We start from the raw sequence: 57,671 nt of genomic DNA on the forward strand, positions 1-57,671 counted from the left end.
CGCCCGCCCGCGCCCCCGCTGCCGGCCGGCGCCCCGCTGCCGGCCGGCGCCCCGCTGCCGGCCGGCGCCCCGCTGCCGGCTGGCGCGGCGTTGCTGGCCGGCGCGGCGGCGTCGTACCCGTCATTCAGCGGGCGTCCCGCAGGCGAGTCCAGCACGGCGTTGGCTGCTGCCAACGCTTCGCGCCCGTCGTCGCTGGCGTGGTGGGCCGTGCCCAGCTCGCGCAGGGGAAGATAGCAATCGGGGGCGAGGATGAGGGCCAGCAGGCCTGCTTCCAGGCCCATGTCGCCCGCCACAAGTCGCACACCGATGAAGACGGCCACGACGGCTACGGAGATGGTGGCTATCAGCTCAAGGGCGAGGGCGGACAAGAAGGCAGTCCGCAGGGTTCCCATGGTGCGCGAGCGGTATTCCTCGGAGAGGTCCTCGAGGGCTGCGCGCTGTTCTCCCGCGCGGCCCAGCCCCACCAGCACGGGAAGTCCCTTGGCCAACTCCAGGATGTGCCCCGAGAGCTTCCGCAGCGAGGATTGGGCTTCGTGGACCCGGTCCTCGGTATGGCGGCCGATCAGGACCATGAACAGCGGGACCAGTGGCAAGGTCAGCACCACGACCACGGCACTGACCCAGTCCGCAATGAGGATCCGCGCGCCGAGGAGCAAAGGCAGAGCGGCGCAATTGACCAAGGCGGGCAGGAACTGGGTGTAATAGTTGTCCAATGCGTCAAGTCCGCGGGTGGCAAGCACAGCGAGCCCGCCGTCGTTCACTTCGCCGACTCGTCCCGCAGCACCAGGGCCGAGGGCGCGTCCCAGCAGCCTGGACCTCAGCTCTTCCTTGACCCCGAGGGCCGCGCGGCGCGCCGCGACTCCCTGGCCCCAGACCGTCAGGGAGCGCAGGACCGCTCCGGCGGCACCCCACAGGAGTCCTTCGCGCCACCCCATGCCGCCCGCCGCAAGTCCGGACAGCATCCCCGCGATGGCCTGCGCAATCAGGACCAGGGACAAAGCCTTGAGTGCGGACAGCAGGCCAAGGAAGTACAAGGCGGATCGGGTGGCGGGTCCTGCGGGCAGCTGGGGCTTCATCCGTTACTCGCCGGCGTCGTGGGGTGCGTGTTTGGCAGCTGGTCCGCCCGACGCCGCATGGCCCACCAGGACCTTGGCCGCGATGGCCGGGAGGAAACCATGTGCTGCGGGAATATGTGCGGCACTTACGCGGCGGCGGAACACCCAGTAGGTCCAGGCCTGGTAGGCGATGACGAGGGGCAAGCCGACGGCGGCCACGATGCTCATCAGCCCCAGGGTGTAGGCGGAGGACGAGGCGTTGGAAATGGTGAGGTTGAAGGCAGGGTTCAAAGTGGACGGGATGACCACGGGGAACGCCGCGCCGAAGATGGAAGCAGTGGCGCACACCAGGAACGCACCCAGGGCTCCGAACGCCTTGCCCTCAGCACCCTTGCGGGCGAGGACCCATGCCCCTGCCGCCGCCACGACTCCGAGGACCACCAGGATCCACGTCAACGGCTTGCCGCTGAGCAGCTGCACGGCCACCATCCATGCCAGCAGCGGCAGGAGGGCCAACGGGGCGAGTCGCACAAACCAGCGGCGCGCACGGTGGCGCACTTCGCCGTCGGTCTTCAGGGCCAGGAACGCCAGTGCGTGCACCAGGGCGAACGCGACGACGGCGATACCGCCCAGCACGGCATATCCGCTGAACCAGGCAAAGGGGCCGCCCTGGCGGTCGCCGTTCGAGTCGATCGGCAGCCCGGTAGTGGTCAACGCCAGCGCGGCGCCGATGCCGAACGCGGCCGTGAACGAGCCCAAGGCGATGGCCCAGTCCCAGACGGTCCGCCAGCGCGCGGTGTCCACTTTGCCCCTGTACTCGAAAGCCACCGCCCGGAGGATCAGGGCCACCAGGACAATCAGCAGCGGCAGGTAGAGCGCCGAAAACAGCGAGGCGTACCACAGCGGGAAGGCCGCGAAGGTGGCACCGGCCGCGGTCAGCAGCCACACTTCGTTCCCGTCCCACACCGGGCCGATCGTGTTCAGCAGCACCCGGCGGTCAGTGTTGTTCCGGGCGAAGAGCTTCATGAGCATTCCGACTCCGAGGTCGAAGCCCTCCAGGAAGAGGTAACCCGTCCACAGCACGGCGATGGCCACGAACCAGACGGTAGGCAACAGTTCCATTCGAAAGATCCCTCTGCTTCCTAGTAGGCGAATGCCAGGACGTCGTCGCTGTCGCCGGGCTGGCCCGGTGCACCCGGGGTCCCGCCGTCGTCGTCCTTCTTTTTCTTGTCATGCGCTTCGGCGAGCTCCGGCATCGCGGACACCACGCCTCCGCGGGCGTATTTGACCAGTAGCCGGACTTCCACCACCAGCAGGACCGCGTAGATGGAGGCCAACACCACCAGCGAGGTGATGAGCTCGGCGGCGGAGACGCCTGGTGAGACGGCGGCGGCCGTGAACATGAACACTTGGTCGATTCCGCTGGCGTCCGGATTGGGCGCGACGACGAACGGCTGCCGGCCCATTTCGGTGAAGATCCAGCCGGCGGCGTTGGCGCCGAAGGGAGCCAGGATGCCGAACACCGCCAGGCGCATGATCCAGCGGGATTGCGGGACCATGCCCTTGCGCGTGACCCATAGGGCGAGCAAAGCGGCAAGGGCAGCGATCCCGCCGAAGCCGATCATCATCCGGAAGCCCCAGTAGGTGACTTCCATGACCGGTACGTACTGGATGTCCTGGCCTGCCCGATCGCCGTAGAGGGGATTGTCCGGCAGGTGGGTGCCGTACTTGGCCTTGTATTCGTCCAGGAGGCTGTTGACGCCCTTCACTTCCGTGGTGAAATCGCCCTTGGCCAGGAAGGAAAGGATGCCGGGGACCTCGATCACGGCCACGATGTCGTTGCAGTTCTTGGACCCGAGGTTGCCGATGCTCAGCACGGAGAAGCCGGTTCCGTCGTGGCAGGCGGCCTCGGCCGCGGCCATCTTCATGGGCTGTTGTTCAAACATCAGTTTGCCTTGCAGATCGCCGGTGATGGCGGTTCCGGCGAAGGAGATCATGGCGACGACGGCGCCGATCCGCAGGGAGGTGATCCACACCTTGTAGTCGGCCTTGTCGCGTCCGGGAATGTCGGCCTCGCCCGCGACGGCCCGGCCATCCGCTCCGACGGTGTCGATACCGTCGTGCCGGCGGCGCCAGAGGTGGTACCAGGCGATGCCCAGAAGGAACGCGCCGGCAACCGCCAGCGCGCCGAAGAGCGTGTGGGGTACGGCCACCATGGCGGTGTTGTTGGTGAAGACTGCCCAGGCGTCGGTCATGACGGGACGCCCGTTGACCATCGTGACGCCGACGGGGTGCTGCATCCAGGAGTTGGCCACGATGATGAAGTACGCCGAGAAGACCGAACCGATCACGGCGATCCAGAGGCACGCGAGGTGGACGCCACGCTTGAGTTGCTTCCAGCCGAAGATCCAGAGTCCCAGGAAGGTCGATTCCACGAAGAAGGCCAGCAGCGCCTCCAGGGCCAGGGGCGCACCGAACACGTCACCGACGAATCGGCTGTATTCGCTCCAGGCCATGCCGAATTGGAATTCCTGCACGATGCCCGTGGCCACGCCCATGATGAAGTTGATGAGGAAGAGCTTGCCCCAGAACTTGGTCATCCGCAGGTATTCAACCTTGCCCGTGCGATACCAAAGAGTCTGGATGACTGCCACGACAAGCCCCAGCCCGATGGTCAACGGCACCATCATGAAGTGGTAGACCGTGGTGATTCCGAATTGCCAGCGTGCGATTTCCAAGGCGTCCATGGCTGTCCTTATTGTCCCGCCGCCCGCTTGCGGCGTCCATTTTCTACGTTGCGTAGAAACAACTACTTCTACACAGTGTAGAACACTCCCTTGCGATGTGCTCACCACTCTTCCAGTGGCGTCACAGTGCCGCAAGGACACGACGCGCCGCATGTTCTACCTCACGTAGAATCGTCGCCTAAAAAGCGGTAGATTGAGGGTGGAATGTTGGATCATCGCACTTCCCCCGGCCCATACGACGGGCGGCAAGTGCGGAAAGTAGGGATGCATTGATGGCAAGTCTTGGCGAACTGGAACGGGCGGTCATGGATCTCCTTTGGGCGGGCCAGGAGGCTGCGACAGCCAACAAACTTCGTGATCTGCTGGCGCAGGATTCTGCCGCCACGGATGGCATTGCAGGACACCAAGGCAAGGACCTCGCAGTCACCACAGTGCTGACGGTCTTGTCCCGCCTTGAGAAGAAGGGCCTCGTGGAGCGCGAACGCGGCACCCGCCCGCACCGCTACCAGGCTGTTTCGAGCCGCGCGGACCACACAGCGGACCTCATGCACGAAGCCCTCGGCTCCGCCCCGGACCGCGAAGCCGTGCTGGCCCGGTTCATCGGTTCCGTGAGCGAGAGTGAAGCTGCCACGCTGCGCAAGCTGCTCGGCAAAAACTAACCACCCATGTTCTGGACCTCATATTTTCTGGCGGTCCTTGCTTTGGTGCTGGCTTGGCCGGTTCCTGTCCTCTTGTCGCGCGCCGAATGGCCGTCGCGCGCGCCTTTCATGGCCATGGTCCTCTGGCAAGCCATCGCACTCGCCGGTGGCCTGTCCATGATCGGGGCCATGCTCGTCTACGGGCTTGAGCCTATAGGCGACAACCTCATTGCGGGCCTGCGTTCCCTGGCCGGCATGGTGCTTCACAACGAGCCCACCACGGCACTGGGCTTCTGGCACTTGTTCGCTTTGTCCGCCGCGGCACTGCTGAGCGCCCATCTCGTCTTCACCCTGCTGCTCACCTACGTCAAGATCGAACGGCAGCGGCGGAGGCACCGCGAACTCCTCGCGCTTCTGGCCTCACCGTCCGACGACGGCACCGGCACCGTAGTCATCAACCACGACTCCCCCGTTGCCTACTGCCTGCCCGGCGGCGCAAGGTCCGTGACCGTCTTGTCCGACGGCCTGATGGCTGCCCTGGAGCCTGCCGAACTCCGGGCCGTCCTCATCCACGAGAATGCCCACCTCTCGCAACGCCACGACCTTCTCTTGTGGGCCTTCGCGGCGTGGCGCCAGGCACTGCCTTGGTTCCCCACCACGCGCCTCGCCCAGGTCGCGGTCAACTCCTTGATCGAAATGCTCGCCGATGACGTGGCCCTGCGCACCGAGAGCAAGGGGACACTCATCAAAGCGATCGCGATCGTGGCCAGCGGTTCCGCCCGTCCCGTGGAGCAATTCGCGCCTCCCCGAACAAGCGGTCAGGACGCTTCCCCCGAAGACAGCACCTTGAGCGGCACGGGCGGTGCCGATTCACCCCGCACGACGGCGTCGCGCGTCAGCCGGCTGCTCTCACCCAAGCCGCCGCTTCCGGCAGCCCAGCGCGCCCTGGTTCTTGCGGCGTCGGCCATGTTGCTCGCCGTGCCGACAGGCCTGCTGATTGTGCCGGGCTTGCTCGGCTGAACGCCCTGCAGGCCTGAAGGGCTCGGTGAGCCTGCTGAACGCAGGCCAGCTGGATCAGGCGTCGATGCGTTCCCGGTCCAGGTCCGCAGCGCCGGCGATAATGAAGTCCTTGCGCGGGGCGACGTCCGATCCCATCAGCAGGTCGAAGGTGTCCTCGGCCATCTTGGCGTTCTCGATGCCCACCTTGCGGAGGGTGCGGTGGCGCGGGTCCATGGTGGTCTCGGCGAGCTGCTCGGCATCCATTTCACCGAGGCCCTTGTAGCGCTGGATCGGCTCCTTGTAGCGCTTGCCTTCCTTGGCGAGCCTGGCCAGCAGAACGTGCAGTTCGGCTTCCGAGTACGTGTAGATCATCTCGTTGGCCTTCTGGCCCGCGTTGATGACTTCCACCCGGTGCAGCGGCGGCACTGCCGCGTATACCCGGCCCTCGTCGATCATGGGACGCATGTACCGGAAGAACAAGGTGAGCAGCAGCGTACGGATGTGGGCGCCGTCGACGTCTGCATCGGTCATCAGGATCACCTTGCCGTACCGGGCGGCATCGATGTCGAAGCTCCGGCCCGAACCGGCACCCACCACCTGGATGAGCGCTGCGCACTCCGCGTTGGAGAGCATGTCACCCACCGAGGCTTTCTGCACGTTCAGGATCTTGCCACGGATCGGCAACAGAGCTTGGAAGTCTGAGGACCGCGCCAGCTTGGCGGTGCCGAGGGCAGAGTCACCTTCCACGATGAACAACTCGGAGCGCCCGACGTCGTCCGTGCGGCAGTCTGCCAGCTTGGTGGGCATCGACGAGGTTTCCAGCGCATTCTTCCGGCGCTGCGTCTCCTTGTGGACGCGTGCCGAGATGCGGGACTTCATCTCGCTGACGATTTTCTCGAGCAGCAGGGCGGACTGGGCTTTGTCGTTGCGGTTCGCCGAGTTCAGGCGCGCGGTGATCTCATCCTCGACCACCTTGGCAACGATCGCCCTGACGGCCGAAGTGCCCAGGATTTCCTTGGTCTGGCCCTCGAATTGGGGCTCCGCCAAGCGGACCGTCAGGACTGCCGTGAGGCCGGCGAGGACGTCGTCCTTCTCAATCTTGTCGTTGCCCGCTTTGAGCTTGCGTGCGTTCGTTTCGACTGCCTTGCGGAAGGTCTTCAGGAGGGCCTGTTCGAAGCCTGCCTGGTGCGTGCCGCCCTTGGGCGTGGCGATGATGTTGACGAAGCTCCGCATGGTGGTTTCGTAGCCGATCCCCCAGCGGAGCGCGATGTCCACTTCACAGTCGCGTTCCACTTCGGCGATCTTGCTGTGCCCGTTTTCGTCAAGGACCGGAACTGTTTCCTTGAACTTGCCCGCGCCATGGAGCCGCCAAATATCCGTGACGCCCGAATCCGCGGCGAGGAAGTCGACGAATTCGGAAATGCCGCCGTCGTGGTGGAAGACCTCTTGGTGCGGGCCGCTCTCGCCGGGCGTGCCGGGGAGCCGGCGCTCGTCACGGACCGTGAGCTTGAGTCCCGGAACAAGGAAAGACGTTTGGCGGGCGCGCGCCGCCAGATCCTCGTAGGCGAACTTCGCATCCGGGGTGAAGATCTGCCGGTCCGCCCAGTAGCGGATGCGGGTACCGGTGACGCCGCGCTTGGCCTTGCCGACGACGTCGAGCACCGAGTTCTCGACGAACGGTTCGAACACGGACGTTGGGCTGAGCTTCGAGCCGGTGTCCTTGAATCGTCCGGGCTCGCCCCGGCGGAAAGACATCTGGTATGTCTTGCCGCCGCGGTCCACCTGCACGTCCAGACGGGCCGAGAGCGCGTTCACCACGGACGCGCCAACGCCGTGCAGACCGCCGGACGCCGTGTAGGAACCGCCACCGAACTTTCCGCCCGCGTGAAGTTTCGTGAAGACAACTTCGACGCCGGTGAGCCCGGTCTTGGGTTCCAGGTCCACGGGGATGCCGCGGCCGTCGTCGTGGATTTCCACCGAATTGTCCGCGTGGAGGATGATCTGGATGTCGTGCCCGAAGCCCGCCAGCGCTTCGTCCACGGAGTTGTCGATGATCTCCCACAAGCAGTGCATGAGGCCGCGTGAGTCGGTGGAACCGATGTACATGCCCGGACGCTTGCGGACGGCCTCCAGGCCTTCCAAAACTGAAAGGTGCCGGGCGTTGTATTCAGAACTCGGTGCCACGGGCGGGGCGCTCCTTCGGGGGTGTAACAGAGGCAAAAAACACTCCTCCTAGGCTAGCTGCCCCGGAGCCCGGACGAGAGCTGCCACTCCCAATCGTGCTGGACGCCACTTCCCGGTGTTACGCACATGTGATACGCGGACAGCGAACGTGACCCATCCTTGCCATGGTTTTGCTTCGAATGCTGGTTATATGGATACACAGAACTACTAAGGAGGCCGAACATGACAACAGCAGTTGCAGACCGCACACTCAATGCACTCGACCGGTGCGACCGTTGCGGGGCCCAGGCATATGTCCGCGTTGTACTCGAGTCCTCCGGCGGTGAGCTGCTGTTCTGCGGCCACCACGCACGCGCAGTAGAGGCCACGCTGCGGCCGATGACCTCGGACTGGCACGACGAGACGAGTCGCCTTCAGGAGAAGGAACCCGTCCTGGCTGACTAGCCTAAATGGCTGGCCCCAACGGCCACCCGGCTGACAAAACTTCATAGAGACAACGGCCCCCTCCGGACGGAGGGGGCCGTTGCGTTAAGGGGGAGCTCCGTTAACGGGGAGCTCCCCCGCCTAGGCGAGGGAATTGCCTAGGCGGAGGGCGTTGCCTAGACGCGGCCGGCGTCCCGGCGCGGTCTTACCTGCCGGGCGCGGGCAACGTCGGCTGCGATCTCCTTGTGGCCTTGGGCGTCGAGCCCTGCCACGACCCCGTCGATGTCCGCGTCCGGCCGGTTCTGGCTCAGTTTGGCTTTCGCTTCGATGCGGGTGATCACCAGTTCTATGCCGACGATGGCACGCAACTGGCCGGAGATGTAGCGCTCCGGCGCGTCGTCCACGGACCACGGCCGCTCGGAACGGGCTTCGTTGAGCTCGGTCAGGCGCCTGACATGGTTCCCGAGCCACGCCGCATCATCGTGGACGGCAAGCTTGCCGTAGACGTGCGCCGTGGAGTAATTCCAGGTCGGGACGACGCGTCCATGTTCTTCCTTCGATGCGTACCAAGAGGGCGAGATGTAGGCGTCCGCACCCTGGATGATCACGAGCGATTCCCCGATCGCCGGCTCGGACCATTGCGGGTTGGTCCGGGCGAGATGTCCGTGGAGTGCACCGTGTTCACCGATCGCGGGATCGTAGATGAGCGGCAGGAACGTGGCAAGCAGGCCCTGCGGCGACATGGTGACCAGATTCGCCGCACTTGGCCGCGTCAGGAGGTCGTGGATCACGTCAGGACCGGCCGCGAAATGCGCTGGGATGTACATGGGTTCTATTCTTCCTATTTTGTGACGTGCGGTTATGTGACGTGCGGTTTTGGGGTTCTGTTGGGCTTCAGCGGCTTTGTTCCGCGGGCTGCGGATTGAGCCGGACCCGGACAGCGACGCCGGCGCAGACGATGACAGCCAGCCCACCGATAATCGTGGCCCAGCCCAGGGATTCGCCGAGCAGCAGCCCTGCCCAAAGAATGCTCAGCACGGGCTGGATGAGTTGTACCTGGCTGACCTTGGCCATGGGTCCAATGGCGAGGCCCCGGTACCAGGCGAAGAAGCCGAAGAACATGCTGACGACTCCGAGGTATGCAAAAGCAGCCCACTGGACCGGCGAGGCTGACGGCGGCTGCTGGGCCATGGAGAGCGCTGTCAGGCCGGCCATCAACGGCAACGCCAGGACAAGCGCCCAAGATACGGTCTGCCATGCACCTAGTTCGCGGGCGAGCAGGCCACCCTCCGCGTAACCGATCGCCGCGGCAATGACAGCACCGAGGAGCAGCACATCCGCCCAGTTGAGTTGCCCGAACCCACCGGACTGGGCAAATGCGAATGCAATGGCTGCAACGGCCCCCACGGCTGTGACCAGCCAGAAAGCGACAGGCGGATGCTCACGCCCGCGAAGCACTGCGGCGGTTGCCGTTGCTGCCGGCAGCAGGGCGATGACGACGGCACCATGACTGGCCGGCGCCGTCGTCAGCGCGAACGAGGTGAGCAACGGAAAGCCGATAACAATACCGGCGGCGACCACCGCGAGCCGCGCCCATTGCTTGCCTCGCGGAAGGCGCTGCCTGGTGAGCGAGAGGGCGAATGCAGCGAGTATCGCCGCGACGACGGCACGGCCGGAGCCGATGAACAGGGGCGACAAGCCACCAACCGCCACACGGGTGAAGGGAACGGTGAACGAGAACGCCGCTACTCCCAGGAGGCCCCACCAAAGGCCCGTGGCGGAGCTGGACGGTATCACTGGGCGAATAAGCGTAGTAGCGCTACTATTGTCTCTCATGAACAACGATAGCAGTTCCAGGATTGCGGCGCGACTGCGTGAATGGATCGCCCGGGCCGCGCCGGGATCCCGCTTGCCGTCCACACGGTCTCTCGTTACCGAGTACCAGGCCAGTCCCGTGACGGTGCAGAAAGCCTTGCAAGCGCTCACTTCGCAGGGCTTGATCGAGAGCCGGCCCGGCGTCGGGACCTTCGTACGAGCCGTCCGGACGGCCCGCCCCTCGGACTACGGCTGGCAGACTGCGGCGCTCCGAGCACCGCAGGCGCCTCCCCGCTCGGCCTCTAGCACGATGCGCAACACCTCAAATGACACCATCGCCTTCCACTCCGGATACCCTGACCGCGAACTCCTGCCGGAGCGGCTTGTGCGGGCCGCTCTCGCCCGGGCGGCCCGGGGCGATGCTGCTTTGTCCCGGCCACCCGCTGCAGGGCTTCCCGAGTTGCAGTCCTGGTTCGCGCACGAACTCGGCACCGCGACGCCGGCAGGGCTCACCCCGCCGACACCGAGCGACGTCATCGTGCTGCCGGGTAGCCAAGGCGGCCTCAGCTCCATCTTCACCGCGTTGGTCGGCCATGGGCAGCCCCTCCTGATGGAATCCCCGAGCTACTGGGGAGCCATCCTGGCCGCGACGCAAGCCGGAGTCCGCATCGTCCCGGTGCCCAGCGGAGCCGATGGGCCGGACCCGGAAGAATTGGCCAGGGCCTTTGAGGAGACGGGCGCACGGTTGTTCTACGCCCAGCCGAACTATGCCAATCCCACCGGAGCGCAATGGTCCACCCGTCGGGGTGAGGAAGTCCTGGACGTCGTCCGGGAGTACGGCGCGTTCCTCGTCGAGGACGACTGGGCCCACGACTTCGGCATCACGTCGACGCCCGTTCCCATCGCCGCACGTGACGACTCCGGCCACGTGGTCTATCTACGTTCCCTCACGAAAAGTGTTTCACCCGCCATCCGCGTTGCCGCCGTCATCGCGCGCGGCCCCGCCCGCGAACGCATCCTTGCGGACCGCGCGGCCGAGTCGATGTATGTCAGCGGATTGCTGCAGGCCGCGGCACTCGATGTCGTCACACAGCCGGCCTGGCAGACGCATCTGCGCAGCCTCCGCCATCAGCTCCAGTCACGCCGCGACCTCCTTGTCACGAGCCTGCGCGAGCACGTGCCGCAGGCGCACCTCAGCCTCATCCCCAAGGGAGGGCTGAACCTCTGGGCACGCCTGCCCGACGGCACGGACCTCGAAAAGCTGACCCGTGATTGCGAGAGCGCCGGGGTGATGATCGCGGTCGGTACCGAATGGTTCCCGGCCGAATCGGCGGGCCCGTTCATCCGTCTCAACTACGCAGGACCCAACCCCTCCGCCTTCCCGGAAGGTGCCCGCATCCTCGGCCAAGCGCTCGAACGGAACAGCCCTTAGATGCAAAAAGTGGACCCCCGGGAATTCCGGAGGTCCACTTTTTTGACGGGCTGTGCCGGTTAAGGCACGTCCCTTGCTTTAGTCAAGGTAGTCGCGCAGGACCTGCGACCGCGAGGGGTGGCGCAGCTTGGACATCGTCTTCGATTCGATCTGACGGATGCGTTCGCGGGTGACTCCATAGACCTTGCCGATTTCGTCTAAAGTCTTCGGCTGGCCGTCGGTAAGGCCGAATCGCATCGCGACGACGCCTGCTTCGCGCTCGGACAGGGTATCGAGCACCGAGTGCAACTGCTCCTGGAGGAGCGTGAAGCTCACGGCGTCTGCCGGTACAACGGCTTCGGAGTCCTCGATGAGGTCGCCGAATTCGGAATCGCCGTCTTCGCCAAGCGGGGTGTGCAGCGAGATGGGCTCGCGGCCGTACTTCTGGACTTCAACGACCTTCTCGGGAGTCATGTCCAGTTCGAGGGCCAGTTCCTCAGGCGTAGGTTCACGTCCAAGGTCCTGCAGCATCTGGCGCTGAACGCGTGCCAGCTTGTTGATGACTTCAACCATGTGCACGGGGATGCGGATGGTACGGGCCTGGTCAGCCATGGCGCGGGTGATGGCCTGGCGGATCCACCATGTGGCGTAGGTGGAGAACTTGAAGCCCTTGGTGTAGTCGAACTTCTCCACTGCACGGATCAGGCCCAGGTTGCCTTCCTGGATGAGGTCCAGGAACAGCATGCCGCGGCCGGTGTAGCGCTTGGCCAGGGAGACCACGAGGCGCAGGTTGGCTTCGAGGAGGTGGTTCTTGGCCCTCTTGCCGTCGTGGATGATGAACTCGAGCTCACGCTTGAGCTTCGGGTCCATGGAGCCGTCATCGGCGTTGATCTTCTCTTCGGCGAAGAGGCCGGCTTCAATGCGGAGCGCAAGGTCGACTTCCTGCTCCGCATTCAGCAGGGCAACCTTGCCGATCTGCTTCAGATAGTCCTTGACGGGGTCGGCCGTGGCGCCTGCAGACATGACCTGCTGGACAGGCGCGTCGTCGTCGTCGGCATCCGAGTAGACAAAGCCGGAACCGGTCGCGGCCGGCTTCTTGCCCTCTTCGCCTTCTTCGACTTCCTCAGTGAGCTCTGCTTCGTCGGGAACGACGGCGTCAAAATCCTCGACTTCTTCTTCGGAGTCCTCGTCGGCGCCGGCGGACTTGTTGGCTGCTTCGGCAGCGGCCTTGGCGCCGGGCTTGGGCCCGCGCTTCTTGGGTGCCGGCTTCTCTGCACCTGCAGTCGAAGTGTTGGCAGCACGCGTTGCCGCACGCTTCGCAGCTGGAGCCGCCTTCTTTTCTTCGGCGGACAGTTCGGCCAGGGCGGCGGGTTCCTTCTCGGCGGAAGACGGGGTCACAGAAAACCTTTCTAGCGGCGGTCTGTGGAATCACCATGGGGGCAACACCACTATGACCCTGTCAAGTCCGCTGTAACATCAAGTGCCATCGCCGACCGCAGAGTCTTTAGGTAAAACTCCCGACGGCGCCTTAATGTTCCCTGAATTCAGGGGACGTTTACGGCACTTGAAACACGGACCCAACCGGGTCTCGGCAACCATTGTCTCACGGTTTTGAGTTCCGGGGGTCGATATCCCGCTACCGCGCGGACAATTACGTACCGCACGGATTTCCCTCATTGGCACGCTCCGGAGTCACCTCCAGGCTTCGGGTCACGCCACCTCCCCGCCGAACTTCCGCCACGCGGACGACTTGCTTTTGGCCCAGCCGCACACCGTTCCGCGCCTCACCACCTCGGCAAGCAGCTCCGCGAGCCGATAGCCCTGGTGTTCACCTTCAGCATGCGAAAGGAGCTCGTCGGCGAACGAACCGCTCCCCCGGCACCACTGAATCCATCCCCGGATCGTGAGCGCAGCGGCGCGTGCCTCCCCACCGCCGTGACGGGAGAGGCTCGCCAGAACCTGGTCCAGGCTCGTCAACCGGTTCCAGTCAGGGTTCTCCGGGTAGAGCCCCAGCAGCACGTCTCCATAACGCAAGACACTGAGATCCTCCGCCTCAGTCGGCTTGCCGGCCACCGCCGGCGACGGGGAACGGAGCCCCGGCGGAATGACCAAGGCATCCTCTTCATCGCCCTCTCCATCGTCCACATGGTCAAAGAAGCCGAAGGCTTCCGCGCCGCCGCACGCGACAGCTTTCCCGGCAGCAGCCAGGACCACCACGGCGTCCCGCCAGGCGGGGACCCGCAGGCTCGCCCGGAGGAACGCCGCAGCCTCGCCGTCGAACTCCCCTCGACAGCTCGAATCGAGGACCCACGTCCACACATCCAGCATTTCTGCGAATGCCTTCCGGCTCCGCCACCGCCGGAGCAACTCCTCAAGCACGGCGGCTTCCACTCGCATAAACTCCGGATCATGGACAGGTTGGTCCCCTGGCCCCAGCAACCGGGGCGATTTCCTGACGTTGCTTCCCCTGAACACCATTTCCGCGTTGAGCCGGCTGTCCAGGATCTGGTCCACGGGACGCCCGGGAAGAGGACAGCATTCCAGGTCGGTGCAGAATGCGCTCCGCCAGTAGTCGGAGCCGATGAACCAGGCATCCCGCAGCGCCACGCCTCGGTGGGCCAGGACGGGGTCCAGGGCCTCCAGGAGCCGCAAGTGGCCGCGCATGACGCCGTCATCGTCCCAACCGTCGTCGCTGAAGATTGCCAAAAGCACGCCGTCTGCGTCAGGGTCCGCTTCCAGATACTCACCGATCCTCCGTGAGTACCCGGCAAGCACACGTTCGGATCTCTCGGGAGGAAGGTCCAAACGGAGGGTGGCACCAAGCGTCTGCCCGCGCATTGTGATCGCGACGAGGCTCTCCTTCGGCCAAAGTCCCAAGGCGTGGGGAATGAAGCCGAGGATGTCCTCGGGCCGGGAGATGGTCACACGGTTGTCTGCTGTCATGAATCCAGCATCGGCATCAAGAGCGGGCGACGGCAGGCCTCAATTGCCGTATGTGGACAAAGGTGTCCGTCAGTGCCTGTGGAGGAACACCGCGGAAGCAGGCTACGGCGTGGAGCTTCGCTGCTTTGCGAGCCGTTCGCGGCGCAAAGCCACGCGGCGCCGGCGCTGGTTCGCCAGCGACACGAGGAGCGGCGGGACGTGTACGCCCTGGGCCGCCATCTGGCGGCGTACTTTGCGGCGGGTCATGAGGATCAAGACCGTACCCACGAGCAGGAACACGAACTGCACGCTCAATGCGATGCGGAAGGACGCCAGGCCGTACAGCTCCCCGCCCGAGAAACCGCTGGTATGGAGAATGTCGAGGATGAGCCCCACCAAGTAGATCGTCAGGAGCGCCGCAACGAAGCCGCCCACGTTGACGATTCCCGTGGCGGTACCGATCCTGTGGGAAGGATTGAATGTCCGGGCAAAATCGAATCCGATCATGGACCCGGGACCACCGATGGCCAGGGCGACCACCAGCAAGCCAAGCAACCACAGGGGCGCCCTGCTCGGCAACAGCAGGACCGCAGCCCAGGCAAGGGCGGTAGCCGCCGTAATCAGGAGGACCATGGCCGAGCGCCGCATCGGGTGCCGGGCCACGAAGGTTCCAAACAAGGGCCCCACAAGAATGCTGGTGACGACGAACAGCCCCATCAGGGCTGACACGGTGGCCGGGTTCAGGCCCTGCGCCGACACCAGGAACGGGTAGCCCCAGGACATGGCGAAGACGTTACCGCTGAACTGGACAGTGAAATGGCACCAAAGTCCCAGACGCGTCCCGGGCTGCCGCCATGCACGGGCCAGGGTCACCCCTGTGGCGCGTAGCCCTTGGGCGCTCTCCCGGGGCGGGTGACCCGGCGGAACGTCCCTGAGCAAGGCGAGGACAAGGACGACCGCAAGCGCGGACAACGAGCTCAACGCGAGGAAGGCCGTATTCCAGCCGGCCGAATGAAGGACCAGGGCGAACGGCACCACACTGATGAGCTGGCCGAGCTGGCCCGACATTCCGGTCAGCTGTGTGACGAGCGGAACCCTTGCCGGCGCGAACCAGATCGGCACGAGGCGGATCACGGAGACGAAGGTCATCGCATCACCGGCGCCTACGAGAACCCGGCCGAGTACGCCCGCCGGAACAGCGTCGGCATAAGCCAACTGGAGTTGGCCGAGGCCCATGAGCACGGCACCGCTGGCAATCATGGCGCGCGAGCCGAACCGGTCAACCAAGAGTCCGACCGGTATCTGGAGGCCCGCATAAACCAGCAGCTGAAGCACAGTGAAGAAAGAAATAGCCGCCGCGCTGGCATGGAACCGTTCGGTAGCCTCCAGTCCGGATACACCAAAGGATGTGCGCTGGGCGACTGCCACGAGGTAGGCAAGCACCCCTATCGTCCAAATGAGCCAGGCGCGGGGTGCGTTCACCCTTCCATTATGCCCGGGGCTGCATTAAAGCTGCTTTATGGGCGCGCATCTTTACGCGCGAGATACGCCTCAACCGCCGCGCCCAGGTCCTCGGCGTTGGGCAGTTCGTCGTTCTCGTCGGCGAGCAGGGAACGGCGCACGGTTCCCTCGGCCTTGTCGTCGTAGCGGGACTCCAGCTTTGAAACCACCTGTTGGACGTCCTCGGATGCTTCCACTTGTTCTGCGATCTGCCTGCCCACTTCCCTGCCGGCCTCACGAAGGCGGTCCGTCGGCAGCATCAGGGACGTGGCCGCCCCCAGGTATTCCAGTCCCGCCACCGCAGCGGGCGGGTACTCGGCATCCGCGAGGTAGTGCGGAACGTGGATGACGTACCCGGCCACTTTCCGCCCGGCTTCGATGAGCCTCAGTTCCAGGATGTGGCCAATGGCCGAAGGAACCTCGACAGTCGGCTTCCATGTGGAAATGCCCTCGATGAGTTCCGGGCGGTTTCCGTGCACGGTTACGCCGACCGGGCGGGTGTGCGGAACCGGCATGGGAATGGAGTGGATCCAGGTCACCAGGTTGACGTCCAGTTTCTCCACGATCCCGACGACGGCGCGCGCGAAACGCTCCCATTGGAGGTCCGGTTCAAAACCGGCAAGCAACAGGAACGGCTCGCCCAAGCCGTCATTCAGCTTGTAAAGCGCCAGTTGGGGTGCTTTGTAGTCCTCAAGGTGGTCTTCGACAAAGCTGATGTGGGGACGGCGCGTGCGGTAGTCGATGAGCTGGTCGGCGTCGAACACAGCCACCGTTTCGACTTCGAGCGTATCCAGCAGTTCCCGGTTGATCTGCTGGACCACGTGGCCGGCATCAGCGAATCCCGTGAAGCCCATCAGCATGTTGAGGCCCCTGATTTCCGGGCTGTGGAAGAGCTCGATGTTGCTCGCGTAGAGCGACTCAGGGTCAAGGAGTGAGCCGGAAATCCGTTCAAACACGGCATGTTCCTTTCGCAGTTTCAAATTCTTGGAGGAGCAGGCGGCTGCACACCGCGGCAGATGCCTCGGCGGCCGGCCACGCTCCATGTATTGGTACAACGCCCCGGACGGGCCGCGCATTCCTGTCGGCCAATGTGCCGCAACTCTCATTTAATTGCTTTCCGGCGCGGCAGACAGACTACGATCGAGACGTGCCGCCGTGCGCGGACCCAAGCAACCACGGACGTTGTCACAAGCGGACAACGGACGGGTACCAGGGCCGGGCGCCTAACATGCAGCCCGGCCAAGCCATGCAGAGAGAGATGAGGACAAATCCTCGTGGTGAAGACTACAGACATCACCCTTGGCACTATCGCCAAGGACCTGAAGAAGTCGCCCAGCGACGCACTCGTGATAGCCGTCGGACAGGGGGAAGGCGGACCGGTACTGCTCGGGAACCCGCTGGGGGCGAAGGCCGCGGAAACCCTCGCGGCTTCTTTGGGCCTCCTCGGCATCACGGGAGCAGCCGATCAGGTACACCGTCTGCCGGGTCTTCCGGAGACCGGTTCGGGCGTCCTCGTCCTGGCAGGTGTCGGCAAGGTCGCCGACGACGCCCTCCTCGCAGAGGAAACCCTGCGCCGGGCCGCAGGATCGGCCGTCCGCCAATTGGCCGGTTTGTCGTCCGTGACGCTGGCCCTCCCGACGGCGTCCCTCGCCGACGTCGCGGCCGTCGCCGAAGGCGCTGTGCTGGGTTCCTATTCCTATACGGAGCACCGCTCCAGCAAGGATGGCCTCAAGGATCCGGTCGGCAAGGTCCTGATCCACACGGCATTTGACGGCAAGGATCTCCAGCCCGCGCTCGATCGGGCATTGCTCGTCGGACGCGCGGTCAACGCCACCCGCACCCTGGTCAACCAGCCTCCGAGCCACCTTTACCCGGAGTCCTTTGCCGAAGCTGCCAAGGAACTCTCCAAGGGTTTGCCCGTGAAGGTAACCGTGTGGGACGAAAAGCGCCTCGAAAAGGACGGTTTCGGCGGAATCCTTGGCGTTGGAAAGGGTTCAACCCGCCAGCCCCGCCTCGTCAAGGTGGAATATTCCCCGGCCAAGGCCACCAAGAAGATCGCTCTTGTCGGCAAGGGCATCACTTTTGACACGGGCGGCATTTCCATCAAGCCGGCCCTCGGCATGGGCGACATGAAGAGCGACATGGCGGGCGCCGCCGTCGTACTTAATACTGTCCTGGCAGTCGCGGGACTCGGGTTGCCCGTCAAGGTGACCGCGTGGCTCTGCATCGCCGAAAACATGCCGTCCGGCGCTGCACAGCGGCCGGCAGACGTCCTCACCGTGTACGGCGGCAAGACGGTCGAGGTCCTTAACACCGATGCCGAGGGACGTTTGGTCATGGCGGACGGACTGGTCGCGGCGAGCCTCGAGCAGCCGGATGCCATCATCGACGTCGCGACTCTGACAGGCGCCCAGCTGATCGCCCTCGGCGACCGCACTGCCGGTGTCATGGGTTCCGACGCCGTCACGGGCGCCCTCAAGTCCGCGGCAGACCGCGCGGGCGAGCTCATCTGGCCGATGCCGCTGCCGGAAGAACTGCGGGCAAGCCTCGACTCGCAGGTTGCTGACATCGCCAACATCGGCGAACGCTATGGCGGAATGATGACCGCGGCCGTGTTCCTGCGAGAGTTCGTCGGCAAGGATGCCGAGGGCAAGCAGATCCCCTGGGCACACGTCGACATCGCCGGCCCGTCCTTCAACAACGGCAGCCCCTACGGCTACACGCCCAAGCAAGGCACCGGCTGCACCGTCAGGACGCTGCTCGCCTACGTCGAAGACGTGCTGGCGTCGGCCTAAGCAAGTCCCCAAGTGGGGCCGGTTTATGACCGGCCCCACGGCCCGACGTGAGTCTGGCCACAAGCGCCCCACAAAAGCCTCGGCAGGGTGGAGCATGGATAAGTGGTTCGCTAAGGTGAACCACGGTAGTCACAAATGCAAGAGAACTTCGGTGCTGGCATAATCGCGGCAGTACAAGTTCCAAGACCAGATGACGCGTAGTCGCGTGTCATCGCTCACGCGAGGGAGCGTCCTAGTGGCCGATCAGGCAACTGCGCAAGAATTCGACATCCTGGTACTCGGTGGCGGCAGCGGCGGCTACGCCACGGCTCTGCGTGCCGTTCAGCTTGGTTTCACCGTTGGTCTCGTCGAGAAGGGAAAGCTCGGCGGCACCTGCCTGCACAACGGGTGTATCCCCACCAAGGCACTGCTGCACTCGGCCGAACTGGCCGACCACGCACGCGATTCCGCCAAGTACGGCGTCAACGTCACGTTGGACAGCATCGACATCACAGCCGTGAACTCTTACAAGGACGGAATCGTCGCCGGTAAGTACAAGGGCCTGCAGGGACTCATCAAGTCCAAGGGCATCACGGTCATCGAAGGCGAAGGCAAGCTGCAGGGCACCGACACCGTCGTCGTGAACGGCACAGCCTACAAGGGCAAGAACATCGTCCTGGCCACGGGTTCCTACTCCCGTTCCCTCCCCGGCCTGGAAATCGGCGGCCGCGTCATCACGTCCGATGAAGCGCTGACCATGGACTACATCCCCAAGAGCGTCATCGTCCTCGGCGGCGGCGTCATCGGCGTCGAATTCGCTTCCGTGTGGAAGTCCTTCGGCGTCGACGTCACCATCGTCGAGGGCCTCCCCTCCCTCGTTCCCAACGAAGACACCGCCATCGTCAAGAACCTTGAGCGCGCCTTCAAGAAGCGCGGCATCAAGTTCAGCACCGGCGTCTTCTTCCAGGGCGTCGAGCAGGACGACAACGGCGTGAAGGTCACCTTGGTCGACGGCCAGACCTTCGAAGCCGATCTTCTCCTGGTTGCCGTAGGCCGTGGCCCCGTCACCGCCAACCTCGGTTACGAAGAGGCAGGCGTCACCATCGACCGCGGCTTCGTCATCACCAACGAACGCCTGCACACCGGCGTCGGCAACGTCTACGCCGTCGGCGACATCGTCCCGGGCGTTCAGCTGGCCCATCGCGGGTACCAGCAGGGCATCTTCGTCGCCGAAGAGATCGCCGGCCTGAACCCCGTGGTCGTCGAAGACGTGAACATCCCGAAGGTCACCTTCTGCGAACCTGAAATCGCCACCGTTGGCTACACCGAAAAGGGCGCCAAGGAGAAGTTCGGCGAGGACCAGGTCCAGACCCAGGAATACAACCTGGCCGGCAACGGCAAGAGCTCCATCCTGGGCACCGGCGGCATCGTGAAGGTCGTCCGCCAGAAGGACGGTCCCGTCGTCGGTATCCACATGATCGGTTCCCGCATGGGCGAGCAGATCGGCGAAGCACAGCTGATCGTCAACTGGGAAGCACACCCGGAGGACGTGGCCCAGTTCATCCACGCACACCCGACGCAGAACGAGACCCTGGGCGAAGTCCACCTCGCGCTGGCAGGCAAGCCGCTCCACGGCTAAGTCTTTACGCAAGACACCCGGTCCTGCGCCCGCACGAACTGCGGGCGCAGGACCCCAGCAGGCAACACTCATCCGCACTAAAGATCAATAAGGAGAACGGGGACGACATGTCTGAATCCGTTAACTTGCCCGCCCTTGGTGAAAGCGTCACCGAAGGCACCGTCACTCGCTGGCTCAAGCAGGTTGGTGACCGAGTGGAAGTCGACGAGCCCCTGCTCGAAGTTTCCACCGACAAAGTAGACACTGAAATCCCGTCTCCTATTGCCGGCATCATCGAAGAAATCCTCGTAGCTGAAGACGAGACAGCCGAAGTCGGCGCTCCCCTGGTTCGGATCGGCAGCGGCAGCAACGGCGCTGCCGCGCCTGCAGCCGCACCGGTGGAAGAAGCACCGGCAGCTCCGGAACCAGCACCGGCCCCTGAAGCCGCACCGGCTCCCGCAGCTGCGCCGGCTCCCGCAGCCGAAGACGCCCCCGCCCCCGCCGCAGCTTCCGGTGAGGCATCGGGTCACGACGTGACTCTCCCCGCCCTGGGCGAAAGCGTCACCGAAGGCACCGTAACCCGCTGGCTCAAGGCCGTCGGCGACACCGTCGAGGTGGACGAGCCGCTCCTCGAGGTCTCCACCGACAAGGTCGACACCGAGATCCCCTCCCCCGTGGCCGGCACTTTGCTCGAGATCCGCGTCAACGAGGACGACACAGCCGAGGTCGGCTCCGTTCTTGCCGTCATCGGCTCCGGGGCGCCCGCCGCGGCAGCACCGGCACCCGCGGCTGCACCGGCACCCGTAGCAGCAGCACCCGCCGCAGCGGCACCGGTTGTTGAATCCGCACCCGCACCGGCGGCCCTCGCACCAGCAGCAGCACCGGCTGCCGCGGCGCCCGCAGCTCCGGCGCCGGCTGCCGCACCCACAGCGTCTTCGACCGAGTCGGGCTACGTCACCCCGCTCGTCCGCAAGCTTGCCAACCAGAACGGTGTCGACATCACCACCGTGGCGGGCACCGGCGTCGGTGGCCGTATCCGGAAGCAGGACGTGCTCGCCGCGGCCGACGCAATGAAAGCAGCAGCCGCCGCACCCGCCCCGGCAGCTCCCGCAGCCCCGAGCAAGCCTGCTGCCGCCCCCGTGGCGGCCTCCTCGCTCCGCGGAACCGTGGAGAAGGCTCCCCGCATCCGCCAGGTCATCGCCCGCCGCATGCGCGAGTCCCTCGAAACCTCAACGCAGCTGACCCAGGTGCACGAGGTCGACATGACCAAGATCGCCAAGCTCCGCCTCAAGGCCAAGGGCTCCTTCGAGGCCCAGAACGGCGTCAAGCTGACCTTCCTGCCGTTCATCGCCAAGGCCGTGGCCGAAGCCCTGAAGCAGCACCCCAAGCTGAACGCCGCGTACGACGAAGGCAAGCAGGAAATCACTTACCACAACGCGGAACACCTCGCGATCGCGGTGGACACCGACAAGGGCCTGCTGGTCCCGGTCATTTCCGACGCAGGCAACCTGAACCTTGCCGGCCTGGCCGGCAAGATCGCCGACGTCGCCGGCCGTACCCGCCAGGGGAAGATCGGTCCGGACGAGTTGTCCGGCGGTACCTTCAGCATCACCAACATCGGTTCTGTCGGCGCACTGTTCGACACGCCGATCATCAACCAGCCGCAGGTGGGTATCCTCGGCACCGGTGCCATCGTCAAGCGACCGGTCGTGGTTGCCGACGCGAACGGCGATGACTCGATCGCCATCCGCTCCATGATGTACCTGTCCCTGACGTACGACCACCGCCTGGTTGACGGTGCTGACGCCGGCCGCTTCCTCCAGACCCTCAAGGCCCGCCTTGAGGAAGGCGCGTTCGAAGCCGACCTGGGCCTCTGATTCCAGCGAACATATAGCGACCCGTACCTCCTGACGGTGCGGATCACGACGACGGGAAGGTCCCGACGGGAAACCGCCGGGGCCTTCCCGTTTTTCATGCCAGGATATTGCTCCGTGGCTTTGCTACGGCACGTAGAAGATTCTGGCTAAGCTGGAGCCATGACTATCCTCTTCAACGTCCTGCTGTTCTTGCACATCGTCGGCGCAGCCATGATCGTGGGTTTTTGGATCGCCACCATGAAGCAGCCGACCGTTCACCCGCGTCAGCGCGATGGCGCCTTCGTGCAGCTGATCACCGGTGTTGCCATGATGGGAATCCTGCCCATGCTGCCCAATGCCGATCCCAACTACTTCAAGCTCGGCATCAAGTTCGCGATCGGCCTCGCCGTGGCCGTTCTCGCCGTCATTGGCTCACGCAAGGTCAAGAAGGGCGAACCGGTCTCTACGGGATTGGCCCACGGCGTCGGCGGCCTGGCTTTGGTCAACATCGCCATCGCCACGATCTGGCAGTAATCCCGGATAATCGCTGGCTGGAGCAAACTGAGCGGCCGCCTGGACCTTTCGTCCGGGCGGCCGTTGCCGCTTAAGCCGTTACCGCTTGAACCGTGGCAGTCACAATCCTCTGAGAGCGGACAAGCGGTGCGCCGCCGCCGTCGACTCCCTAGGATTGAACCCGGCGGCATCCGGTATCCGGATGCCAATTCGCAACGACGCTGAGGAGTGGACATGGCAACAACACGCACCGCACACACCGTATGGAACGGCAACCTGATCGAAGGCGCCGGCAACACCACGCTGGACAGCTCCGGGCTCGGAACCTTCAACGTCACCTGGAAGGCCCGCGCGGAGTCCGCAGAGGGCAAGACGAGCCCCGAAGAGCTGATTGCTGCCGCACACTCGGCATGCTACTCGATGGCCTTCAGCAACGGCGTCGCAGGCGCAGGCTTCACGCCGGAAGAGGTCAACACCAAGGCCGATGTCACCTTCCAGCCAGGCGAAGGCATCACGGGCATCCACCTGACCGTGAGCGCACGCATCCCGGGTGTCTCCGAAGAAGAGTTCCAGCGCCTCGCCGAAGACGCCAAGGTCAACTGCCCGGTATCCCAGGCACTCCGGGCAACGCCGATCACGCTGGATGCCACGCTCGCTTCCTAGCGGCAACACGTCCGAAACCTGTCCATAAAGCGAGTCCCTGCCTTTCCTTCCGGAAGGGCGGGGACTTCGTCTTGTGGGCCTCCGGCTAGCCCTTTTGCGGCCGCGCGGGTAACGCAGCCGGGCGGAGCTTGCGGTAGCCTGCACGCAGGGGTGGCCGGTCTGTGGGTAGCTCCTGCACCATTTCCTTGAGGGCCCCGATCCCGTACTCCAACTGGGGATCGGTGCCGGCCGCATAGGCGTGGGGCGGGAACACCACTTCGATGTCAGGCTCAACCCCGAAGTTCTCCACGCTCCACCCGATGCCACCGGAGAACCACGTGGCATAGCGAGGCTGGGTCACGCCGGTGCCGTCAGCCAAGGCGAAACGGTTGTCGATGCCCACGACGCCGCCCCAGGTCCGGGTGCCGATGACCGGGCCGATGCCGCGGAGTTTGGACACCTGCGTGATGATGTCACCGTCCGAGCCGGCGAATTCGTCGGCGAGGATAATGACGGGGCCGCGCGGAGCGTGATGCGGATAAGTACGCGGCTTTTCGCCGCGGGGCATGCTCCAGCCGGTGACCTTGCGGCCGATCAGTTCAGCCACGAGCTGGGAGGTGTGGCCGCCACGGTTCCGGCGTACGTCGACAATCAAGCCGTCCATCGCGGTCTCGGTATCAAGATCCCTGTGAAGCTGCGCCCAGCCGTTGGCCATCATGTCCGGGACATGCAGATAGCCGAACTTTCCGTCCGAGGCCTCGCGCACAGTGCGCCTGTTGGCGTGCACCCATTCCTGGTACCGCAAGCGTTCCTCGTCCTTTACCGGAACAACAGCGATCCGCCGCTGCTGGCCGGCCGCCTCGCCGTGCCCAGCGCCATTCAGGAGCGTGAGTTCCACGGTCCGGCCCGCTGCGCCCACCAGTTGTTTGGCGGGAGTACGGTCTGCGGAGAGCCCGACGCCGTCGATCGCCAGGACAACGTCGCCCACCTTCGCGTCGGATCCCGGCCGCGTCAGCGGCGAGTTGGCGAGGGGGTCGGAAGAGTCTCCGGCGAGGATCCGCGTGATCTCCCAGCCGGCCTCCGTGAGCTTGAGGTCGGCGCCGAGCCGGCCCTGTCCATTGCTCCCGGGTTCGCCCACGGCCGCCGGACGCACGTACGCGTGGGAAGTGCCCAGCTCACCGTGCAGTTCCCACAGAAGGTCCACCAAGTCGTCGTGCGAGCCGAGGCGTTCGACGACGGGCCGGTACCGTGCGTGCACCGAATCCCAGTCCTGGCCCGCCATGTCTTCCGTCCAGAAGAAGTCCCGCTGCAGCCGCCACGCTTCGTCGAAGGCCTGCCCCCACACCGCCAAAGGATCCATGACTACCCGGATCCGGTTCAGCTCAACCTTGACGAGCTCGCCCGATTCTTCTTCAACCTTGGTATCGGACGGTACGGCGATAACCTGCTTGTCGTTCACGAAGACCAGTTTCTTGCCGTCTCCGGACAGTCGGTAACGCTCAACCGCGGAGGCTAGTGTGACCTGCTTCTGCTTCGAAAGCTCGTAGCGGACCAAAGCCGGAGCGGGCGCCTTGTCCTGCACCTTGCCTCGGCCGTCTCCCGTGACACCTGAGAGCGGGGTGTCGAGCCACAGCAATGCGCCGCTGGAAGCCGAAAGCGCCGAGTAGTTGCCCTGCGGCACGGGGACGCCGATGACGCGCAAGGGCAGCCCTTCAAGGTCCACATGGACCCTGACGGTCGCCCCGGCACCATCTCCCACACCGTCCTTCGCGCCGTTCGTCTGTGCGGGTGGTGCGTCTTCATCCTCGTCCAGCAGATCCACTATCGGGCCGAAGGGAGATGGAGTGGCTGCGGCGAGTGCCACGAGGTACGGCTTGATGGGGCTGGGGAACGACAAGTCGAAGGCATGGCCGTCGTAGACGGGATCAAAGCTGCGGTTCGAGAGGAACGCCAGGAATTTGCCGTCGGGAGTGAATGCCGGCGATTCGTCGCAGAAGCGGCCGTCGGTGACATCCACGACGTCTTCCGGGCTGGCGATGTTGACCATGCGCAACTTGCTCCGCGAGCCAAAGGATGTCACAGGCTCGGACCATGCAAGCCATTGCGAGTCCGGCGACCATGCGAGGCTGTCGATGCTGCCATCCCCCACGCTGACAAGCGGCGACAAGGTGCCGCTGGCAGTGTCGGCCAGGTAGACGTCTCCGAACGCGGTACCCACGGCAAGCCACCGGCCATCGGGACTGGCTTCGAGGGCGCTTGGACGGGCCGCCCTGGGAAAATCGATCCGCAGGAAATCGATCGGTGATTCTTCGGCCCCGCCACTTGTGGTGCTGACAGGGGCGGCCTCAGTATCCGCGGACGCCGTAGCAATATCCGTGTGCGGCTGCGGCACCCGAACCTCGGACGTCGCGGGCTGTCCCGCAATGGCTGATGCCGAGACGGGGCGGGGCAGTTGTCCGGCCGCGGCCTCTTCAGCTTCGTGTGGCGCCGGTACTGCGTCCTTGACTGGCGCCTCGACGGCCGGCCGTGAGAAACGCGGGGCAATCCTCTTGATATAGATGGAATCGACGCCGTCGTGGTCTGCTACATAGGCGATGCGACCGTCAATGAGGGGCCGGGGAAGCCTTGCCCGCACGCCGGGAGTCGCTTCGACCACGCGGGACGGTCCGTCTTTGTGGCGCAGCCAGTGGATGGTTCCGTGGGATTCCACCGCACTGGCCGAACCGGCTGCGTTGGGGAAGACTTCGCCCAAGTGAGCGGCGACTTTGAGGGGAGCGGGCCGGCGCGACTGGGATGCTGAACCCAGGCAGACGTCCAGCCGTACCGCTTCGGCGTCGGCCTCGAGCGTCGGCAGGATCCACAACTCACCCGCCGATTCGAAGATGACCCGCTTGCCGTCGCTCGCAGCGTGCCGGACATAGAAGTCCTCGTGATCGGTGTGGCGGCGCAGGTCCGAACCGTCCGGCTGCAGCGAGTAGAGATTCCCGTAGCCCTCGTGGTCCGAAAGGAAGGCGATCCGTCCGCCTACCCACAGCGGGTCCGCGAGGTTCCCGTCGAGCGCGGGAACCAAGCGGGCGAACTCGCCGTTCCCGTCGGCGTCGATCCACAGTTTTCCGGCAGTGCCGCCGCGGTACCGCTTCCACCAGGCAGGCTCGCGGGAAAGCACGCTGGCAAGGACCACGGGACGCTCGTCCCCCACTTCCGGGCCGAATGCCACTGATTCGACGGGGCCGAAGGGAAGCTCGACGGCGGGGCCGCCGTCGAGCGGCAAGGCGTAGGCGTGCGTGTGCCGCCCCTCGGCTTGTTCGAAGGCCGTGGTGACTACGACGTCGCCTGCGGAGGTGAATCCCTTGACCCGGGTGGTGCTGTGGCCGAAGTAGCTCAACTGCCGGTACCCGCCGCCGTCGACATTCGCTGTCACCACCTCGGGAGCGGCCCCCACGATCGTCGTCCAGACGAGCCGCTTGCCGTCCGGGGTGAAGCGGGGATTGCGTGCAGGGAGCTGCTGGGCCGAAATCCGCCACGCGCGGCCTCCGGCCACGGGCGCAATCCAAACGTCGTCTTCGGCCACGAAAGTGATCAAATCACCGTGCAAATGCGGGAAACGGAAGTAGCTGGAGGAGGTCATTGTTCGATCATAGTCAAAGGTGAAGCGAGCCTTTTGAGGCCTGCCGTAATGCCGAAGTGACGCTCGCCATGATGAGATGAGGCATGCGAATCGTGATATCGGGTGCTTCAGGATTCATCGGAACCGCGCTTTCCGCGCGTCTCCTCGGCAGCGGGCACGACGTCGTGCGGTTGGTCCGCCGTCCGCCTGCAGGGGCAAATGAGGCATTTTGGGATCCGGCCGCGGGCCAACTGGATGAGGCGGTACTCGACGGCGCAGGCGCCGTGGTCAACCTCTCCGGGGCAGGCATCGGGGAGCGCCGCTGGAGCAAGGCGCGCGTGCGGGACATCATCGACTCACGCTTGCGGACAACAAAAACGCTCACGGCGGCCATGGGACGGCTGGGCACTCCGCCCGGAACGTTCCTGAGCCAGTCGGCGTCGGGTTACTACGGTTCGTCCCGCGCCGGCCTGCTCCGGGAGGACGCAGGGCCAGGCAAAGGCATGCTGGCCACGCTGTGCGTCGATTGGGAGGCCGCCGCCCATACGGCACCTGCCGGCGTACGGGTGGTGACACCGCGTACCGGGGTGGTCCTCAGCCCTGATGGCGGAGCGTTGGGGCCGCTCCTTCCGTTGTTGAAGATGGGCGTGGGCGGACCGCTGGGAAACGGCCGGCAATATTGGCCGTGGATTTCCCTGGTGGATGAGGTCTCAGCCTTCGAATACCTGCTCAACTCGTCGCTTGAAGGTCCCGTCAACGTGTGCGCCCCCGAAAGCGCGGATGTCAACGCGATCGTTGCGCAACTGGCGGCTGCCCTGCACCGGCCGGCGTTCCTGCGCGTACCCGCCCCGGCCCTGCGCCTCGCCCTTGGCAGCCATCTGGCAGAGGAACTTGTCCTTGCCAACCAGCGCATGGAACCGGCAAGGCTGATGGACTCAGGCTTTGCCTGGCAGCACCCCGCGCTGGCGGACGCCGCCCGATGGGTGGCAAACGGCGGCAAATGAGCCCCTAAGGCTGCTTGGCCAGGATCTCCGTGATCCTCCACGAGCCCCCGCCGCGCTGGAGGACCAGCCTGAGTTCCTGTGGCTTGCCCGGGGGACGCGCCCGGACGGCCGTCCCCGCGGCGTCCCGTTCTTCATAAGCCGAGGTTGCCACCGTGACAGCAACCGTCGCCCGGTCCGGGTCGGGAACGCCTTCCACTCTCACGCTCGTCAAGATGGTGGAAAAGCCCGCGAGAACCAAGCCGGCGCCGATCAATTCGTCCCTGAGCTTTCCATCCGAGGCGGCAGCCGCTGAGCCCTGTACATTGACGAGGTCCAACAACTCGAACTTGCCGGAACTCAACGCTGTGTCCCGGATCGCAGACAGCCCGCTGATGGCTTCCTCCGGTTTTTCGGATCGGATCTGGCCCAGTACCGCCGCGGGAACCCCGTCGAGGACGGTTCCCTGCCGGGTATTGCCCGGTTCGTTCGCGCTCCGGTCTTCCTGGCCAGTCGTCGACGCCGCGCCAAGCGTCGGCGGCCCTGCTCCCGGTCCCAGATCGCCGGCCCACCACACTGTGCCAGCCCACCACACTGCGGCTCCTGATCCGGCGCCCACAACTACCCCGAGGGCGAGCACAAGAGACGCCACCCGCCGTCGGGCGGAAGCCGGAGCTACCGCCCGCCGGTGCCTGTGGCCCACCCCCGGCGGGCGGGAGCGGCTGAAAAGCACCGCGATGCGGGCGCGCTTCGAGCGGCGATCAGAAGCCCGACGCCGGGTCATCAGTTCAGGAACAACCGTCGCATGCACCGACGCAGAAAGGTCCACGGCTTCCGGCGCTGCGCTCCTGTAGATGGCAACACCCAATTCGGCCGCAGAAGGCCGCTGCTCCCCGTCGGGATGGAGCCCGGCCTCGATGGCGACGGCAAGGGCTGTGGGGACCGCGGGCACGAGCAATGTCAGCGGCGGCCGGCGGGCCGCAGTGTCAGGCGCGGAGCCGGTGAGGCAATACCAGCCAAGGGCGGCGAGGGCGTAGGTGTCGCGTTGCGGCTGGAGTTCCGCGGTCCCCGGGGTAATCGGATCAGGATCCACGAATCCGGGGGTTCCGGAGTCTGGGACCCCCGAGGCGTCCCCCACCACGCGGGAAATGCCCATGTCCGAGAGGAGCGGCTTCCCTTGGGCGGTGAAGAGGACATTTCCGGGCGAGACATCGGAGTGTGTCATGCCTTGGCGATGCAGATAGGCCAGGGCATGCGCCAGGGGCGTCAGGATAGTCACCGTCTCGCCCACGCCAAGACGCCCCCTGCTGGACACCAACTGCGCAAGCGATCCCCCGGGGGCGTAGTCCATGACCACGCCCAAGCCGCCGCCAAAGGATCCTGCCAACTCAACGACGCCACGGACCTTCACGAGGTGCTCGTGGTCCAGCCGGGACAGAAGCTGGACTTCACGGAGCAGGGATGACTTGGACTCGCCTGAATCCACAATCGGCGGTTTCCGGTCGAGGCATTTCACGGCGAAATTGTTTCCCGACCGCTGCTCCGTTGCGAGCCACACCGTGGCGCTCCCTCCGCGGCCCAGCTCACGGACCGGAAGAAAACCCGGGATCACGGGTTCGGAAGGTTCGGTCCCCTGGGAGGGCACGGCCCCGTCTTGGTCTTGGCCGCTCCCGCCTGGCGAAAAAGTCTCCATGCCTCAACAAATACCGGAAATCGCGGATTGCCGCAGAAGTTATCCACAGGCCAGGGACCGGAGCCCCGCAACCCGGCCGAGTACGACTGAGAGCTTGGCCACAAAATCATGGCCTGCGCCCGGCGGGGTCTAAGCTTATCCCCATGACTCTTGAGTTTTCACAGCTGGGTCTTGCCCCGGATTTCGTTGACTACATGCAGGGCTGGGATATCCAGCGCGAACTCCACAACAAGGTTGTTGCCGGCGAGAAACCCAGCACCGTCCTGCTCCTTGAGCACGCCGCGGTCTACACGGCAGGCAAGCTCACGGAGGACCACGAGCGCCCGTTTGACGGCACTCCCGTCGTTCCGGTGGACCGTGGCGGCAAATTGACCTGGCACGGACCGGGCCAGCTCATTGCCTACCCCATCCTCAAGTTGAAGAACCGTGCCGGGATCCGTGACTACGTCGAGCGTCTCGAAGCCGTCATGATCGCGATCATGGAGGACTACGGGATCAAGGCCACGCGGGTCAAAGGCCGGGCAGGCGTCTGGGTCCTCGCCGACGAAAAGGGTCCGGACCGCAAGATCGCCGCAATCGGCATTCGCGTCCTGGACGGCGTCACCATGCACGGCGTGGCCATCAACTGCAGCAACGACCTCGCGCCCTACGCACAGATCATCGCGTGCGGCATCACCGACGCCAGCGTCACCACCATGTCCATTGAGACCGGCAGGACCATCAATCCGGCCGACATTGCTGAGCGCTTCGTGGAAGAGTTCCGCAAGCACGAAGAAGCACTCGTATCCAGCCCCGAAGGAGCACTCCAGTGACCCTGGCACCTGAAGGCCGTAAGCTGCTGCGCGTTGAACAGCGCAACAAAGCCGTCCCGGTCGAACGCAAGCCCGAGTGGATCAAGGCCAAGGTCCAGATGGGACCGGAATTCGTGGGCCTGAAGAACCTCGTGAAAAAAGAAGGCCTGCACACCGTCTGCGAGGAAGCCGGCTGCCCGAACATCTTCGAGTGCTGGGAAGACAAGGAAGCGACCTTCCTGATCGGCGGCTCCGAATGCACCCGCCGCTGCGACTTCTGCCAGATCGACACCGGCAAACCCTCCCCCGTGGACATGTTCGAACCCACCAAGGTCGCCCGCTCCGTCCAGGCCATGAACCTGCGCTACGCCACCGTCACCGGCGTCGCCCGCGACGACCTGGCAGACGAAGGCGTCTGGCTCTACGCCGAGACCGTCCGCAAGATCCACGAACTGAACCCCGGCACCGGCGTCGAACTGCTCATCCCCGACTTCTCCGGCAAACCCGAACACATCAGCGCGATCTGCGACTCCGCCCCCGAGGTCTTCGCGCACAACGTCGAAACCGTGCCCCGGATCTTCAAGCGCATCCGCCCCGCGTTCCGCTACGACCGCTCCCTGGACGTCATCACCCAGGGCCGGGCCCACGGGATGGTCACCAAATCCAACCTGATCCTGGGCATGGGCGAAACCCGGGAAGAGATCTCCGAAGCCCTGGCCGACCTGCACGCCGCGGGCTGTGACCTGATCACGATCACCCAGTACCTGCGCCCCTCCGAACGGCACCTGCCCGTGGACCGCTGGGTCAAACCCCAGGAATTCGTCGACCTCGCCACCGAAGCCGAGGAAATCGGCTTCCTCGGCGTCATGTCCGGCCCCCTGGTCCGCTCCTCCTACCGCGCCGGACGACTCTGGGCCACCGCGATGCGCAAAAAAGGCCGCGAAATCCCCACGCACCTGGCCCACATCGCCGAAGGCATCCAGGACTCCGGCACCACCCGCCAGGAAGCCCGCACCCTCCTCGCGCACCACGCATAGCACGTCGGCTAAAGCACGGTCAAAGGACCGGACCCCGGACAAATCCGGCGTCCGGTCCTTTGGCATAAATCACGTAGAATTAAGGCACTATGGCGAAATCCCCTGATTCCAGCAACTCGACAACATCGGCTGCCGACGCTCCCAAGCGCGGCTTGTTTTCCCGCAAGCCCAAGGAAGCCAAGGCCAAGAAGCCGAGCCAGCTGAAGCAGATCGGCGAGGTCTTCAAGATGACCCGCCGTAACGACCCCATCGTCGTGTGGCTCATGCTGCTGGCGTTCCTCGGCGTCGTTGCTGTCAGCCTCATCGTCGGGCTCCTCCTGAACAACTGGGTCACGGGCCTGATCATCGGCATCCCCTTGGGCCTGCTGGCAGCTGTCTTCATCCTCTCGCGCCGCGCGGAACGGGCGGCCTTCGCCCAGATCGAGAACCAGCCCGGAGCCTCCGGTGCGGCCTTGGGAACCCTGCGCCGCGGCTGGATCACGGAGGACCAGCCGGTCGCAGTCAACCCGCGCACCCAGGACGCTGTCTTCCGCGCCATCGGCCGTCCCGGCGTCGTACTGGTCAGCGAAGGACCTTCACACCGCGTCAAGCCGTTGGTCGACGCCGAGCGCAAGAAGCTCGCCCGTATCCTGCCGAACGTCACTATTCACGTGATCGAAAGCGGTCGTGGCGAAGGCCAAGTGCCTATCAGCCAAATAGCAAAGACCATGAACAAATACAAGAACGAGCTCACCAAGGTTGAGGTCGGCGCCGTCAGCAAGCGAATCTCTTCGCTCGGCAACCGCCTGCCGATCCCCAAGGGCATCGACCCGTACAAGGCACGCCCTGACCGCAAGGCAGCACGCGGACGCTAGCTAAAACGACAAGCCGCCCGTTCCTGGATATCCGGGAACGGGCGGCTTTTTTGTCTGCGGAAAGTTACATCCGGATGAGGATCGTGTTCATTGCCCTGTCGTGGAGGCCACGCTGGTCGGGATCGAAAACAACCGCGGGGATCACCAGGCACAGGAGGATCGTCCTGACCACAGCGGCCAATGGGCCCGCCCGTGTTCCGCCGAGCCGTACCACGTGGATGCCGGCAACCCGGTGTCCGATGCTGTAGCCCAGCGTCCCGATGAGAAGGATCTGTTCCACCGCGAAGACGGCAAGTGTTGCCCACTGGTTGCCGCCGAAGGCAAAGTTGCTGATCACCAGGGCAATGACCCAGTCGATGCAGATTGCCAGGATGCGACGGCCGGCCCGCGCCATGGAACCGGGGCCGGACTCGGGAAGGCCGAGCCGTGCTCCCGGGTACTTGGAAATTCCGGACGTGTCCGGCCCTGTGAGCCATGAACCAATATCTTTACGATCAACCACACTTCAAGCTTACGGCTTCACCATCGCACGCCCGACGGCGGGAGGCGGCGCCGGTGGGATGTTCGCTGTGTTCACAGGGAAACAGACACACCGAAGAAAGACATAGACTGGCACTGCAGTAGACCAGTAGCGTTTACACGGCAGGCAGTTCTGTAACCTGCTCGAAACAATACTGACACCCCGGGGAAATCCCCTTTCCCTATGGTTGGAGAAGTTGCTAGCCGCCGATGCAGGGATACTTTTTTGTTTCCCTGCCTTCGGTTTGCGCTGGATCAGACGGCCCTGTTGGCCTGTTACCTGTTATGCGATAGGAGCATAGATGTTCAAGACTGCGGACGAAGTCCTCAAGTTCATCAAAGACGAAGACGTAAAATTCGTCGATATCCGCTTCACCGATCTTCCGGGCGTCCAGCAGCACTTCAACGTGCCGGCCAAGAGCGTCGACGCTGACTTCTTTGTCAACGGTCAGCTCTTTGACGGATCTTCCATCCGCGGTTTCCAGGGCATCGCCGAGTCCGACATGCAGCTCATCCCGGATGTCACCACGGCTTTCATCGACGCCTTCCGCGTCGAGAAGACCCTCGCGCTGAACTTCTCCATCGTGAACCCGCGCACTGGCGACCCCTACCACCGCGACCCGCGCGGCGTGGCCGAAAAGGCAGAAGCCTACTTGGCTTCCACCGGCATCGCGGACACGGCATTCTTTGCTCCCGAAGCTGAGTTCTATGTCTTTGACAATGTTCAGTTCGAATCCTCCCCCCAGGGTTCCTTCTACAAGGTCGACTCGATTGAAGCCCCTTGGAACACGAGCCGCGAAGAAGAAGGCGGAAACCTCGGTTACAAGACCCCCTTCAAGGGCGGATACTTCCCGGTTGCCCCGGTTGACCACCAGGCTGACCTTCGTGACGCAATGTGCCTCGCGCTGGACGAAGCAGGCCTCGAAGTCGAGCGCTCGCACCACGAAGTCGGTGCCGCCGGCCAGGCTGAGATCAACTACAAGTTCACGACGCTCGTGCACGCTGCCGACGACCTGCAGAAGTTCAAGTACGTCATCAAGAACACCGCGTGGGAGTACGGCAAGTCCGTCACGTTCATGCCGAAGCCGATCTTCGGTGACAACGGCTCGGGCATGCACTGCCACCAGTCCCTGTGGAACGGCAGCGAGCCGCTCTTCTACGACGAAAAGGGCTACGCCGGCTTGTCCGACACCGCCCGCTGGTACATCGGCGGCCTGCTGAAGCACTCCTCGGCCGTTCTCGCGTTCACCAACCCGACGGTGAACTCCTACCGCCGCCTCGTCAAGGGCTTCGAAGCTCCGGTCAACATGGTTTACTCGCAGGGCAACCGCTCGGCCGGTATCCGTATCCCGATCACGGGCTCCAACCCGAAGGCCAAGCGCATCGAGTTCCGCGCTCCGGACCCCGCCTCCAACCCGTACCTGGCCTTCGCTGCCCAGCTCATGGCCGGCATCGACGGTATCCGCAACCGCATCGAGCCCCCGGCTCCGATCGACAAGGACCTGTACGAACTGCCCGCCGAGGAAGCCAAGGACATCCCCAAGGCTCCGGGTTCCCTTGAGGAAGCCCTTGAGGCCCTCCGCGAGGACAACGAGTTCCTGCAGGCCGGTGGCGTCTTCACCCAGGACCTCATCGACACCTGGATCGAATACAAGTACGAGTACGAGATCCGTCCGCTGTCGCTGCGCCCGAACCCGTACGAGTTCGAGCTCTACTACGGCGTCTAAGTAACACCGCAAGAAGCATGGGAAGGGGTCACGGGCAATCGCCCGTGACCCCTTCTCCGTTTTAAATCCGTGGTGGAAATCCCCGCCATGAGTCCCCCACAAAAAAGAACGGCCGTGCCTGTCAAGACACAGCCGTCCTTTTGTAAAGGCCCCGGATCGCCGGGGCCGGACCCCCAATTTTTCCTACACCCGCCGGCGCCCGCTAATCAACCTGAAGAGGAAGACGATAATCGCCAGGACGATCAGTATCGGGGCGATCCAGAGAAGGAATCCGAGGGCCTTTACGGTGCCGCCAATGATAAAGAAAAGGATCGCGATGACCGCGACGATTCCGAGGATGACATTCATGATGTAGCTCCAGTTTCAGTCGTAAACATTCTGATGATTGCCTTTATCGCTGTGCAAACCTCAGCAACCTTACTGTAAGCATGCTTATTATTCTAATCCAGCCACGACGCGCCAGCCTCGCACTGGCCCGCGGCACCGCTTCGTTGACCCCATCGGCAAGCGCCTGACCCACTTATGACGGCCCGTCACGGGACGCTCGCTCACAAATAACGGCTCTTCCCGGGACGCTCGCTCACATAAATCAAGGGACGCGTCTACCTTGAGGTCATATCTGCAGTAGCGTTGACCAGATGGACGGCATAGGTGAGCGAGCGTCCGGCCAAACACCCACACAAGCGAGCGAGCGTCCGGCCAAACACCCACACAAGCGAGCGAGCGTCCGGCCAAACACCCACATAGGTGAGCGAGCGTCCCAATTCCGCATTGCCGACCGGACCGCGCATCTAGGCTCAGTTCCAACCATCAGTCACGACGACCCTGTCGCCGCGGTGGACGCCGTGGTACGTTCAGCGTGATCAGGATGCTTGAGAGAGTCCTCATCCCTTCCGGCTCCTGGCGCAACTTCTGAAAGCGGAGGCATACGATGACAACCTTGATGATCTTCCATGAGGTCGACGACGTTGAGCACTGGCTTAGCTCACCGAAACGGGAAGAACTCTTCGGACCCCAGGGCTTCACAGTTCGAACGTTCGTCGATCCGGGAAAAACCAACCGGGTCGGACTGATTGTCGAGGTCCCGGACATGGAAACGTTCCAGCGCATGTTGGAGTCCGAAGCTGCCGCCGAAGCGATGAAATTCGATGGCGTGCGCCCGGAAACAATCGTGACTCTCGTCGAGTCCTAGGTACCGCCTAGTCGCCGAAACCCCGGTACATCGTCCATTGCGGACCGGCGGAACCACCCAAGTACCTGCCTGTCTCGACAAAGCCCGCGTTTGCGTACGCAGCCTTGGCGGCGGGATTGTGTTCGTTAACTGAGAGCACGACGCCGGCCTGGCCGCCACCCAGCCTCGCTGTCAGCTTCTGCGCTTCCCGGGCAGCCGCCGCAGCAGACAGGGCGCCCAGGCCTCTCCCCTGATGCTTATGGTCGATCAAAAACCCACGCAGGAGCCAGGCGGAATCGTCGTCGGGCCATCCTGCCAAGGTTGCGGCACCAGACTGCAAGGTAAATACTCCGACGGCGGCACCTGCCGCCTCGATCACGTACGGCAAGCGGCTTTCGTCTTCCAGGCCCATGAGCATCATCTTGAACGGGTCCCCGACGAAGTCTTCCTGCCCCGCGGCCAATTCCATGACGGCGACGTCGCCGAGCGTTACGGCGCGGGCATCGTCGTCGAGATCCTTCAAGGGAATGAGCCACACGGTTTCCAGCATCCTTCGAGCTTAGCCGTCCCCGCACTCCGCGGGTCGGCTCGAGCGGCGGCTCACTGCCCGTAGAAGTCCTTCTCAAACACGGCCCGGGTCCGCCGGCTCAGGCGCAAATAGTCTTCTTCGAATACCGCGGCTTGCCCCGGAGCGTAACCACACCATCTGGCAACGGCTTCCAAATCCCTCCGAGACGCCGGGAGGAGATCGGAGGCACGCCCCGTGCAGATCACATTCGCCGAGCGGATACGGCTCGCGAGCCGCCAGGCTTCGCGAAGCAACACGATGTCACCCTTGTCGATCAGTCCCAACGACTCGATCGCGTCGAGGGCCTTGAGCGTGGAAGTGGTCCGCAGTTGTGGATGCTTCCCTGCGTGTTGGAGCTGCAGCAACTGCACAAGCCATTCGACGTCGCTGAGTCCACCCCGTCCGAGCTTAAGGTGCCTGGCTGGATCGGCGCCTCGCGGGAGTCGCTCCGACTCAACCCGCGCCTTGACGCGCCGGATCTCCCGCACATCGGTCTCGGCGAGCGATTCCGGGTAGCGGATCGGGTTGATGAGCCAGAGGAATTCCGCGGCCAATTCGTCGTTGCCGGCCATCGGTTGTGCGCGCAACAGCGCCTGGGCTTCCCAGATGAGGGACCACCGTCGGTAATACTCCGCGTACGACTCGAGGGAACGGACCATGGCCCCGTTCTTTCCCTCGGGGCGAAGATCGGCATCAACGGTGAGGACCCGCTCCGCCAGGATGGCCGGTTTGAGGGGTTGGGTAAGCAGGGTGGAAATGTGCCCCACAATGGCAAGGGCTTGTTGCTGGGCGTCGGATTCACTCGCGCCAGGGAGCGCGCGGTGGACGTACATGACGTCGGCGTCCGAGCCGTAGCCGATCTCGCGTCCGCCTTGCCTACCCATGGCGACAACCAGCACCTGGGTCTTGGGGGGTCCCTCGGAAGCCACGATGGACTCGGCGACGTGCAAGGCGCCCAGGACCGCAGCCCGGTCGGCATCGGCCAATGCCGTGCCCACTGCGTCCTGTTCGAGGAGGCCGGAACTGTCCGCGATGGCGATCCGGAGGATTTCCCGGCGCCTGATGAGCCGGATGAGCCGCATTGCATTCTCGGGATCGGCGTGGCGCGACATCTTGGATTGGATTTCCTGCCACTGGGCTTCGAAGCTAAGCGGCATGAGCTCCTTGTCGGCACCTAGCCACGCAACGGATTCCGGGGAAACCTCCAGGAGATCGGCGATGAGCCGCGAGTTCGAGAGCACGTGGCAAAGCCGCTCGGCTGCCGCTTGGGAGTCCCGGAGCATTCCGAGATACCAATGGGTGGTTCCAAGGGCTTCGCTGACACGGCGGAAGGCGAGCAGTCCGGCGTCGGGGTCCACACCTTCGGCGAGCCAGCCGAGAAGGATGGGGAGCAGTTGCCGCTGCAGTGCGGCGCGCCGGCTGACCCCGGCAGTGAGGGCCTCGATGTGGCGCATGGCGCCCTGCGGGTCGCGGTAGCCGAGCGCCGCAAGCCGGCCTTGGGCAGCTTCCGGAGTGAGCCGGGCGTCTTCGGTGCTCAACTTCGCGGCCGTGTTGAGCAGCGGCCGGTAGAAGATCCGGTCGTGCAGTTCTCGAACGGACCGCTTGGTCTTCTGCCAGGTTTCGATCAGGGCGTCCGGATGCGGCCTCCCCGTGGAAAAGGGCCCCAGGACGGCTTTCGCGAGGAACCGCAAAGACTCCTGGCTCGTGGGCATGAGGTGGGTACGGCGCATCTGGAACAACTGGATGCGGTGCTCAAGAACCCGCAGGTAGCGGTAAGCGGCGTCGAAGGCAGCGGCATCCACCCGGCCGATGTAGCCACCCGCGGACAGAGCCGATATCGCCGACGTCGTATCCCGGCAACGGAGCGTTTCATCGGACTTTCCGTGGACGAGTTGCAGGAGCTGCACCGTGAACTCGACATCGCGCAGGCCGCCGGGACCCAGTTTGATCTGGCGCTGTTCTTCCGCCGGAGCAATGTTATTCGTCACCCTGCGGCGCATCGCCTGCACGGATTCCACGAAACCTTCCCGGCCGGCCGAAGCCCACACGAGCGGCTGGACGGCCTGCTCGTAACGCGAGCCCAGATCCCTGTCCCCTGCGATGGTCCGGGCCTTGAGGAGTGCCTGGAACTCCCAGCTTTCAGCCCACTTCGCGTAGTAGCTCAAGTGCGAGGGCAACGTCCTGACGAGGGGACCGGATTTCCCTTCGGGCCGCAGGTTCGCGTCGACCTCCCACAACCCGGGTTCGGATCCCGTGGACGAAATAGCGCGGGAGATCCCGGCGGCCAAGGCCGTGCCGATGGTTGCGGCCTCGGCGTCCTCCAGGTCCGGCGCCTCGATCACGTAGATGACGTCGACGTCGGAAATGTAGTTGAGCTCACGGGCACCGCACTTGCCCATGCCGATGACGGCGAGCCCGACGCCGGCAATATCGGCGGGATCGAAAGTCGCCGCGGCTTCTGCCCTGGCAACGGCCAGGGCCGCCTCTATCGCCGCGCCGGCGAGGTCGGCCAGTTCGGCACCGACGGCCGGCATGAAGTCCTGGGGACTGGCGGCGCAGAGGTCCTTGATGGCCAATTCGGTGAGCCCGCGCCGGTAAGCCGTCCGGAGTGCAGTGTAGGCGCTGGCTCCCGTCATCGCGGCAACGGGCCTGGGCGAGTTGGGGTCCGCCTTCACTGATCGGAGCAGCTTCGTCCGCAGCTCACCGGCATCGGCGGACAAGGGTTCCGGGCTGACGCGGACATCGAAGACGTCCAGATGTTCCGGATGCCTGATCAGGAACTCTCCCAAGGCCTCGGATGCGCCCAGCAAGCGGTAAAGCGGCTCACTGCGATCCGGGTGCTCCCCCGCGAGCTGCCTGAGTGAGGGATGCTTCTCGATCAAGCGCACGAGCGACTGGAGCGCGGTGTCCGGGTTCGCGCTCAGGTGCAGACCAGCAAAGATCGTGTCCTGGTCGATGCCGTCGAGTTCACGCGCGGCAAGGAACCGTTCACCTTTTTCAAGATCGCTGAAACCGGCAGAGATGAGCCGGCGGGCCAGGCTCACACTCACAGCCTAGAGAATGCCGAGATTGCGCTTGAGCTCGTAAGGCGTGACCTGGAGCCGGTAGTCCTGCCATTCCGCACGCTTGTTGCGCAGGAAGTGGTCAAAGACCTGTTCGCCGAGGATGTCCGCTACGAGTTCCGAATCCTCCATGGCGCGGATGGCGTCGTGGAGGCTGGCCGGCAGCGGAGTATGGCCCATCGCCTTGCGCTCGGCCGAAGTCAGCGACCAAACGTCGTCTTCCGCGGCGGCCGGAAGGTCGTAGCCTTCCTCGATGCCCTTGAGTCCGGCACCGAGCAACACTGCGTAGGCGAGGTACGGGTTGGTGGCGGAGTCAATACCGCGGTATTCGATCCGTGCGGACTGGCCCTTGCCCGGTTTGTAGAGCGGCACGCGAACCAGGGCCGAACGGTTGTTGTGCCCCCAGCTCAGGTAGCTCGGCGCTTCGCCGCCGCCCCAGAGACGCTTGTACGAATTGACGAACTGGTTGGTGACCGCAGTGAATTCCGGCGCGTGGCGGAGGATACCGGCAATGAATTGGCGTGCGGTCTTGGACAACTGGAATTCGGCGCCGGCTTCGTAGAAGGCATTCGTGTCACCCTCGAACAGCGAGAAGTGGGTGTGCATGCCTGAACCCGGGTGGTCGGTGAACGGCTTGGGCATGAAGGTGGCGTAAGTGCCCTGCTGGAGGGCCACTTCCTTGATGACCGTGCGGAAGGTCATGATGTTGTCCGCCGTCTGGAGGGCGTCCGCGTAGCGGAGATCGATCTCGTTCTGGCCGGGTCCGCCTTCGTGGTGGCTGAACTCCACGGAGATGCCCACGGATTCCAGCATGGTGACTGCCGTGCGACGGAAGTCTTGTGCCACGCCGCCGGGCACGTGGTCGAAGTAGCCGCCTTCGTCAACGGGAACAGGAACGCCGTTGGCGTCAAGGTCTTGGGACTTGAGGAGGTAGAACTCGATCTCAGGATGCGTGTAGCACGTGAAGCCCATGTCCGCGGCCTTGGCGAGGGTGCGCTTGAGCACGTTCCGGGGGTCGGCAGCCGACGGCTCGCCGTCGGGGGTCAGGATGTCGCAGAACATCCTCGAGGTCTGCTCGGTTTCACCGCGCCACGGAAGGATCTGGAACGTGGACGGGTCGGGCTGGGCCAGCATGTCGGACTCGAACACCCGGGCGAGGCCCTCGATGGCCGAACCGTCGAAACCCAGGCCTTCCTCGAAGGCGCCTTCCACTTCCGCCGGTGCAAGTGCCACCGATTTCAGGGAACCGACGACGTCGGTAAACCACAAGCGTACGAAGCGCACATCACGCTCTTCGATAGTTCGCAGAACGAACTCTTGCTGGCGGTCCATGGGGCCTCATTTCCGGGTCAACGTCCATGCCGCGGATTCGGGGTTCGAAGCCAACGACAACTCAGCATTCACTCTACTAAGCATTGGCCCGGAATGGCTGCACCCCCGGTTCGCGTAACACAGCGTTTACAAATGTGAGGCTCCTCATGCGCCGGTGGCTAGGACGCCCGGTACCGCATACGCTCTATTCATGGCCCCAAGCAACAGTTCCGATTCCAGCATGCCCGCCGAAGTTCCTGCGCCTTACGGAACCGGACCTGCCACTGCAGGTTCCGGGGCTTCAGCGGACGCTTCAACGCCGAAGCCCGCCGCGAGGATCCGCACCCATCACCTTCAACAAGCCAAGGCAAAGGGTGAGCGCTTTGCAATGCTGACCGCCTACGAGCAATACACGGCTGAGATTTTCGACCAGGCCGGCATCGAGGTCCTGCTGATCGGCGATTCGGCCTCCAACAACGTCTTCGGGAACGAAACCAGCCTCCCTGTGACCGTCGACGAGCTCCTCCCCTTGTGCCGCGCGGTGGCCCGATCCGCCAAACGTGCCTTGGTAGTGGCAGATCTCCCCTTCGGCAGCTACGAAGTGTCGCCGGAGCAGGCCGTGGCAACCGGTGTCCGCTTCCTGAAGGAAGGCCTGGCACACGCCGTCAAGATCGAAGGCGGCGCGTTCTATGCGGGAACTGTGCGCGCCATGGTCCAGGCAGGCATTCCCGTCATGGCGCACATCGGATTCACCCCCCAGAGCGAACACTCACTGGGCGGCTACCGCGTCCAGGGCCGGGGCGATGACGCCGCGCGCTTGGTCGAAGACGCCGTTGCCCTCGCAAATGCCGGGGCGTTCTGTGTGCTCATGGAGATGGTTCCCGCGGAAACCGCAGCCGCCGTCGACGCCGCTATCGACGTGCCCACGATCGGAATCGGTGCAGGCAACGCAACCACGGGACAGGTCCTCGTGTGGCAGGACATGGCCGGACTGCGCGGCGGCAAGATGGCCAAGTTCGTCAAGCAGTATGCGGATCTGCGCACTACCCTGAGTAACGCAGCGAAGGCGTACGCCGACGACGTCAGGTCCGGCCACTTCCCCGGCCCGGAGCACTCATTCTAGGAGGACACAGCCTCAGTCCTCGTCGTCCTTGTCCCACGCTTCGTTGCGGGCTTTGACCTTTTCGAGGGCGTGCTCGGCTTCCTCGCGCGTCTTGTAAGGACCGATCAGCTGGGACCAGTCGGACAACGCGTCCTCTTCGATTTGGTGTGTCTGAACGTTGTACCAGAACTCCGCCACGGTTTCTCCTTTTCGAATCCCGCCGTAAGCTCGGCGGGGACGGTCGCCCTACGCGCGGGCCGATATTTAGCTACTTAGTTACTTGCGTCTCGTGCGTCCCTTATATGATCAATCTATGCCTTCTCCCGCTCTGACCGCACCCATCGGCACGCTCACCCGTGGAACCGTCAGCCCGCAGCTGCCCGTACCGGCGTCCATCCCGCGCCCGGAGTATGTCGGCAAGCCAGGACCCGCGAAGTTCACCGGTTCAGAGGTCAAGTCGGCGGAAACCATCGAGAAGATCCGCATCGCCAGCAAAATTGCGGCCCAGGCGATCGTCGAGGTCGGCAAGCACATCGAGCCGGGCGTCACCACCGACCAGTTGGACCGGATCGGCCACGAGTTCCTTCTGGACCACCACGCCTACCCGTCGACGCTTGGCTACCGAGGCTTCCCCAAGTCCCTGTGTTCCTCGCTCAACGAGGTCATCTGCCACGGCATTCCGGACAGCACCGTCGTCCAGGACGGCGACATCCTGAATATCGACATCACGGCCTACATCAACGGCGTCCACGGCGACACGAACTACACCTTCCTGGTGGGAGACGTCGACGAAGAGTCCCGGCTGCTGGTTGAACGTACCCAGGAGTCGCTGAACCGGGCCATCAAGGCCGTCGCGCCGGGCCGCGAAATCAATGTGATCGGCCGGGCCATCCAGTCCTACGCGAAACGTTTCGGCTACGGCGTTGTCCGCGACTTCACCGGCCACGGAGTCGGCGAGGCCTTCCACACGGGCCTGATCATCCCCCACTACGACGCCGCGCCGGCCTACAACACCACGATCGAAGCCGGCATGGTCTTCACGATTGAACCCATGCTCACCCTCGGAACCATCGAGTGGGACATGTGGCCCGATGATTGGACAGTAGTCACCCGCGACCACAAACGCACAGCGCAATTCGAACACACCCTGCTGGTCACCGAGACCGGCGCCGAAGTCCTGACTCTTCCTTAAGCTCTCCGGAAGGTCACCTGCAGCCGTTCGTGCTGCGACATGCCCACCCCTCCTGCCATGAACGGAAACGCATTGACCAAGAAGGATGAGAAGATCCACAAGAACGGCCCGCTGATCGGCATCGACGTCGGTGGCACCGGCATCAAGGGCGGCATCGTCGATCTCAAGAAGGGCAAGCTGCTCGGGGACCGTCTCCGCATTCCCACGCCGCAGCCCGCAACTCCCGAAGCCGTCGCCGAAGTGATCGCACAGATCGTCGAAGAGTTGTCGGCCCGCGAGGACGCCCCGGCCAAGGGTTCGCCCGTGGGAGTCACCTTCCCAGGAATCATCCAGCACGGCGTGGTCCGCTCTGCCGCCAACGTGGACAAGTCCTGGCTCGACACCGACATTGATTCGCTGCTCACCAAGCGCCTGGACCGCCCCGTCGAGGTCATCAACGACGCCGACGCGGCCGGCCTCGCTGAAGCCCGCTACGGCGCAGGCGAAGGCGTCGACGGCACAGTCCTGGTCATTACGCTCGGCACGGGCATTGGCTCGGCCTTCATCTTCAACGGACACCTCGTGCCCAACGCCGAACTCGGCCACCTCGAAGTGGACGGCCACGACGCCGAAACGAAGGCATCCGCCGTCGCGCGTGAACGCGACGGCTTGAGCTGGGAAGAGTACAGCGTGCTGCTGCAGCGCTATCTCTCCCACGTCGAGTTCCTGTTCTCCCCCGAGCTCTTCATCATCGGTGGCGGCATTTCGAAGCGCTCGGACGAGTACTTCCCGCACTTGGATCTGCGGACCCGCATCGTCACGGCGGAACTGAAGAACGACGCCGGAATCGTGGGGGCCGCACTGGACGTGGCCCTCCACCACAAGCTCGCCAAGTAGCAGGGCAGCCTTCCGGATGGACGACGGCGTGCCCGACGTCGCGATTGTCACCGGCGCGAGCCGGGGCATCGGCGCGGCCATAGCGCTCAGGGCTGCCGCCGCGGGGTACGCCGTCGTCGTCAACTACTCAGCGGACGCCGACGGCGCACGGAGCGTTGTCGCGGAAATCCAGGCCAAAGGCGGAACGGCCTGCAGCGTACAGGCCGATGTCAGCGACCCCTCGCAGGTTATGTCGCTCTTTGATTCCGCGGCCGCCGTGGGCAGGGTCACCACGGTGGTCAACAACGCCGGAATCACGGGCAACCTCATCGGCAATCTCATTGACGTGCCGAGTGAAACGATCCGTCGCGTCATGGACGTCAACGTCAACGGATTGATCTTTGTCTGCCAGGAAGCCGTTCGACGCCTTTCCACCGCCAATGGCGGGCCTGGCGGCTCCATTGTCAACGTTTCCTCGACTGCGACCAAAGCCGGTTCGCCGGGCACGTGGGCGCACTACGCCGCGAGCAAAGGCGCTGTTGATGTCCTGACAGTGGGCCTCGCGTCCGAGGTGGCACGGCACGGGATCAGGGTGAATTGCGTGGCTCCCGGGAGCACCAACACCGGATTGCACGCTGCTGCGGGGATGCCCGACCGCGTGGAACGGCTCAACCCGGGGATCCCCATGGGCAGGGGCGCGGAACCCGATGAGGTGGCCGCTGCCGTGTTGTGGTTGATATCCGACGACGCCGGTTACATCACGGGAGCCGTGCTCCCGGTCTCCGGCGGACGGTAGAAGTGGTGCCGGTGGTGGCCTCGGCTTCCCCTCCGCTGCCACCACCGGAGCTAGATAGGGCTCTTCTCGGAGCTCTTGCCCTTGGCGCCCTTTGCTGCGTTCTCGGCCGCTGCCGTTTCGGCTTCGTGGCGGAGCAGGGAGATGGCCGATTCGAAGTCCTCAAGCGATTCGAAGGCCTGGTAAACGCTGGCAAAACGCAAGTAGGCGACCTCGTCCAGTTTCTGGAGTGGTCCAAGGATGGCCAGGCCGACCTCGTGGGCGTCGATTTCCGCCGCACCTGACGAGCGGATGTTCTCCTCGACTTCCTGGGCCAGCATCGCAAGGTCGTCCTCGGTCACGGGACGGCCTTGGCAGGCCTTGCGAACGCCGTTGATGATCTTGATCCGGCTGAAGGGTTCTCCCACGCCTGAACGTTTGATGACGGAAAGGCTGGTGGTCTCCACCGTGGTGAAACGGCGTCCGCACTCGGGGCACTGGCGCCGACGGCGGATGGCTGAGCCGTCGTCGGCCATTCGACTGTCCACAACGCGTGAGTCGGGGTTTCGGCAGAACGGACAATACACGCTGGGCCTCCCCGGTTCGGTTCCGGCCCCCTGCCCGCGGCGTCAGCCGGGAACGCAAAGGTGCCGGAAGTTTGACTTCCGGCACCAGTTTACGGCTACATAAGGCCTAATGACAAGACTGTAATTACTATATGTAGTGGTTGTTACCCATACATGTAGTGGTTTAGGCCCCCGCGAAACGAATCTTGACAGCGTCGCCGTGGCCGGGAAGGTCCTCGGCATCGGCGAGGCTCACGATGTGCCTGCTGACCTGTTCGAGGGCAGCCTTGTTGTAGTTGATCACCTGGACGGCACGCAGGAATGTTGTCACGTTCAGGCCGGACGAGAAGGCTGCAGTGCCGCTCGTGGGCAAGACATGGTTGGATCCTGCACAATAGTCTCCGAGGCTGACCGGGCTGTAGTCCCCCACGAATACCGCGCCGGCGTTGCGGATCCTCGCGGCGACCGCGGCCGCGTCCGCCGTCATGATTTCCAAATGCTCGGCCGCGTACGCATCGCAGACCGCAATGCCCTGCTCGAGATCGTCCACCAGCACCACGCCCGACTGGGGGCCCGACAATGCCGTGGTGACCCGTTCGCCATGCTTCGTGGTTCCCGCCTGCACCGCGAGTTCCCGCTGCACAGCGGAGGCGAGTTCCTCGGAATCGGTGATCAGGACAGACGCCGCCTTGGGGTCGTGCTCGGCCTGGCTGATGAGGTCCGCGGCCACAAGCTCCGGACGGGCCGAAGCATCCGCCAAGATGGCGATCTCGGTAGTGCCGGCCTCCGAGTCGATCCCCACGACGCCTTTCACAAGCCGCTTGGCGGTGGCCACGAAGATGTTTCCGGGGCCGGTCACAACATCCACGGGCTCGATGGGCTGATCATCGACATCTCCTGGGATGCCGTAGGCAAACGAAACAATCGCCTGCGCGCCTCCGATGGCGTACACCTCGTCAATACCGAGCAAAGCGGCCGCGGCCAGGATGGTGGGGTGGGGCAAGCCCCCGAAGTCCTTCTGGGGCGGAGAAGCCAGCGCGATCGATGCCACCCCCGCGGCCAGTGCCGGAACAACGTTCATGATCACCGAGGACGGGTAGACTGCCAGGCCGCCGGGAACATACAGTCCGACGCGGCCCACCGGTACCCAGTTCTGGCTGACGACGGCGCCGTCCCCCAGTTCCACATCGACGTTCGCGGGCCGCTGGCCGTCAGCAAAGCGCCGGGCACGACGGATGGATTCCTCGAGGGCCTCCCGGACGGACGGGTCCAGGTTTTCAAGGGCTTCGGCAAGGGCGGCGGCGGGCACGCGCGGGTGGGACTGTTCCACGCCGTCGAACGCCAACGCGAACTCACCAAGCGCTTCGAAGCCGCGGGAGCGGACAGCGGCAATGATGTCCAGGACTTTTTGCTCGGCGTCCGCCATGGTCTGATGCTTGGCCCGGGGCACCACGGCCCGCAGTTCCGCCAAGGTCAGGGACCGTCCGCGCAAGTCAATGCGGCGGAAGTCCAGGGACTGGGCGGCGGTGTCGGCAGGATTCTCCGGAGAAATGGTCACCAGATCATTTTACGGGGCGAGCGGCTGTGCCTCCGGCTGCTTTCCCATCAAACCGAAAAGAATCAGGAGGAATGTCACGAGGGAAGTCGCCCCCGGCCACAGCAAGAGTGCTGTGGCGGACCGCAAAGAGAAGCCATCACTTCCGCTTGTGGCAGGACCCCACCATTGTGCGGCCAGCAGACCCACTTGCCAGGCCACCAAGGCCCCCGCCGCACCACCCAGGACTGCCAGGAAGGTGCGGATGCCGTGCCCCGGCTTCCGGACCTTGCTGTCGAGCAGGACCGCCGTGAAGCAGCCGGAAAGCAGCAGCAGCCCGGCCAGGACCAAGTCCCTCGGGAGCCGCCCCGCAGAGGCAGTGGGATCGGCAAGGGCAGGATTTCCGGAGATCACGTTGAGGCCACCCGGGGCCAACAGCCACCAGGCGAGGCCCAGGCCAACGCCCGAGGCGACGGGCACGGCGAGCCAGAGCCACCATTTGCCGTCCCGCTTGCCCGTGTCCGCGTCCGTGTCCGTCGTTGGAGCGGAGTCGAGAAGGTTCGATGTTGGCTTGGTCATGACACAAACATTAACAAACGTTTCTGGACGCTCAACAAGCAAGCGTCCCGGCGAACGGCGGAATACGCTGAATCCACCAGCGTTATTACAAATAGCTCACTCAGGAGATCGGGCAAAGTGGCTTCGGACAATTCGGCTTTTGAAGCAACATTCAAGCAAATGTTCCGCCGGCATGCCGCCGGGGTGGCCATCATCACTGCCGACCTCAACGGCAAGCCTTTCGGTTTCACAGCGACGTCCGTCGCTTCGCTGTCGGCCGAACCACCACGCTTCACGTTCAACATGTCCCGCAGTTCCAGTTCCTGGCCCGCGGTGGCGAATTCGACATATATCGGCCTGCACATGCTCGGCCTCGAGAACCAGGCTCTCGCAGACCGCTTCGCCCGCACCCAGGAACGGTTTGAGGGCGATCACTGGGAGCCGGGGCCCTTCGATGTCCCCATCCTCAAGAACGTTGCCGGCTGGCTGATCGGCAAGATCCAGATGCGCCTGTCCTTCGAAAACAACGCGATCGTGGTGGTGGAGGTTGTCGACGGACTAGTCGGCGACGACGACACCCCGCTGCTCTACCACTCGGGCTCCTACGGCCAGCCGGTTCCGCTCGACTATGAAATCTAGTTAAAGCAGGAGATCTTTCGTCACCGGCCGGCTGGTTCAGCGAGCCGCGGGACCAATCAGCTGTCCAGGCAGGTCGGGCCAAGAAGTACCTTGAGGTCACCGAAAAGCGACGGGGTGGGATTCACGCGCAAGTGCACCGGCAGGCCCATGACCTCGACCTTGGAATCACCCTGCAAGTGGAGCCTGACCTCGGAGTTCCCCCGGTGGGTGGTCAAAACATCGCGAAGGTCAGTGACCACGGCCTCGGTTGCCTTGTACGTGGGCATCGTGATGACGAGGGGACCGTTGGTGTTTTCGCTCAAGTCCGGAACCGAGAGTTCCATGCAGTTCAAGGTGACTGCACCGTCGTCGCGCCGCTGCAAACGGCCCTTGACCACCACGATCAGGTCCTCCGCGAGCACCGAAGCGATGGGGCCGTACACCTGGCCGAAGAACATGACCTCGATGGAAGCTCCCAGGTCTTCGATCTCCGCCCGCGCGTAGGCGTTGCCGCTTGCCTTGGCGATCCTTCGGCTGAGCGAGGTGATCATGCCCGCGATGGTGACGATGGCGCCGTCGTGCGGTCCGTCTTCTCCCAGGATCGAGGTGATCGACTGCTCGGCATGCTGGCTCAGCACGCCCTCGAGCCCTTGCAGGGGGTGGTCCGAGACATAGAGTCCCAGCATGTCCCGTTCGAAGGCGAGCTTGTCTTTCTTTTCCCATTCCGGCAGGTCCGGGATCTCGGTGCTCAGGGAGGCTTGCGGCTCCTGGTCCTCGAATCCGGCGAAGAGATCGAACTGGCCGATCGCTTCATTGCGCTTGAGCGTGATGACGGAGTCAATCGCTTCTTCGTGGACCATGGCCAGCGCACGGCGGTGATGGCCAAGGGAGTCGAACGCGCCGGCCTTGATAAGGGACTCGATGGTGCGCTTGTTGCAGACCACCGCCGGAACCTTCATGAGGAAGTCCTTGAAGGACGTGTAGGCACCCTCGCTCGCGCGGGCTGCCACCATGGCTTCCACCACGTTGACGCCGACATTGCGGATGGCCCCCATTCCGAAGCGGATGTCCGTTCCCACAGGGGTGAAGTTAAGGCTTGACTCATTGACGTCCGGCGGCAGGACCGTAATGCCCATTCGCCGGCATTCATTGAGGTAGATGGCCGATTTGTCCTTGTCGTCGCCCACGGACGTGAGCAGGGCGGCCATGTATTCGGGGGCGTAGTGGGCCTTCAGGTACGCAGTCCAGTAGGAGATGACCCCGTACGCGGCGGAGTGCGCCTTGTTGAAGGCGTAGTCGGAGAACGGAAGCAGGATGTCCCACAGGGTCTTGACGGCCTCCATGGAGTAGCCGTTGTCCTGCATGCCCTGGGAGAAGCCTGCGAACTGCTTGTCCAGTTCGGATTTCTTCTTCTTGCCCATGGCGCGGCGCAGGATGTCGGCTTGACCCAGTGAGTAGCCGGCCAGTTTCTGGGCCACGGCCATGACCTGCTCCTGGTACACGATGAGCCCGTACGTTCCGCCGAGGATTTCGGCGAGCGGTTCCTCGAGTTCCGGATGGATCGGGATGACTTCCTGGATTTTGTTCTTGCGCAGGGCGTAGTCGGTGTGCGCGTTGGCACCCATGGGACCCGGCCGGTACAGCGCCAACACGGCGGAGATGTCTTCGAAGTTGTCAGGCTTCATGAGCTTGAGCAGCGACCGCATGGGCCCGCCGTCGAGCTGGAAGACGCCCAAAGTGTCGCCGCGAGCCAGCAACTCGTACGACGCCGGATCGTCCAACGCCAAGTGCTCGAGATCGAGGTCGACGCCCCGGTTCATCTTGATGTTTTCCAGGGCGTCGGAAATGATCGTCAGGTTCCTCAAGCCGAGGAAGTCCATCTTGATCAGGCCGAGGCCTTCGGACGTCGGGTAGTCGAACTGCGTGATGACCTGGCCGTCCTGGATGCGGCGCATGACAGGAATGACGTCGATGATGGGGTCCGAAGACATGATGACGCCAGCGGCATGGACGCCCCATTGCCGCTTCAGCCCCTCAATGCCCAGCGCGGTCTCGAAGACCTTTGCGGCCTCAGGGTCCGTGCTGATCAGCTGGCGGAAGTCGCCGGCCTCGCCATAGCGCTTGGCCTCCGGGTTCTGGATGTCCGCGAGCGGGATATCCTTGGCCATCACCGCCGGCGGCAGGGCCTTGGTGAGCTGTTCACCCATGCTGAACGGGTAGCCGAGCACGCGGGACGAGTCCTTCAGCGCCTGCTTGGTCTTGATGGTGCCGTAGGTGACGATCATGGCCACGCGCTCGTCGCCGTACTTCCGCGTGACGTAGTCGATCACCTCGGAACGGCGACGATCATCGAAGTCGACGTCGAAGTCGGGCATGGACACGCGGTCCGGGTTGAGGAAGCGCTCGAAGATCAGGCCATGTTCCAGCGGGTCGAGGTCGGTGATGCGCATGGCGTACGCCACCATGGAGCCCGCGCCGGAACCGCGGCCGGGGCCCACCCTGATCCCGTTGTTTTTGGCCCAGTTGATGAAGTCTGCCACCACGAGGAAGTAGCCAGGGAAGCCCATGGAGGTGATGACGTCAAGCTCATAGTCGGCTTGCTTGCGTACCTTGTCCGGGACGCCGTTCGGGTAGCGGTAATCGAGTCCAGTGGCTACTTCCTTGACCAGCCAGGACGTCTCGTCCTCGCCGGGAGGGCATGGGAACCGCGGCATGTAGTTCGCGCCCGTGTTGAAGGACACTTCGCAACGCTCGGCGATCAGCAGGGTGTTGTCGCAGGCCTCGGGATGGTCGCGGAACAGCTCCCGCATCTCCTGCGGTGACTTCAAGTAGTAGCCGCTGCCGGAGAAGGCGAATCGGGAGCCGCCGTTGTCATAGGTGGGCTCGAGCAGCGTGGAGCCCGACTGGATCGCCAAGAGGGCCTCATGGGCCTTCGCGTCATGCTCATGCGTGTAGTGGAGGTCATTGGTGGCCACGAGCGGAAGCTTCAGTTCCTTGGCCAAACGCAGCAGATCGCCGGTGACCCGCCGCTCGATGTCCAGGCCGTGGTCCATCAGTTCGCAGAAGTAGTTTTCCGCACCGAAGATGTCGCGGAACTCGGAGGCCGCAGCCAGGGCCTCCCGGTATTGCCCCAGCCGAAGACGGGTCTGGACTTCACCCGAAGGGCAGCCGGTGGTGGCGATCAGGCCTTCGGAATACGTGTTCAGCAACTCCCGGTCCAGGCGGGGCCATTTGCCGAACACCGAGTCGAGGGAAGCAATCGAGGATGCCCGGAACAGATTGCGCATGCCTGCGTTGTTGTAGCTCAACAACGTCATGTGGGTGTAGGAACCACCACCGGAGACGTCGTCCTTGCGCTGGCTTTCGTCGCCCCAGCGGACGCGCTCCTTGTCGCCGCGCGCCGTGCCCGGCGTGACATAGGCTTCGACGCCGATGATCGGCTTGATGCCTTTGTCCGTGGCCTTCTTCCAGAAATCGAAGGCACCGAACAGGTATCCGTGGTCCGTGGTGGCCAGCGCAGGCATGCCCAGCCGCTCGGTCTCGTCGAACAACTCGGTAAGACGGGCCGCGCCATCCAGCATGGAGTATTCGGTGTGGGTGTGCAGATGGACGAACGAGTCATTGCTGGAAGTCACCACGACAGTCTACCGGCAGGGGTCCCGCGGTTGGAGTGGCGCGCTGGAAGCGTGGATCCCGCTACGCGTTGCCGCTTTCAAGAAGTTCCAGCGCGTACTGCAGGTCCGCCGGGTACTGGCTGGTGACTTCGACCCATTCGCCGGTGCGGGGGTGGTTGAAGCCAAGCCGCCGCGCGTGCAGCCACTGCCGGGTCAGACCCAGGTTGGCGGCCAAACGCGGGTCCGCCCCATAGGTCAGATCGCCCGCACAGGGGTGCCTGAGGGCCGAGAAATGAACCCGGATCTGGTGTGTCCTGCCTGTCTCAAGGTGGATTTCCACGAGGGTTGCCTTGCCATAGGCCTCAAGGACTTCGTAGTGCGTCACGGAGGGACGGCCATCCTCGATCACCGCGAAACGCCAATCATGCCCGGGGTGGCGCCCGATGGGCGCGTCTATGGTGCCCTCCAGTGGATCCGGCAGGCCTTGGACCACTGCGTGGTACACCTTGTCTACGGTGCGTTCCTTGAAGGCCCGCTTGAGCACCGTGTAAGCGTGTTCGCTCTTGGCCACGATCATGACGCCCGACGTTCCGACGTCGAGGCGGTGGACGATGCCGGCACGTTCAGGCGCGCCGGATGTTGAAATCCGGTATCCCGCACCTGCGAGGCCACCAACCACTGTCGGGCCTACCCAACCCGGTGACGGGTGCGCCGCCACGCCTACGGGCTTGTCGATGACAACAAAGTCGTCATCGTCCAACAGGATATTCAGGCCTTCCACGACTTCCTCCACGACTTCCAAGGGATCCCGGCGTTCGGGAACGGTGACTTCCAGCACGGACCCGGCAACGAGCTTCGCCGATTTGCCCACCGTGCCTGCGGAGACGGTGACGTTGCCCTCGGCGATCAGCAAGGCGGCCGCGGAACGGGAAATATCCATCAGCTTCGCCAGGCCCGCGTCGGCCCTGGTCCCGCCCAGCTCTTCGGGCACCACGAATTGCTCAGACATCGCGCGGTTCCTGATCCTCAGGTGTTCCGGCCTTGGCCGTCGCGGAACCGGCGGAATGATGGCGGGACCCGTCGAGTCCGATCCCGCGTATGGTCAGCAGGCAGATGATCACGACGCCGGAAACCACCGCCGAGTCGGCGATATTGAAAATCGCGAAGTTGGGCAATTGGATGAAGTCCACCACGTGGCCCATGGCAAAGGAAGGCTCGCGGAAAAGGCGGTCCGTGAGGTTTCCGAGCGCGCCTCCCAGCAGCAGGCCGAGGGCCAGCGACCACCAGACCGATCCCAGTCGACGCACCTGGAACAAAATCACCACCGAAACGGCCGCCATGACGATGGTGAAGACCCATGTGACGTTTTCACCGATGGAGAACGCGGCGCCGGAGTTTCGGATGTAGTACCAATGCAGGAGCGGAGGAAGGACGGGGATCCGCTCGCCTTCGACCATGGTGCTGGTGACCCAGAGTTTGGTCAGTTGGTCGAAGGCGTACGCGAACACGGCGAAGCCTGCAAAGACCCAAAGCAGTGCGGGGCGCCACGCGTGGACCTTGGTGCGGACGGGCTCCGGGTTGCCGTTCGTTTGTTCTGTGCCGTCATCTTGTTCGTCGCTCATAGTACTTTCATTCGGTTCGGTAACCATGGCTTCTGGCGCCTTAACAGCCAAAAGCCGGTGGCCGAGGAATCCCCAGCCACCGGCTTTCAGAATACTTGCTAGACCTCTGCGGCGGCTTCGCCGACCTCAGGAGCCGCAACCGAGCCGCGGGCATCCAGGTCGCGCAGCTGGCCTTCGATGTAGGCCTTCAGGCGGGAGCGGTAGTCGCGCTCGAAGCCGCGGAGCTGCTCCACCTTGCGTTCGAGAACGCTGCGCTGCTGCTCGAGGGCACCGAGGATCTTGCGGGACTTGTCCTGCGCGTCGTTGACGAGGCTGGAGGCTTCGATCTGCGCCTCGGCAATGATCTTTTCCTTCTGCTGCTCGCCATCGGCCACGTGCTTGTCGTGCATCTGCTGAGCCATGGCCAGCAGGCCGGCTGCGGACTCGGCGGAAGGAGAGCCGGCCGAAGGTGCGGCCGGGGCAGGAGCGGCGGCAACAGCCGGCTCCTTCTTCTTCTCGGCATCGGCCTTCGCCTCGGCTTCTGCCTTGGCCTGTGCGTCCTTGTCGGCCTTCACCGGTGCGGGCACCTTCTCGACCACGGGTGCCGATGCTGCGCTGGCAGGAACCGGGTTTCCGCCTTCGCCGAGCTTCTTGCGCAGCTCGTCGTTCTCTTGGTTCAAACGCCTCAGCTCGACGACGATTTCGTCGAGAAAGTCGTCGACCTCGTCCTGGTCGTAGCCTTCGCGGAACTTGGTCGGCTGAAAGCGCTTGTTGACAACGTCTTCTGGCGTCAAAGCCATCTGGTCACCTCGTTGGTCTAGTTAGTCAGTAGGCCTTCCGGCCGTTCAAAACTACGGTACCTAAATATCATCTGATTCCCCCAATTCAACACCATCGTGTTGGGCCGGAAGATTGCAGCCACGGGCCGAAGAAAAAAGATCGGCGGCACATGGACTGCGGAAGAGCTACGCCAGCGTGTAGACGAATCCCATTGCGATGCTGACGACAATAAACACGATCAGAAATGCCAGGTCAAGGGACACCCCGCCAAGTTGCAGCGGTGGAATCAGCCGGCGGATCCGTTTCAACGGCGGATCAGTCACGGAATAGACCACGTGCGCGGCCACCAGGGCAGCGCCGCGGGGGCGCCACTGGCGCGCAAACATCTGCACCAGATCGTAGACGAGCCTGATGATGAGGGTGACCAGGAACAGCAGCAATGCAATGTACAAAAGGCCGAAAACTATGCCCACGGGTTAGCTCAGATCTCCTAGTTCGCCATTTTTCCGGTCAGTCCCTCTATTGCAACACAGATGCCAGGCAGATCGCTCTGCCTGGCATCCCTGTTGACTGTGCTAGCTCTGGTTGAAGAACGTTGCTTGGGCTTCGCTGACCTTCTTGTCGTCGCCAAGAACTTCGACGTACGACGGCGACAACAGGAAAACTTTGCTGGTGACGCGCTCAATGCTGCCGTGGAGTCCGAAGACCAAGCCGGCGGAAAAATCGACGAGGCGCTTTGCATCTGCCTCACCCATGTCCGTGACGTTCATGATCACGGGGATGCCGTCCCGGAAACTTTCGCCGATGATCTTGGCGTCATTGTAGGAGCGGGGATGGACGGTGGTGATCTGCCTCAGTCCGGAGGCGTCTTCGCGGCTGGATGCCGCACGCTTGATAGGTGTCACGGGTGCGCGGTATTCCTCTTCGGCGACAGGGGGGACTTCACGAACTACTTCACGTACAGGTGCAGGGGCGCGGCGCTCTTCACGATTGTGGTCGACAGACCGGGCCTCGTCCGTGTGCTGCTCGTTCTGCTCAGACTCGTAGTGTTCGTCGCCATCGGCGAGCCCAAGATAAACCATTGTCTTGCGCAGTGCGCCAGCCATGCTGGACTCCTATCGTGTCTGCAGTGGGCGGGCCGCCCATGACTTGACATCGCTGAAATCCCGGCCCGTCGCTTCCAATACTTTGACGCTACCCCACCCGCGGACGCGAACCGAGAATATCCGAGCCAATTCGCAGGTGTGTCGCACCAAATTGAACGGCAGCTTCTAGGTCCTGGCTCATCCCGGCCGATATCCCCACGGCGTCCGGATGCAGTCCACGCAGATCCCTTGAAATGGCGGCGAGTTTCTCGAACGCTTCCTCAGGGGACGCTCCGAGCGGCGCGACGGCCATCACGCCGGCCAATCGCAGCCCGGCGGCCGTCGCGATGGATTCGGCGAGGCGCTCGACGTCGGACGGAGCGGCACCGCCGCGGTGGGCGCCGGCGTCGTGCTCAAGACTGACCTGGATGTAACAGTCAAGGTCCGGCCTGCCGGACTCGGACTGTTGCCGCGCAATGGCCTTGGCCAGGGCCTCGGCCAGTTGCGGACGATCGATCGATTGGACCGAAAACGCGTACTTCGCCACGGACTTGGCCTTGTTGCTTTGCAGTTGACCAATGAAGTGCCAACGCACCGGGAGCCCTGCGAGTTCGGCAGACTTCGCGGCCGCTTCCTGGTCGCGGTTTTCACCGACGTCCGTCACGCCAAGTGCCGCCAGGCGGGTGACATCCGCTGCGGGATGGAACTTGCTGACGACTATCAGTTGCGGCTCTTCGCTTCGCCCGGCTGCGACGGTTGCCGCCGAAATCCGCTGGCGGACCGCGGCCAGCCGTTCGCGCAGCTCGGCAGTCCGTGGATCGCCGCCAGCGCTTTCCGCTGTTGGGAAAGTCTCACTCATGCGTCCACACCAAACCTGCAAAGCGGCCTGTTTGCTGATCGCGCCGGTACGAGTAGAGCCGGGAGGTCTCCCGCGTGCACTCCCCCGAATACTCCACCCTGACGTCGAGTGCTTTCAACTGGGAACGCACACCGGCGGGCAGATCCAGTGCGGGCGTGCCCCACGAGGTCGTTGACCAGGTTTCCGGAACAGCGGCAGCCACGTCGGCCCGCAGCTGTTCGGGAACTTCGTAGCATTCACCACAGATGGAGGGGCCCAGCCAGGCGCTGATGGTCGCCGCACCGCGGTTTCGCATTTCGGCGACGGTGGCCGAAACGATGTCCGCGGCAACTCCTGGCCGGCCTGCGTGGACCACCGCAAGGACCGGGTCGGTTTCGTCGGGCACTTCGCCCAGCAACACGATGGGGACACAGTCGGCCACCATGACCGCGAGGGGCTGCCCCGTGGACACCATGGCGTCGGCCGTTGGTCCGTCGCCATGGGCGGCGATGAATTCGACGGCTTTTCCGTGTACCTGGTTCATGTATTGGAAATGCCGTTCGCCGAGCCCCGCCGCTGCTTCCAGCCGGGCCCGGCGCACCATGACATCGTCAGGATTGTCCGCCACGTGCAGTGCAAGGTTGCCCGCATCATCATCGGAGAAGGCGACCGAAATCCCCGGCCGCACTTCTTTTCGCCACCAAAACACTACTGGCTAACTCTCCTGGGTGGGTTTGAACGGACAGGCTACTTCAGGAAGTCCGGAACATCGAGGTCGTCGGTGCGGCTTCCCGAAAGGTCCGGTTCGACGACGGCGGGGAGGTCGACGTCGAAGCCCGAGTCAGCCGGCAAAGCCGACGGGCGCTGCTGGCCCCAGTTGCTCAAGCCTGAAGCGCCGACGCCTGCGGAAACGTGCTGCGGCGCGGAATAGGCCGGAGCAGCTGAAGGCGCTGCGGGACGGTCCGGGGCCGCAGGGGCCTGGTGCTGACCCGGCTGCTGGGCGGCCGACTGGTTCATCGAGGGTGAGGTGGCCTTGAGGTCGTCAAAACCAGCGGCGATAACCGTGACGCGTGCTTCGTCGCCCAAGGCGTCGTCGATGACGGCACCGAAGATGATGTTGGCTTCGGGGTGGGCCACTTCCTGCACGAGCCTCGCGGCCTCGTTGATCTCGAACAGGCCGAGGTCCGAGCCGCCCTGGATGGAGAGCAGGACGCCGTGGGCGCCGTCGATCGAGGCTTCCAGAAGCGGAGAAGCGATGGCGAGTTCCGCGGCCTTGACAGCGCGGTCCTCGCCGCGCGCCGAGCCGATACCCATCAGCGCGGAGCCCGCACCCTGCATGACCGACTTGACGTCAGCGAAGTCCAGGTTGATCAGGCCAGGGGTCGTAATGAGGTCCGTGATGCCCTGGACACCGGACAGGAGTACTTGGTCAGCGGAGCGGAAAGCGTCCAGGACGGAGACGTTACGGTCGCTGATGGAGAGGAGACGGTCGTTGGGGATGACGATGAGGGTATCGACTTCGTCGCGCAGGGCGTCGATTCCGGCTTCGGCCGAACCGGCACGTCGGCGTCCTTCGAAGGTGAAGGGCCGCGTGACGACACCGATCGTCAGGGCGCCGAGCGAGCGTGCGATCCGGGCCACGACGGGGGCGCCGCCGGTTCCCGTGCCGCCGCCTTCGCCTGCGGTGACGAAGACCATGTCGGCTCCGCGGATGACCTCTTCGATCTCATCGGCGTGGTCCTCGGCAGCCTGGCGTCCGACGTCGGGGTTGGCGCCGGCTCCCAGACCGCGCGTGAGCTCGCGTCCAACGTCAAGCTTGACGTCCGCGTCGCTCATGAGGAGAGCCTGGGCATCGGTGTTGATGGCGATGAACTCGACGCCGCGAAGGCCGACTTCGATCATTCGGTTAACTGCATTCACGCCACCGCCGCCGATGCCGACGACCTTGATGACGGCCAAGTAATTCTGCGGTGCTGCCACGTTTCGTGCCCCTTGCTTGTGTCCTATAGCGAAACAGATCGAGTCCAACTTGAATCCTTGGACCTTAACCCTCTAGTTGAAGGTTATAGTTATGTCAAGTAACTCTTAAGTGACGGTATGGGCTATGAATCCGACATTCAATGACCGCCTCCGCGTGTC

The 57,671-nt window shown here is 64.1% G+C and carries 50 protein-coding genes; 20 read left to right on the forward strand and 30 right to left on the reverse strand.

Annotated elements, in window-relative coordinates:
- The 3 genes from ACFVTG_RS17040 to ACFVTG_RS17050 all read right to left on the reverse strand — a co-directional run.
- Positions 1–1,076: ABC transporter transmembrane domain-containing protein (locus tag ACFVTG_RS17040; protein ID WP_390282113.1), on the reverse strand; the 1,076-nt coding region annotated here is incomplete at its 3' end.
- 3 nt (positions 1,077–1,079) lie between these two features.
- A complete protein-coding gene (cydB, locus tag ACFVTG_RS17045; protein ID WP_284752008.1) occupies positions 1,080–2,177 on the reverse strand; it encodes a cytochrome d ubiquinol oxidase subunit II in 1,098 nt (365 codons plus the stop codon).
- Between the two features lie 20 nt (positions 2,178–2,197).
- Positions 2,198–3,802, reverse strand: coding sequence for a cytochrome ubiquinol oxidase subunit I (locus ACFVTG_RS17050; protein WP_390282114.1), 1,605 nt, complete (start codon positions 3,800–3,802; stop codon positions 2,198–2,200).
- 272 nt (positions 3,803–4,074) lie between these two features.
- Here ACFVTG_RS17050 and ACFVTG_RS17055 point away from each other — a divergent pair, with 272 nt between their 5' ends.
- Entirely contained in the window at positions 4,075–4,461 is a 387-nt protein-coding gene (locus ACFVTG_RS17055; RefSeq protein ID WP_078105520.1) for a BlaI/MecI/CopY family transcriptional regulator, read from the forward strand.
- A gap of 6 nt (positions 4,462–4,467) precedes the next feature.
- Positions 4,468–5,460 carry a M56 family metallopeptidase gene (locus ACFVTG_RS17060; protein ID WP_284752006.1) on the forward strand — a complete coding sequence of 331 codons (993 nt, stop codon included), beginning with the start codon at positions 4,468–4,470 and terminating at the stop codon, positions 5,458–5,460.
- A gap of 54 nt (positions 5,461–5,514) precedes the next feature.
- Here the strand turns inward: ACFVTG_RS17060 and ACFVTG_RS17065 are convergent, their stop codons facing one another.
- The gene (locus ACFVTG_RS17065) at positions 5,515–7,623 is read right to left on the reverse strand and encodes a type IIA DNA topoisomerase subunit B (RefSeq protein ID WP_284990733.1); all 2,109 of its coding nucleotides are present in this window, start codon (positions 7,621–7,623) and stop codon (positions 5,515–5,517) included.
- A 222-nt stretch (positions 7,624–7,845) separates the two neighbouring features.
- Here ACFVTG_RS17065 and ACFVTG_RS17070 point away from each other — a divergent pair, with 222 nt between their 5' ends.
- The gene (locus ACFVTG_RS17070; RefSeq protein WP_284752004.1) at positions 7,846–8,067 is read left to right on the forward strand and encodes a hypothetical protein; all 222 of its coding nucleotides are present in this window, start codon (positions 7,846–7,848) and stop codon (positions 8,065–8,067) included.
- A gap of 155 nt (positions 8,068–8,222) precedes the next feature.
- Here the strand turns inward: ACFVTG_RS17070 and ACFVTG_RS17075 are convergent, their stop codons facing one another.
- A complete protein-coding gene (locus ACFVTG_RS17075; RefSeq protein WP_390282116.1) occupies positions 8,223–8,873 on the reverse strand; it encodes an FMN-binding negative transcriptional regulator in 651 nt (216 codons plus the stop codon).
- 67 nt (positions 8,874–8,940) lie between these two features.
- Complete coding sequence (locus tag ACFVTG_RS17080) at positions 8,941–9,882, reverse strand: DMT family transporter (protein WP_390282117.1); 942 nt, start codon at positions 9,880–9,882, stop codon at positions 8,941–8,943.
- Here ACFVTG_RS17080 and ACFVTG_RS17085 point away from each other — a divergent pair.
- Positions 9,881–11,293 (forward strand): PLP-dependent aminotransferase family protein, encoded by a 1,413-nt coding sequence (locus ACFVTG_RS17085; protein WP_390282119.1) that lies wholly within the window; start codon positions 9,881–9,883, stop codon positions 11,291–11,293. The genes ACFVTG_RS17080 and ACFVTG_RS17085 overlap by 2 nt on opposite strands.
- 78 nt (positions 11,294–11,371) lie before the next feature.
- Here ACFVTG_RS17085 and ACFVTG_RS17090 read toward each other — a convergent pair whose 3' ends face one another.
- The 4 genes from ACFVTG_RS17090 to ACFVTG_RS17105 form a co-directional block, all read right to left on the reverse strand.
- Positions 11,372–12,670 carry an RNA polymerase sigma factor gene (locus tag ACFVTG_RS17090; protein ID WP_284752000.1) on the reverse strand — a complete coding sequence of 433 codons (1,299 nt, stop codon included), beginning with the start codon at positions 12,668–12,670 and terminating at the stop codon, positions 11,372–11,374.
- A gap of 312 nt (positions 12,671–12,982) precedes the next feature.
- The gene (locus tag ACFVTG_RS17095; protein ID WP_390282120.1) at positions 12,983–14,215 is read right to left on the reverse strand and encodes a DUF4192 domain-containing protein; all 1,233 of its coding nucleotides are present in this window, start codon (positions 14,213–14,215) and stop codon (positions 12,983–12,985) included.
- Between the two features lie 102 nt (positions 14,216–14,317).
- Positions 14,318–15,676, reverse strand: coding sequence for a nitrate/nitrite transporter (locus tag ACFVTG_RS17100; protein WP_390282122.1), 1,359 nt, complete (start codon positions 15,674–15,676; stop codon positions 14,318–14,320).
- Between the two features lie 35 nt (positions 15,677–15,711).
- Positions 15,712–16,650: a proteasome assembly chaperone family protein gene (locus tag ACFVTG_RS17105; protein ID WP_390282123.1), complete on the reverse strand. Its 939-nt coding sequence runs from the start codon at positions 16,648–16,650 to the stop codon at positions 15,712–15,714.
- A gap of 318 nt (positions 16,651–16,968) precedes the next feature.
- Here ACFVTG_RS17105 and ACFVTG_RS17110 point away from each other — a divergent pair, with 318 nt between their 5' ends.
- The 5 genes from ACFVTG_RS17110 (at position 16,969) to ACFVTG_RS17130 (ending at position 23,118) form a co-directional block, all read left to right on the forward strand.
- Entirely contained in the window at positions 16,969–18,489 is a 1,521-nt protein-coding gene (locus tag ACFVTG_RS17110) for a leucyl aminopeptidase (protein ID WP_390282124.1), read from the forward strand.
- Positions 18,490–18,724: 235 nt separating this feature from the next.
- Positions 18,725–20,107 (forward strand): dihydrolipoyl dehydrogenase, encoded by a 1,383-nt coding sequence (gene lpdA, locus ACFVTG_RS17115; protein WP_284751995.1) that lies wholly within the window; start codon positions 18,725–18,727, stop codon positions 20,105–20,107.
- 107 nt (positions 20,108–20,214) lie between these two features.
- Positions 20,215–21,963 (forward strand): 2-oxoglutarate dehydrogenase, E2 component, dihydrolipoamide succinyltransferase, encoded by a 1,749-nt coding sequence (sucB, locus tag ACFVTG_RS17120; protein ID WP_390282125.1) that lies wholly within the window; start codon positions 20,215–20,217, stop codon positions 21,961–21,963.
- Positions 21,964–22,122: 159 nt separating this feature from the next.
- The gene (locus ACFVTG_RS17125; RefSeq protein WP_390282127.1) at positions 22,123–22,476 is read left to right on the forward strand and encodes a hypothetical protein; all 354 of its coding nucleotides are present in this window, start codon (positions 22,123–22,125) and stop codon (positions 22,474–22,476) included.
- 213 nt (positions 22,477–22,689) lie between these two features.
- Positions 22,690–23,118, forward strand: coding sequence for an OsmC family protein (locus ACFVTG_RS17130; protein WP_284751992.1), 429 nt, complete (start codon positions 22,690–22,692; stop codon positions 23,116–23,118).
- An 85-nt stretch (positions 23,119–23,203) separates the two neighbouring features.
- Here ACFVTG_RS17130 and ACFVTG_RS17135 read toward each other — a convergent pair whose 3' ends face one another.
- Positions 23,204–26,725, reverse strand: coding sequence for a S41 family peptidase (locus ACFVTG_RS17135; protein ID WP_390282128.1), 3,522 nt, complete (start codon positions 26,723–26,725; stop codon positions 23,204–23,206).
- Between the two features lie 83 nt (positions 26,726–26,808).
- Between ACFVTG_RS17135 and ACFVTG_RS17140 the strand changes: the two genes are divergently transcribed.
- A complete protein-coding gene (locus ACFVTG_RS17140; protein WP_284751990.1) occupies positions 26,809–27,708 on the forward strand; it encodes a TIGR01777 family oxidoreductase in 900 nt (299 codons plus the stop codon).
- Positions 27,709–27,712: 4 nt separating this feature from the next.
- Here ACFVTG_RS17140 and ACFVTG_RS17145 read toward each other — a convergent pair whose 3' ends face one another.
- A complete protein-coding gene (locus ACFVTG_RS17145) occupies positions 27,713–29,329 on the reverse strand; it encodes a serine/threonine-protein kinase (protein ID WP_390282129.1) in 1,617 nt (538 codons plus the stop codon).
- 191 nt (positions 29,330–29,520) lie between these two features.
- Between ACFVTG_RS17145 and lipB the strand changes: the two genes are divergently transcribed.
- The 3 genes from lipB to ACFVTG_RS17160 all read left to right on the forward strand — a co-directional run bounded on the left by lipB (position 29,521) and on the right by ACFVTG_RS17160 (position 32,059).
- Positions 29,521–30,189, forward strand: a complete 669-nt coding sequence (gene lipB / locus ACFVTG_RS17150) for a lipoyl(octanoyl) transferase LipB (protein WP_284751989.1) — start codon at positions 29,521–29,523, stop codon at positions 30,187–30,189.
- Positions 30,186–31,205, forward strand: a complete 1,020-nt coding sequence (lipA, locus tag ACFVTG_RS17155; protein WP_390282131.1) for a lipoyl synthase — start codon at positions 30,186–30,188, stop codon at positions 31,203–31,205. Before lipB ends, lipA begins: the two co-directional genes overlap by 4 nt.
- A gap of 89 nt (positions 31,206–31,294) precedes the next feature.
- On the forward strand, positions 31,295–32,059 hold the full coding sequence (locus tag ACFVTG_RS17160) for a DUF4191 domain-containing protein (protein ID WP_284751790.1): 765 nt from the start codon (positions 31,295–31,297) through the stop codon (positions 32,057–32,059).
- Positions 32,060–32,123: 64 nt separating this feature from the next.
- Here ACFVTG_RS17160 and ACFVTG_RS17165 read toward each other — a convergent pair whose 3' ends face one another.
- Positions 32,124–32,561: an RDD family protein gene (locus tag ACFVTG_RS17165; protein WP_284751789.1), complete on the reverse strand. Its 438-nt coding sequence runs from the start codon at positions 32,559–32,561 to the stop codon at positions 32,124–32,126.
- A 319-nt stretch (positions 32,562–32,880) separates the two neighbouring features.
- On the opposite strand from ACFVTG_RS17165, the gene glnA reads away from it, so the two are divergent.
- Positions 32,881–34,305 carry a type I glutamate--ammonia ligase gene (gene glnA, locus ACFVTG_RS17170; RefSeq protein ID WP_284751788.1) on the forward strand — a complete coding sequence of 475 codons (1,425 nt, stop codon included), beginning with the start codon at positions 32,881–32,883 and terminating at the stop codon, positions 34,303–34,305.
- Positions 34,306–34,488: 183 nt separating this feature from the next.
- Here the strand turns inward: glnA and ACFVTG_RS17175 are convergent, their stop codons facing one another.
- Complete coding sequence (locus ACFVTG_RS17175; protein WP_148667595.1) at positions 34,489–34,653, reverse strand: DUF2207 domain-containing protein; 165 nt, start codon at positions 34,651–34,653, stop codon at positions 34,489–34,491.
- A 583-nt stretch (positions 34,654–35,236) separates the two neighbouring features.
- On the opposite strand from ACFVTG_RS17175, the gene ACFVTG_RS17180 reads away from it, so the two are divergent.
- Complete coding sequence (locus tag ACFVTG_RS17180; RefSeq protein WP_284751787.1) at positions 35,237–35,497, forward strand: hypothetical protein; 261 nt, start codon at positions 35,237–35,239, stop codon at positions 35,495–35,497.
- A gap of 7 nt (positions 35,498–35,504) precedes the next feature.
- Here the strand turns inward: ACFVTG_RS17180 and ACFVTG_RS17185 are convergent, their stop codons facing one another.
- Genes ACFVTG_RS17185 through ACFVTG_RS17195 form a run of 3 tightly spaced genes read right to left on the reverse strand, consistent with a single transcriptional unit; the run spans position 35,505 to position 40,438 of the window.
- Entirely contained in the window at positions 35,505–36,026 is a 522-nt protein-coding gene (locus ACFVTG_RS17185) for a GNAT family N-acetyltransferase (RefSeq protein ID WP_390282132.1), read from the reverse strand.
- Positions 36,027–36,076: 50 nt separating this feature from the next.
- The gene (locus ACFVTG_RS17190; RefSeq protein ID WP_390282133.1) at positions 36,077–39,088 is read right to left on the reverse strand and encodes a bifunctional [glutamine synthetase] adenylyltransferase/[glutamine synthetase]-adenylyl-L-tyrosine phosphorylase; all 3,012 of its coding nucleotides are present in this window, start codon (positions 39,086–39,088) and stop codon (positions 36,077–36,079) included.
- Positions 39,089–39,097: 9 nt separating this feature from the next.
- Positions 39,098–40,438, reverse strand: coding sequence for a glutamine synthetase family protein (locus tag ACFVTG_RS17195; protein ID WP_284751784.1), 1,341 nt, complete (start codon positions 40,436–40,438; stop codon positions 39,098–39,100).
- A 190-nt stretch (positions 40,439–40,628) separates the two neighbouring features.
- Between ACFVTG_RS17195 and panB the strand changes: the two genes are divergently transcribed.
- On the forward strand, positions 40,629–41,540 hold the full coding sequence (gene panB / locus ACFVTG_RS17200; protein ID WP_284751783.1) for a 3-methyl-2-oxobutanoate hydroxymethyltransferase: 912 nt from the start codon (positions 40,629–40,631) through the stop codon (positions 41,538–41,540).
- Between the two features lie 12 nt (positions 41,541–41,552).
- Here panB and ACFVTG_RS17205 read toward each other — a convergent pair whose 3' ends face one another.
- Positions 41,553–41,717, reverse strand: coding sequence for an SPOR domain-containing protein (locus tag ACFVTG_RS17205; protein WP_234753867.1), 165 nt, complete (start codon positions 41,715–41,717; stop codon positions 41,553–41,555).
- 115 nt (positions 41,718–41,832) lie between these two features.
- Between ACFVTG_RS17205 and map the strand changes: the two genes are divergently transcribed.
- From map to ACFVTG_RS17220, 3 genes are all read left to right on the forward strand, one after another.
- Positions 41,833–42,711 (forward strand): type I methionyl aminopeptidase, encoded by an 879-nt coding sequence (gene map, locus ACFVTG_RS17210; RefSeq protein ID WP_390282134.1) that lies wholly within the window; start codon positions 41,833–41,835, stop codon positions 42,709–42,711.
- A gap of 72 nt (positions 42,712–42,783) precedes the next feature.
- Positions 42,784–43,587, forward strand: a complete 804-nt coding sequence (ppgK, locus tag ACFVTG_RS17215) for a polyphosphate--glucose phosphotransferase (RefSeq protein WP_284991624.1) — start codon at positions 42,784–42,786, stop codon at positions 43,585–43,587.
- 16 nt (positions 43,588–43,603) lie between these two features.
- Positions 43,604–44,362 carry an SDR family oxidoreductase gene (locus ACFVTG_RS17220; protein WP_390282135.1) on the forward strand — a complete coding sequence of 253 codons (759 nt, stop codon included), beginning with the start codon at positions 43,604–43,606 and terminating at the stop codon, positions 44,360–44,362.
- A 50-nt stretch (positions 44,363–44,412) separates the two neighbouring features.
- Here ACFVTG_RS17220 and nrdR read toward each other — a convergent pair whose 3' ends face one another.
- The 3 genes from nrdR to ACFVTG_RS17235 form a co-directional block, all read right to left on the reverse strand.
- Positions 44,413–44,925: a transcriptional regulator NrdR gene (gene nrdR, locus ACFVTG_RS17225; RefSeq protein ID WP_284751780.1), complete on the reverse strand. Its 513-nt coding sequence runs from the start codon at positions 44,923–44,925 to the stop codon at positions 44,413–44,415.
- Positions 44,926–45,088: 163 nt separating this feature from the next.
- A complete protein-coding gene (gene hisD, locus ACFVTG_RS17230; protein ID WP_284751779.1) occupies positions 45,089–46,462 on the reverse strand; it encodes a histidinol dehydrogenase in 1,374 nt (457 codons plus the stop codon).
- A gap of 9 nt (positions 46,463–46,471) precedes the next feature.
- The gene (locus tag ACFVTG_RS17235) at positions 46,472–47,017 is read right to left on the reverse strand and encodes a hypothetical protein (RefSeq protein ID WP_284751778.1); all 546 of its coding nucleotides are present in this window, start codon (positions 47,015–47,017) and stop codon (positions 46,472–46,474) included.
- 159 nt (positions 47,018–47,176) lie between these two features.
- Here ACFVTG_RS17235 and ACFVTG_RS17240 point away from each other — a divergent pair, with 159 nt between their 5' ends.
- Complete coding sequence (locus ACFVTG_RS17240; protein ID WP_390282185.1) at positions 47,177–47,635, forward strand: flavin reductase family protein; 459 nt, start codon at positions 47,177–47,179, stop codon at positions 47,633–47,635.
- A 56-nt stretch (positions 47,636–47,691) separates the two neighbouring features.
- Here ACFVTG_RS17240 and dnaE read toward each other — a convergent pair whose 3' ends face one another.
- From dnaE to ftsZ, 9 genes are all read right to left on the reverse strand, one after another.
- Positions 47,692–51,249, reverse strand: a complete 3,558-nt coding sequence (gene dnaE, locus ACFVTG_RS17245) for a DNA polymerase III subunit alpha (protein ID WP_390282136.1) — start codon at positions 51,247–51,249, stop codon at positions 47,692–47,694.
- 61 nt (positions 51,250–51,310) lie between these two features.
- Positions 51,311–52,237, reverse strand: coding sequence for an RluA family pseudouridine synthase (locus tag ACFVTG_RS17250; RefSeq protein WP_284751775.1), 927 nt, complete (start codon positions 52,235–52,237; stop codon positions 51,311–51,313).
- Positions 52,230–52,850 carry a signal peptidase II gene (gene lspA, locus ACFVTG_RS17255; RefSeq protein WP_390282137.1) on the reverse strand — a complete coding sequence of 207 codons (621 nt, stop codon included), beginning with the start codon at positions 52,848–52,850 and terminating at the stop codon, positions 52,230–52,232. The genes ACFVTG_RS17250 and lspA overlap by 8 nt, the downstream gene beginning before the upstream one ends.
- 98 nt (positions 52,851–52,948) lie before the next feature.
- Positions 52,949–53,629 (reverse strand): DivIVA domain-containing protein, encoded by a 681-nt coding sequence (locus tag ACFVTG_RS17260; RefSeq protein WP_390282138.1) that lies wholly within the window; start codon positions 53,627–53,629, stop codon positions 52,949–52,951.
- 165 nt (positions 53,630–53,794) lie between these two features.
- Entirely contained in the window at positions 53,795–54,082 is a 288-nt protein-coding gene (locus ACFVTG_RS17265) for a YggT family protein (RefSeq protein ID WP_390282139.1), read from the reverse strand.
- 102 nt (positions 54,083–54,184) lie between these two features.
- Positions 54,185–54,715: a cell division protein SepF gene (locus ACFVTG_RS17270; protein WP_390282140.1), complete on the reverse strand. Its 531-nt coding sequence runs from the start codon at positions 54,713–54,715 to the stop codon at positions 54,185–54,187.
- A gap of 88 nt (positions 54,716–54,803) precedes the next feature.
- Positions 54,804–55,553, reverse strand: a complete 750-nt coding sequence (locus ACFVTG_RS17275) for a YggS family pyridoxal phosphate-dependent enzyme (protein WP_390282142.1) — start codon at positions 55,551–55,553, stop codon at positions 54,804–54,806.
- Positions 55,546–56,241: a polyphenol oxidase family protein gene (locus ACFVTG_RS17280; protein WP_390282144.1), complete on the reverse strand. Its 696-nt coding sequence runs from the start codon at positions 56,239–56,241 to the stop codon at positions 55,546–55,548. The genes ACFVTG_RS17275 and ACFVTG_RS17280 overlap by 8 nt, the downstream gene beginning before the upstream one ends.
- A gap of 38 nt (positions 56,242–56,279) precedes the next feature.
- Positions 56,280–57,512: a cell division protein FtsZ gene (gene ftsZ / locus ACFVTG_RS17285; RefSeq protein ID WP_284751769.1), complete on the reverse strand. Its 1,233-nt coding sequence runs from the start codon at positions 57,510–57,512 to the stop codon at positions 56,280–56,282.
- Positions 57,513–57,671: the final 159 nt, after the last annotated feature.

This window comes from Arthrobacter sp. NPDC058127 (genome assembly GCF_042884555.1).
Lineage (GTDB): Bacteria > Actinomycetota > Actinomycetes > Actinomycetales > Micrococcaceae > Arthrobacter.

What these genes read in the sequence shown, in the direction of transcription:
- ACFVTG_RS17275 (WP_390282142.1), bottom strand. Translation starts at nt 55,553, where the DNA reads ATGAGTGAGACTTTCCCAACAGCGGAAAGCGCTGGCGGCGATCCACGG.
- ACFVTG_RS17235 (WP_284751778.1), bottom strand. Translation starts at nt 47,017, where the DNA reads ATGACCAAGCCAACATCGAACCTTCTCGACTCCGCTCCAACGACGGAC.
- ACFVTG_RS17125 (WP_390282127.1), top strand. Translation starts at nt 22,123, where the DNA reads ATGACTATCCTCTTCAACGTCCTGCTGTTCTTGCACATCGTCGGCGCA.
- ACFVTG_RS17195 (WP_284751784.1), bottom strand. Translation starts at nt 40,438, where the DNA reads ATGGACCGCCAGCAAGAGTTCGTTCTGCGAACTATCGAAGAGCGTGAT.
- ACFVTG_RS17175 (WP_148667595.1), bottom strand. Translation starts at nt 34,653, where the DNA reads ATGAATGTCATCCTCGGAATCGTCGCGGTCATCGCGATCCTTTTCTTT.
- lspA (WP_390282137.1), bottom strand. Translation starts at nt 52,850, where the DNA reads ATGAGCGACGAACAAGATGACGGCACAGAACAAACGAACGGCAACCCG.
- ACFVTG_RS17070 (WP_284752004.1), top strand. Translation starts at nt 7,846, where the DNA reads ATGACAACAGCAGTTGCAGACCGCACACTCAATGCACTCGACCGGTGC.
- ACFVTG_RS17080 (WP_390282117.1), bottom strand. Translation starts at nt 9,882, where the DNA reads ATGAGAGACAATAGTAGCGCTACTACGCTTATTCGCCCAGTGATACCG.
- ACFVTG_RS17260 (WP_390282138.1), bottom strand. Translation starts at nt 53,629, where the DNA reads ATGGCTTTGACGCCAGAAGACGTTGTCAACAAGCGCTTTCAGCCGACC.
- lipB (WP_284751989.1), top strand. Translation starts at nt 29,521, where the DNA reads ATGACTCTTGAGTTTTCACAGCTGGGTCTTGCCCCGGATTTCGTTGAC.
- ACFVTG_RS17085 (WP_390282119.1), top strand. Translation starts at nt 9,881, where the DNA reads ATGAACAACGATAGCAGTTCCAGGATTGCGGCGCGACTGCGTGAATGG.
- ACFVTG_RS17130 (WP_284751992.1), top strand. Translation starts at nt 22,690, where the DNA reads ATGGCAACAACACGCACCGCACACACCGTATGGAACGGCAACCTGATC.
- ACFVTG_RS17220 (WP_390282135.1), top strand. Translation starts at nt 43,604, where the DNA reads ATGGACGACGGCGTGCCCGACGTCGCGATTGTCACCGGCGCGAGCCGG.
- ACFVTG_RS17250 (WP_284751775.1), bottom strand. Translation starts at nt 52,237, where the DNA reads ATGTCTGAGCAATTCGTGGTGCCCGAAGAGCTGGGCGGGACCAGGGCC.
- ACFVTG_RS17050 (WP_390282114.1), bottom strand. Translation starts at nt 3,802, where the DNA reads ATGGACGCCTTGGAAATCGCACGCTGGCAATTCGGAATCACCACGGTC.
- ACFVTG_RS17185 (WP_390282132.1), bottom strand. Translation starts at nt 36,026, where the DNA reads ATGCTGGAAACCGTGTGGCTCATTCCCTTGAAGGATCTCGACGACGAT.
- ACFVTG_RS17055 (WP_078105520.1), top strand. Translation starts at nt 4,075, where the DNA reads ATGGCAAGTCTTGGCGAACTGGAACGGGCGGTCATGGATCTCCTTTGG.
- map (WP_390282134.1), top strand. Translation starts at nt 41,833, where the DNA reads ATGCCTTCTCCCGCTCTGACCGCACCCATCGGCACGCTCACCCGTGGA.
- ACFVTG_RS17240 (WP_390282185.1), top strand. Translation starts at nt 47,177, where the DNA reads ATGTTCCGCCGGCATGCCGCCGGGGTGGCCATCATCACTGCCGACCTC.
- ACFVTG_RS17270 (WP_390282140.1), bottom strand. Translation starts at nt 54,715, where the DNA reads ATGGCTGGCGCACTGCGCAAGACAATGGTTTATCTTGGGCTCGCCGAT.
- ACFVTG_RS17180 (WP_284751787.1), top strand. Translation starts at nt 35,237, where the DNA reads ATGACAACCTTGATGATCTTCCATGAGGTCGACGACGTTGAGCACTGG.
- sucB (WP_390282125.1), top strand. Translation starts at nt 20,215, where the DNA reads ATGTCTGAATCCGTTAACTTGCCCGCCCTTGGTGAAAGCGTCACCGAA.
- ACFVTG_RS17075 (WP_390282116.1), bottom strand. Translation starts at nt 8,873, where the DNA reads ATGTACATCCCAGCGCATTTCGCGGCCGGTCCTGACGTGATCCACGAC.
- ACFVTG_RS17135 (WP_390282128.1), bottom strand. Translation starts at nt 26,725, where the DNA reads ATGACCTCCTCCAGCTACTTCCGTTTCCCGCATTTGCACGGTGATTTG.
- ACFVTG_RS17160 (WP_284751790.1), top strand. Translation starts at nt 31,295, where the DNA reads ATGGCGAAATCCCCTGATTCCAGCAACTCGACAACATCGGCTGCCGAC.
- ACFVTG_RS17060 (WP_284752006.1), top strand. Translation starts at nt 4,468, where the DNA reads ATGTTCTGGACCTCATATTTTCTGGCGGTCCTTGCTTTGGTGCTGGCT.
- glnA (WP_284751788.1), top strand. Translation starts at nt 32,881, where the DNA reads ATGTTCAAGACTGCGGACGAAGTCCTCAAGTTCATCAAAGACGAAGAC.
- cydB (WP_284752008.1), bottom strand. Translation starts at nt 2,177, where the DNA reads ATGGAACTGTTGCCTACCGTCTGGTTCGTGGCCATCGCCGTGCTGTGG.
- panB (WP_284751783.1), top strand. Translation starts at nt 40,629, where the DNA reads ATGGCCCCAAGCAACAGTTCCGATTCCAGCATGCCCGCCGAAGTTCCT.
- ACFVTG_RS17095 (WP_390282120.1), bottom strand. Translation starts at nt 14,215, where the DNA reads ATGACAGCAGACAACCGTGTGACCATCTCCCGGCCCGAGGACATCCTC.
- ACFVTG_RS17140 (WP_284751990.1), top strand. Translation starts at nt 26,809, where the DNA reads ATGCGAATCGTGATATCGGGTGCTTCAGGATTCATCGGAACCGCGCTT.